Origin of the sequence: Streptomyces sp. NPDC053079 (assembly GCF_044546695.1) — a bacterium.
In the GTDB taxonomy this organism is placed as follows: Bacteria; Actinomycetota; Actinomycetes; order Streptomycetales; family Streptomycetaceae; genus Streptomyces.
On the sequence record NZ_JBITZJ010000002.1, the window covers coordinates 725,348 to 779,658 of the forward strand.

56 protein-coding genes (2 of these 56 running past the window's edge) are annotated in these 54,311 nt (G+C 72.2%); 29 read left to right on the plus strand and 27 right to left on the minus strand.

What is annotated here, in order from left to right:
* On the minus strand, positions 1–108 hold the start of the coding sequence (locus tag ACIGXW_RS10575; protein ID WP_399571932.1) for a hypothetical protein. The gene continues 396 nt to the left of window position 1, outside the view; the window shows 108 of its 504 coding nt (coding positions 1–108); the start codon lies at positions 106–108; its stop codon lies beyond the left edge, outside the window.
* Positions 109–523: 415 nt separating this feature from the next.
* On the opposite strand from ACIGXW_RS10575, the gene ACIGXW_RS10580 reads away from it, so the two are divergent.
* Positions 524–1,207, plus strand: coding sequence for a response regulator transcription factor (locus ACIGXW_RS10580; RefSeq protein WP_399571934.1), 684 nt, complete (start codon positions 524–526; stop codon positions 1,205–1,207).
* Here ACIGXW_RS10580 and ACIGXW_RS10585 read toward each other — a convergent pair.
* Positions 1,185–1,901 (minus strand): response regulator, encoded by a 717-nt coding sequence (locus ACIGXW_RS10585; RefSeq protein ID WP_399572511.1) that lies wholly within the window; start codon positions 1,899–1,901, stop codon positions 1,185–1,187. The two genes, ACIGXW_RS10580 and ACIGXW_RS10585, sit on opposite strands and share 23 nt — an antisense overlap.
* A gap of 24 nt (positions 1,902–1,925) precedes the next feature.
* Positions 1,926–3,143, minus strand: a complete 1,218-nt coding sequence (locus ACIGXW_RS10590) for a sensor histidine kinase (RefSeq protein WP_399571936.1) — start codon at positions 3,141–3,143, stop codon at positions 1,926–1,928.
* 165 nt (positions 3,144–3,308) lie between these two features.
* Between ACIGXW_RS10590 and ACIGXW_RS10595 the strand changes: the two genes are divergently transcribed.
* From ACIGXW_RS10595 to ACIGXW_RS10630, 8 genes are all read left to right on the plus strand, one after another.
* Positions 3,309–4,238 (plus strand): ATP-binding cassette domain-containing protein, encoded by a 930-nt coding sequence (locus ACIGXW_RS10595; RefSeq protein ID WP_071962411.1) that lies wholly within the window; start codon positions 3,309–3,311, stop codon positions 4,236–4,238.
* On the plus strand, positions 4,235–5,008 hold the full coding sequence (locus ACIGXW_RS10600) for an ABC transporter permease (RefSeq protein WP_399571939.1): 774 nt from the start codon (positions 4,235–4,237) through the stop codon (positions 5,006–5,008). The genes ACIGXW_RS10595 and ACIGXW_RS10600 overlap by 4 nt, the downstream gene beginning before the upstream one ends.
* Before the next feature lie 189 nt (positions 5,009–5,197).
* Positions 5,198–5,329: a lasso RiPP family leader peptide-containing protein gene (locus tag ACIGXW_RS10605; protein ID WP_360906830.1), complete on the plus strand. Its 132-nt coding sequence runs from the start codon at positions 5,198–5,200 to the stop codon at positions 5,327–5,329.
* A 256-nt stretch (positions 5,330–5,585) separates the two neighbouring features.
* Entirely contained in the window at positions 5,586–7,268 is a 1,683-nt protein-coding gene (locus ACIGXW_RS10610) for an asparagine synthase-related protein (protein WP_399571941.1), read from the plus strand.
* Complete coding sequence (locus ACIGXW_RS10615; RefSeq protein WP_399571943.1) at positions 7,265–7,525, plus strand: lasso peptide biosynthesis PqqD family chaperone; 261 nt, start codon at positions 7,265–7,267, stop codon at positions 7,523–7,525. The genes ACIGXW_RS10610 and ACIGXW_RS10615 overlap by 4 nt, the downstream gene beginning before the upstream one ends.
* On the plus strand, positions 7,522–7,956 hold the full coding sequence (locus ACIGXW_RS10620) for a lasso peptide biosynthesis B2 protein (RefSeq protein ID WP_399571946.1): 435 nt from the start codon (positions 7,522–7,524) through the stop codon (positions 7,954–7,956). Before ACIGXW_RS10615 ends, ACIGXW_RS10620 begins: the two co-directional genes overlap by 4 nt.
* Positions 7,953–8,936, plus strand: a complete 984-nt coding sequence (locus tag ACIGXW_RS10625; protein ID WP_399571949.1) for an ATP-binding cassette domain-containing protein — start codon at positions 7,953–7,955, stop codon at positions 8,934–8,936. Before ACIGXW_RS10620 ends, ACIGXW_RS10625 begins: the two co-directional genes overlap by 4 nt.
* On the plus strand, positions 8,933–9,814 hold the full coding sequence (locus ACIGXW_RS10630) for an ABC transporter permease (RefSeq protein WP_399571952.1): 882 nt from the start codon (positions 8,933–8,935) through the stop codon (positions 9,812–9,814). The genes ACIGXW_RS10625 and ACIGXW_RS10630 overlap by 4 nt, the downstream gene beginning before the upstream one ends.
* Before the next feature lie 70 nt (positions 9,815–9,884).
* On the opposite strand, the gene ACIGXW_RS10635 is transcribed toward ACIGXW_RS10630, so the two are convergent.
* Positions 9,885–10,652 (minus strand): GntR family transcriptional regulator, encoded by a 768-nt coding sequence (locus ACIGXW_RS10635; protein ID WP_071962404.1) that lies wholly within the window; start codon positions 10,650–10,652, stop codon positions 9,885–9,887.
* Positions 10,653–10,892: 240 nt separating this feature from the next.
* Here ACIGXW_RS10635 and ACIGXW_RS10640 point away from each other — a divergent pair, with 240 nt between their 5' ends.
* The 4 genes from ACIGXW_RS10640 (at position 10,893) to ACIGXW_RS10655 (ending at position 15,596) form a co-directional block, all read left to right on the plus strand.
* Positions 10,893–12,164: an extracellular solute-binding protein gene (locus ACIGXW_RS10640; RefSeq protein WP_399571955.1), complete on the plus strand. Its 1,272-nt coding sequence runs from the start codon at positions 10,893–10,895 to the stop codon at positions 12,162–12,164.
* A 119-nt stretch (positions 12,165–12,283) separates the two neighbouring features.
* Entirely contained in the window at positions 12,284–13,261 is a 978-nt protein-coding gene (locus tag ACIGXW_RS10645; RefSeq protein WP_071962402.1) for a carbohydrate ABC transporter permease, read from the plus strand.
* A complete protein-coding gene (locus ACIGXW_RS10650) occupies positions 13,258–14,088 on the plus strand; it encodes a carbohydrate ABC transporter permease (protein WP_399571958.1) in 831 nt (276 codons plus the stop codon). Before ACIGXW_RS10645 ends, ACIGXW_RS10650 begins: the two co-directional genes overlap by 4 nt.
* A gap of 11 nt (positions 14,089–14,099) precedes the next feature.
* Positions 14,100–15,596 (plus strand): glycoside hydrolase family 3 protein, encoded by a 1,497-nt coding sequence (locus ACIGXW_RS10655; protein ID WP_399571961.1) that lies wholly within the window; start codon positions 14,100–14,102, stop codon positions 15,594–15,596.
* 86 nt (positions 15,597–15,682) lie between these two features.
* Here the strand turns inward: ACIGXW_RS10655 and nagB are convergent, their stop codons facing one another.
* Entirely contained in the window at positions 15,683–16,468 is a 786-nt protein-coding gene (gene nagB, locus ACIGXW_RS10660) for a glucosamine-6-phosphate deaminase (protein ID WP_071962399.1), read from the minus strand.
* Positions 16,469–16,636: 168 nt separating this feature from the next.
* On the opposite strand from nagB, the gene ACIGXW_RS10665 reads away from it, so the two are divergent.
* The 4 genes from ACIGXW_RS10665 to ACIGXW_RS10680 all read left to right on the plus strand — a co-directional run bounded on the left by ACIGXW_RS10665 (position 16,637) and on the right by ACIGXW_RS10680 (position 20,299).
* On the plus strand, positions 16,637–17,686 hold the full coding sequence (locus ACIGXW_RS10665; RefSeq protein ID WP_071962398.1) for an SIS domain-containing protein: 1,050 nt from the start codon (positions 16,637–16,639) through the stop codon (positions 17,684–17,686).
* Between the two features lie 50 nt (positions 17,687–17,736).
* The gene (locus ACIGXW_RS10670) at positions 17,737–18,339 is read left to right on the plus strand and encodes a TetR/AcrR family transcriptional regulator (protein WP_399571964.1); all 603 of its coding nucleotides are present in this window, start codon (positions 17,737–17,739) and stop codon (positions 18,337–18,339) included.
* 239 nt (positions 18,340–18,578) lie between these two features.
* On the plus strand, positions 18,579–19,337 hold the full coding sequence (locus ACIGXW_RS10675) for a LuxR C-terminal-related transcriptional regulator (RefSeq protein ID WP_399571967.1): 759 nt from the start codon (positions 18,579–18,581) through the stop codon (positions 19,335–19,337).
* Positions 19,338–19,366: 29 nt separating this feature from the next.
* Positions 19,367–20,299 (plus strand): LysR family transcriptional regulator, encoded by a 933-nt coding sequence (locus ACIGXW_RS10680; protein ID WP_071962395.1) that lies wholly within the window; start codon positions 19,367–19,369, stop codon positions 20,297–20,299.
* 71 nt (positions 20,300–20,370) lie between these two features.
* On the opposite strand, the gene ACIGXW_RS10685 is transcribed toward ACIGXW_RS10680, so the two are convergent.
* The 3 genes from ACIGXW_RS10685 to ACIGXW_RS10695 all read right to left on the minus strand — a co-directional run bounded on the left by ACIGXW_RS10685 (position 20,371) and on the right by ACIGXW_RS10695 (position 23,478).
* Complete coding sequence (locus ACIGXW_RS10685) at positions 20,371–21,378, minus strand: TauD/TfdA family dioxygenase (RefSeq protein ID WP_399571969.1); 1,008 nt, start codon at positions 21,376–21,378, stop codon at positions 20,371–20,373.
* Between the two features lie 162 nt (positions 21,379–21,540).
* Positions 21,541–21,954 (minus strand): cupin domain-containing protein, encoded by a 414-nt coding sequence (locus ACIGXW_RS10690; protein WP_399571972.1) that lies wholly within the window; start codon positions 21,952–21,954, stop codon positions 21,541–21,543.
* A gap of 57 nt (positions 21,955–22,011) precedes the next feature.
* Complete coding sequence (locus tag ACIGXW_RS10695) at positions 22,012–23,478, minus strand: MFS transporter (RefSeq protein WP_399571974.1); 1,467 nt, start codon at positions 23,476–23,478, stop codon at positions 22,012–22,014.
* Between the two features lie 64 nt (positions 23,479–23,542).
* Between ACIGXW_RS10695 and ACIGXW_RS10700 the strand changes: the two genes are divergently transcribed.
* Positions 23,543–24,346 carry a winged helix-turn-helix domain-containing protein gene (locus tag ACIGXW_RS10700; RefSeq protein ID WP_071962392.1) on the plus strand — a complete coding sequence of 268 codons (804 nt, stop codon included), beginning with the start codon at positions 23,543–23,545 and terminating at the stop codon, positions 24,344–24,346.
* Between the two features lie 57 nt (positions 24,347–24,403).
* Here the strand turns inward: ACIGXW_RS10700 and leuD are convergent, their stop codons facing one another.
* From leuD to ACIGXW_RS10720, 4 genes are read right to left on the minus strand one after another with little or no spacing between them, the layout of a single operon-like run.
* The gene (gene leuD, locus ACIGXW_RS10705; RefSeq protein WP_399571976.1) at positions 24,404–24,991 is read right to left on the minus strand and encodes a 3-isopropylmalate dehydratase small subunit; all 588 of its coding nucleotides are present in this window, start codon (positions 24,989–24,991) and stop codon (positions 24,404–24,406) included.
* 13 nt (positions 24,992–25,004) lie between these two features.
* Complete coding sequence (gene leuC, locus ACIGXW_RS10710; RefSeq protein WP_071962388.1) at positions 25,005–26,405, minus strand: 3-isopropylmalate dehydratase large subunit; 1,401 nt, start codon at positions 26,403–26,405, stop codon at positions 25,005–25,007.
* 53 nt (positions 26,406–26,458) lie between these two features.
* On the minus strand, positions 26,459–27,643 hold the full coding sequence (locus tag ACIGXW_RS10715; RefSeq protein WP_399571978.1) for a pyridoxal phosphate-dependent aminotransferase: 1,185 nt from the start codon (positions 27,641–27,643) through the stop codon (positions 26,459–26,461).
* 41 nt (positions 27,644–27,684) lie between these two features.
* Entirely contained in the window at positions 27,685–28,269 is a 585-nt protein-coding gene (locus ACIGXW_RS10720) for an isochorismatase family cysteine hydrolase (RefSeq protein ID WP_143170188.1), read from the minus strand.
* A gap of 250 nt (positions 28,270–28,519) precedes the next feature.
* On the opposite strand from ACIGXW_RS10720, the gene ACIGXW_RS10725 reads away from it, so the two are divergent.
* From ACIGXW_RS10725 to ACIGXW_RS10740, 4 genes are all read left to right on the plus strand, one after another.
* Complete coding sequence (locus ACIGXW_RS10725; protein ID WP_399571981.1) at positions 28,520–30,457, plus strand: FAD/NAD(P)-binding protein; 1,938 nt, start codon at positions 28,520–28,522, stop codon at positions 30,455–30,457.
* Positions 30,458–30,537: 80 nt separating this feature from the next.
* Entirely contained in the window at positions 30,538–31,722 is a 1,185-nt protein-coding gene (locus ACIGXW_RS10730) for a LeuA family protein (RefSeq protein ID WP_399571984.1), read from the plus strand.
* 20 nt (positions 31,723–31,742) lie between these two features.
* Complete coding sequence (locus ACIGXW_RS10735; RefSeq protein ID WP_399571986.1) at positions 31,743–32,363, plus strand: LuxR C-terminal-related transcriptional regulator; 621 nt, start codon at positions 31,743–31,745, stop codon at positions 32,361–32,363.
* A gap of 206 nt (positions 32,364–32,569) precedes the next feature.
* Complete coding sequence (locus tag ACIGXW_RS10740; protein ID WP_071962424.1) at positions 32,570–34,039, plus strand: PAS domain-containing sensor histidine kinase; 1,470 nt, start codon at positions 32,570–32,572, stop codon at positions 34,037–34,039.
* Between the two features lie 145 nt (positions 34,040–34,184).
* Here ACIGXW_RS10740 and ACIGXW_RS10745 read toward each other — a convergent pair whose 3' ends face one another.
* Both ACIGXW_RS10745 and ACIGXW_RS10750 read right to left on the minus strand, forming a co-directional pair.
* Entirely contained in the window at positions 34,185–34,442 is a 258-nt protein-coding gene (locus ACIGXW_RS10745; RefSeq protein WP_004937597.1) for a WhiB family transcriptional regulator, read from the minus strand.
* Positions 34,443–34,764: 322 nt separating this feature from the next.
* Positions 34,765–35,733, minus strand: coding sequence for a diacylglycerol kinase family protein (locus tag ACIGXW_RS10750; RefSeq protein ID WP_360906878.1), 969 nt, complete (start codon positions 35,731–35,733; stop codon positions 34,765–34,767).
* Positions 35,734–35,847: 114 nt separating this feature from the next.
* Here ACIGXW_RS10750 and ACIGXW_RS10755 point away from each other — a divergent pair, with 114 nt between their 5' ends.
* Positions 35,848–36,336 (plus strand): hypothetical protein, encoded by a 489-nt coding sequence (locus ACIGXW_RS10755; protein ID WP_399571988.1) that lies wholly within the window; start codon positions 35,848–35,850, stop codon positions 36,334–36,336.
* A 12-nt stretch (positions 36,337–36,348) separates the two neighbouring features.
* Here the strand turns inward: ACIGXW_RS10755 and ACIGXW_RS10760 are convergent, their stop codons facing one another.
* The 4 genes from ACIGXW_RS10760 to ACIGXW_RS10775 form a co-directional block, all read right to left on the minus strand.
* Positions 36,349–37,299: an RNA polymerase sigma factor SigF gene (locus ACIGXW_RS10760; protein WP_071962379.1), complete on the minus strand. Its 951-nt coding sequence runs from the start codon at positions 37,297–37,299 to the stop codon at positions 36,349–36,351.
* Between the two features lie 16 nt (positions 37,300–37,315).
* Positions 37,316–37,732: an anti-sigma regulatory factor gene (locus ACIGXW_RS10765; RefSeq protein ID WP_071962378.1), complete on the minus strand. Its 417-nt coding sequence runs from the start codon at positions 37,730–37,732 to the stop codon at positions 37,316–37,318.
* A gap of 197 nt (positions 37,733–37,929) precedes the next feature.
* Positions 37,930–38,475 carry a GNAT family N-acetyltransferase gene (locus ACIGXW_RS10770; RefSeq protein WP_399571991.1) on the minus strand — a complete coding sequence of 182 codons (546 nt, stop codon included), beginning with the start codon at positions 38,473–38,475 and terminating at the stop codon, positions 37,930–37,932.
* Between the two features lie 55 nt (positions 38,476–38,530).
* The gene (locus tag ACIGXW_RS10775) at positions 38,531–38,791 is read right to left on the minus strand and encodes a UBP-type zinc finger domain-containing protein (RefSeq protein ID WP_071962376.1); all 261 of its coding nucleotides are present in this window, start codon (positions 38,789–38,791) and stop codon (positions 38,531–38,533) included.
* Between the two features lie 51 nt (positions 38,792–38,842).
* Between ACIGXW_RS10775 and ACIGXW_RS10780 the strand changes: the two genes are divergently transcribed.
* The gene (locus ACIGXW_RS10780; RefSeq protein WP_399571993.1) at positions 38,843–40,462 is read left to right on the plus strand and encodes a Na+/H+ antiporter; all 1,620 of its coding nucleotides are present in this window, start codon (positions 38,843–38,845) and stop codon (positions 40,460–40,462) included.
* Here the strand turns inward: ACIGXW_RS10780 and ACIGXW_RS10785 are convergent.
* A complete protein-coding gene (locus ACIGXW_RS10785) occupies positions 40,452–41,384 on the minus strand; it encodes a 1-aminocyclopropane-1-carboxylate deaminase/D-cysteine desulfhydrase (RefSeq protein ID WP_399571996.1) in 933 nt (310 codons plus the stop codon). The genes ACIGXW_RS10780 and ACIGXW_RS10785 overlap by 11 nt on opposite strands.
* A gap of 62 nt (positions 41,385–41,446) precedes the next feature.
* Here ACIGXW_RS10785 and ACIGXW_RS10790 point away from each other — a divergent pair, with 62 nt between their 5' ends.
* Positions 41,447–42,358 (plus strand): glutaminase, encoded by a 912-nt coding sequence (locus ACIGXW_RS10790; RefSeq protein ID WP_071962373.1) that lies wholly within the window; start codon positions 41,447–41,449, stop codon positions 42,356–42,358.
* A 21-nt stretch (positions 42,359–42,379) separates the two neighbouring features.
* On the opposite strand, the gene ACIGXW_RS10795 is transcribed toward ACIGXW_RS10790, so the two are convergent.
* The 3 genes from ACIGXW_RS10795 to tatA all read right to left on the minus strand — a co-directional run bounded on the left by ACIGXW_RS10795 (position 42,380) and on the right by tatA (position 45,151).
* Complete coding sequence (locus tag ACIGXW_RS10795) at positions 42,380–43,318, minus strand: beta-ketoacyl-ACP synthase III (RefSeq protein WP_071962372.1); 939 nt, start codon at positions 43,316–43,318, stop codon at positions 42,380–42,382.
* 173 nt (positions 43,319–43,491) lie between these two features.
* Positions 43,492–44,847: an alkaline phosphatase gene (locus ACIGXW_RS10800; protein ID WP_399571999.1), complete on the minus strand. Its 1,356-nt coding sequence runs from the start codon at positions 44,845–44,847 to the stop codon at positions 43,492–43,494.
* 97 nt (positions 44,848–44,944) lie between these two features.
* Complete coding sequence (gene tatA, locus ACIGXW_RS10805) at positions 44,945–45,151, minus strand: Sec-independent protein translocase subunit TatA (RefSeq protein WP_399572002.1); 207 nt, start codon at positions 45,149–45,151, stop codon at positions 44,945–44,947.
* A 158-nt stretch (positions 45,152–45,309) separates the two neighbouring features.
* Here tatA and ACIGXW_RS10810 point away from each other — a divergent pair, with 158 nt between their 5' ends.
* Positions 45,310–46,800 (plus strand): LCP family protein, encoded by a 1,491-nt coding sequence (locus ACIGXW_RS10810; RefSeq protein WP_399572004.1) that lies wholly within the window; start codon positions 45,310–45,312, stop codon positions 46,798–46,800.
* Positions 46,801–46,969: 169 nt separating this feature from the next.
* On the plus strand, positions 46,970–48,367 hold the full coding sequence (locus ACIGXW_RS10815) for a hypothetical protein (RefSeq protein WP_399572007.1): 1,398 nt from the start codon (positions 46,970–46,972) through the stop codon (positions 48,365–48,367).
* 47 nt (positions 48,368–48,414) lie between these two features.
* Here the strand turns inward: ACIGXW_RS10815 and mgtA are convergent, their stop codons facing one another.
* Positions 48,415–50,991, minus strand: a complete 2,577-nt coding sequence (gene mgtA / locus ACIGXW_RS10820) for a magnesium-translocating P-type ATPase (protein ID WP_399572010.1) — start codon at positions 50,989–50,991, stop codon at positions 48,415–48,417.
* Complete coding sequence (locus ACIGXW_RS10825) at positions 50,975–51,379, minus strand: ArsR/SmtB family transcription factor (protein WP_399572013.1); 405 nt, start codon at positions 51,377–51,379, stop codon at positions 50,975–50,977. The genes mgtA and ACIGXW_RS10825 overlap by 17 nt, the downstream gene beginning before the upstream one ends.
* Before the next feature lie 153 nt (positions 51,380–51,532).
* On the opposite strand from ACIGXW_RS10825, the gene ACIGXW_RS10830 reads away from it, so the two are divergent.
* A complete protein-coding gene (locus ACIGXW_RS10830; protein WP_360906902.1) occupies positions 51,533–51,802 on the plus strand; it encodes a GlsB/YeaQ/YmgE family stress response membrane protein in 270 nt (89 codons plus the stop codon).
* 18 nt (positions 51,803–51,820) lie between these two features.
* Here the strand turns inward: ACIGXW_RS10830 and ACIGXW_RS10835 are convergent, their stop codons facing one another.
* The 3 genes from ACIGXW_RS10835 to sodN form a co-directional block, all read right to left on the minus strand.
* Positions 51,821–52,471, minus strand: a complete 651-nt coding sequence (locus ACIGXW_RS10835; protein ID WP_399572016.1) for an HAD family acid phosphatase — start codon at positions 52,469–52,471, stop codon at positions 51,821–51,823.
* Positions 52,472–52,565: 94 nt separating this feature from the next.
* Positions 52,566–53,288, minus strand: a complete 723-nt coding sequence (locus tag ACIGXW_RS10840) for a VC0807 family protein (RefSeq protein WP_399572018.1) — start codon at positions 53,286–53,288, stop codon at positions 52,566–52,568.
* 214 nt (positions 53,289–53,502) lie between these two features.
* Entirely contained in the window at positions 53,503–53,898 is a 396-nt protein-coding gene (gene sodN / locus ACIGXW_RS10845) for a superoxide dismutase, Ni (protein WP_071962366.1), read from the minus strand.
* Between the two features lie 142 nt (positions 53,899–54,040).
* Between sodN and sodX the strand changes: the two genes are divergently transcribed.
* Positions 54,041–54,311, plus strand: partial view of a nickel-type superoxide dismutase maturation protease gene (gene sodX / locus ACIGXW_RS10850; RefSeq protein ID WP_071962422.1) — the 5' portion only. The gene runs 203 nt beyond the window's last position; the window shows 271 of its 474 coding nt (coding positions 1–271); its start codon is at positions 54,041–54,043; its stop codon lies off the right edge, out of view.

Below are 54,311 nucleotides of genomic sequence, written 5' to 3' on the forward strand. Positions count from 1 at the left end.
GCGGGAGAAGAAGTCCCGGCCCAGGGCCAGCTCGTAGTCCGAAGGGGTCCAGGAACGCTCGTTCAGGGCGATCGCGGCTGCATCGACAGCATCGACGGCTTGGCTCATTCCGATACCGTACGCGGTGATCTTCGCCTTGCTCACCCCCGGGTCGCGACGGTTCGCGGGCCGCCGCGGCCGTGCCCGTCCGTCCCGGCCCGCACCGTAAAGATGCGGTCCTGCCGCACGCCGCAGGCGGAACGGCGGCCGCTGAACGGGGGGTGGGTCGACTGCACAGGTGAGGAACGTTATCGGCGGATGAAGAGATGCCGATGCGGATTGCGGACCGGGTGCGGAGGGGCGCAATCCGACAAAAATCAGGGTTCACGCTGCAGAAACAATCCCTTAAGGTGATCCGCGTGTTGGCCGACGGGGGAGCCACGGTGGCACGGAATGGCAGCGGCATTCGGGCCGGGTTGTCGCCGTAGCGCAACGGGGGCCCAGGAGCTCAGTCGTACTGCTCCTGGTCAACAGGGGGTAAGGCGTGACCGTAAAGCTCTTTCTCATCGACGAGGACGCCATGTACCGCATGGGGGTCCGTGCCGCCGCGGAACAGGCCTACGACGTTGCGGTGGTAGGAGAAGGGTCGGATTTCGGGACGGACGTACGGGAGCGGCTCCGCAGTTCCGGGGGCACCGATGTCGTTCTGGTCGGCGCACCGCATTCGGGCACCTGCAGCGATCTGGTCCGGACCATAGCCGGGGGTGCGGCGCCGGGAGGACGGGCACCACGGGTTCTGGTGGTGTCGTCGGGGGCGGAGGAGGAGGCGGCGGTCGTCGCCGCGGTACGTGCGGGGGCGCAGGGATACGTCTCCAGGTGCATCTCGTGCGAGGAGCTCTTCCGGGCCATTCAGGTCGTGGCCGACGGCGGGGCCGTATTCGGTCCGTCCGTCGCCGCGCGGCTGGGGACGTATTTCTCCCCGCCCGACGGTGTGCCGAGCCGGGCGGCCTTTCCCTCGCTCACCGATCGCGAGCTGCAAATCCTCGAGTACATCGCCCGGGGCTGGGACAACAGGCGTATCGCCCGTTCCCTCGTGCTCTCCGAGAAGACGATCAAGAATCACGTCACCCGGCTGTTCCGGAAGCTGGAGGTCAAGGACCGTACGTCGGCGGCGATGCGGGCGCGGGACGCCGAGGCGGGCCTCCTCAGCGGTTGCCCGGCGAAATGATGCCCGTCTCGTAGCCGATGATCACCAGCTGGACGCGGTCCCGGACGCCGAGCTTGTCGAAGAGGTGGCCGATATGGGTCTTCACCGTGGCGGGACTGACGTGCAGCCGCCGGGCGATCTCGCCGTTCGCCAGGCCGCGGGTGACCAGGGTGAGCACCTCGTGCTCGCGGGCCGTCAGCCCGCCCAGTTCGGTGGGGACCCGGGGCGCGGGCTCCGGCCGCCGGCAGAACTCGGCGACCAGGCGCCGCGTCACGCTCGGGGCCAGCAGGCTCTCTCCCGAGGCCACCACGCGGATCGCCTGGAGGAGTTCGACGGGTGAGACGTCCTTGAGGAGGAAGCCGCTCGCCCCGGCGCGCAGGGCGCTGAACACATAGGCGTCGTGATCGAACATGGTGAGGATCAGGACCCGGACGTCGGACGCTTCCGGAGTGTCGCGGATGAGCCGGGTGGCCTCGATGCCGTCCATCTCGGGCATGCGCACGTCCATGAGGACGACGTCCGGCCTGGTGCGCAGGGCCAGTTCCACGGCCGCGGCGCCCGTCCCGGCCTCGCCCACCACGGTGAGGCCGGGCTCGGCCTCCACCAGGACGCGGAAGCTGCCCCGGAGCAGGGCCTGATCGTCGGCGATCAGTACGCGTACGGGTTCCGCCGGCACCCGCTCCCCGACGTGCCCCGCGATCCCGTCCGTTCGCATCGGTTCGCCCACCGCCGCCTCCCCTCAGCCCGCCTGCCGCGTGAAGGGTAGCCGCACGCTCACCGCGAAGCCCCCTTCGGGCCGGGGGCCCGCGCGGAAGTCGCCGCCGTGGAGGGCCACCCGCTCCCGCATGCCCAGCAGGCCGTGGCCGGGCGCGTCGCCCGGGCGGGGGTGCGGCCGCCTGCGGGGGCCGTCGTCGGTCACCCGGATCCGCAAGCCCTGCTCGTCGGTGTCCAGCTCGACCCGGCAGCGGGTGGGCCCCGCGTGCTTCATGACATTGGTCAGGGCCTCCTGAACGATCCGGTACGCCGAGAGGTCCACCGTCCCGGGCAGCCCCCGGAGGTCCCGGGCGCGCACCTCGACCTCCACGCCCGCCGCCGCGGCGTGCTCGACCAGACCGGACAGCTCCGACAGCCCGAGCGAGGGCCGCAGGTCGGCGACCTCCTCGTCCGTCGTGCCGTCGGAGCGCAGGACGCCGAGCATGTGGCGCATCTCGGCGAGCGCGGCGCGGCTCGCCGTCCCGATGACGCCCAGCGCCTCGCCCGCCGCCTCCGGATGCTTGGCCAGGACGTGATGGGCGACCCCAGCCTTCACCGCGATCACCCCGATGTGATGCGCGACGACATCGTGCAGCTCGCGGGCGATCCGTAGCCTCTCCTCCGCGACGGCACGGTCGGCGAGCTGCTGCGCCGACCGCGCGGCGTAGGCCCGCCGTTCCCGGACCGCACGGCCGGTCGCCCACGCCGCTCCGGCCAGGGCCACCCCCACGACCTGCATCGGCAGGGCCCCCGGCTCCCATGTGGACGTGCCCGCCAGCACGACGGCGAGCAGGAAGACGACGCTGACCAGGCCGATGGTCGGGGTGGGCACCCACCGTGCGCGCGGGGCCGTGACCGCCACCCAGTACAGCGCGAGCGCCACCGCGAGGAACGGTTCCGGCACCACGCCGGACAGCGCCGCCACCAGCGAGGCGACGGCGGTCACCGCGCACACGGGCACGGGCCAGAGCCTGCGCACGGCCACCGGCAGGCCCATCAGCGCCGCCAGCGTCACCCGGGCCGCCGGCGGGGCCGCGGAGCCCGTGGCGGACGCGCCCGACATCGCGAGGAACGCCGCCACGAGCACGACCGCGGCCAGGACGTCCAGGGCCAGCAGTTCGCGCGGGCGCAGCCGCCGGACCACGGCCCGGGCGCCCTCGTCGGGCAGGCCGGGACCGGCCCGCCCGCTCCAGTCGTCAACCACCCGGTGACCTTACTGCGCGACCCGCCGCCGTACCTCCGCCCCGGGAATGACCTACCGCAGGGGGAGTTGGCGTGCCCGTGCCGCCCCTCCTCGGCCCCCGGTCGGAGGCGGGCGATCGGTTGGCGGGCCGATGGCAGCGAGCCCCCGGTGCGGGATCGTCGAAGGGTGATCGAAATCCAGGAGCTGACGAAACGATACGGAAGCACGGTCGCCGTCGACGACCTGTCGTTCTCCGTGAAATCCGGCACCGTCACCGGCTTCCTCGGCCCCAACGGCGCCGGCAAGTCGACGACCATGCGGATCACGATGGGCCTCGACCACCCGCTCCGGGGCCGGGTACTGCTCGACGGACGGCACTACGGGCAGTTGCGCGAACCGATCCGGCACGTGGGAGCCCTGCTGGAGGCCAAGGCGGCGCAGCGCAGCCGCACCGCCTACCACCACCTGCTGTGGCTGGCCCAGACCAACCGCATCGGCCGGCGGCGGGTGCGCGAGGTGCTGGAGCTGGTCGGCCTCGAGCCGGCGGCCGCCAGGCGCGCGGGCGGCTTCTCCCTGGGCATGGGCCAACGGCTCGGCCTGGCCGCGGCACTGCTCGGGGACCCGGGGATCCTGATCCTCGACGAGCCCGCCAACGGCCTCGATCCGGAGGGGGTGCGCTGGATCAGGACCCTGCTCAAGAAGCTGGCCGCCGAGGGTCGGACGGTCTTCGTCTCCAGCCACTTGATGAGCGAGATGGCCATCACCGCCGACCATCTGATCGTCATCGGCCGGGGACGCCTGCTCGCCGACACCAGCATGGCCGGCTTCATCGCCGACAACTGCCGCCCCTCCGTGCGCATCCGCACCCCCCAGCCCGGGCTGCTGCGGGCGGCGCTGGAGGAGGCCGGCCTGCACGCGGTCCGCGAAGTGGACGGCACCATGACCGTGGAGGAGGCCGACACCGCCGCCATCGGCCGGATCGCGGCCGACAGGGGCATCACCCTGGACGAGCTGAGCGCCCAGCAGTCCTCATTGGAAGAGGCGTTCCTCCGGCTCACGTCGCACGCGGCGGAGTACCGGGCGGCGGCGACCGTGGCGGGGGAGTGGGCGTCATGACCGGCAACGCGCCCACGGCCGTCGTCAGGGCCGAACTGACCAAGATCCGTACGCTCTGGTCGACGCTCGGCGCGCTGGCGCTGGCGCTCGTCGTGAGCGTGGGCATCGCGCTGATCAACAACATCTCCGTCCGGCATGCCATCGACACCGGAAGCGACATGGTCGTGGACGACTTCGACCCGGTCAACTCCGGTTTCGTCGGCGTGCAGTTCGCCCAGCTCGCCCTGCTCGCGTTCGGTGTGCTGCTGATCAGCGGCGAATACGGAAGCGGCATGATCCGGGTGTCTTTGGCGGCCGTCCCCTCGCGCGGCCTCTTCTACGTCGGGAAGATCGCCTCGGCCGCCGTCGTGGCCTTCCCGCTGTCCCTGGTCATGTCCTTCGCCTGCTTCCTGGCCTCGCAGCAGGCGCTGGGGCCGCACGGCGTCTCGCTCGGTGAGGGAGAGGCCCTGCGCGCCGTGCTCGGCGCCCCGCTCTACCTCACGTTGATGTGCCTGTTCTCCCTGGGAGTCGCCACGATGCTGCGCGGCACGGCACTCTCGCTGTCGCTGCTGTTCTCCGTGGTCTTCGTCTTCTCCCCGGTGGCCAATGCCGTCCCCGGGCTCCGGGAGGTCGCACGCTATCTGCCCGACCGGGCCGGCTCGCAGGTCATGACGGTCGGCGAGCAGGCGGATTCCGTGCTCGGGCCGTGGGCCGGCCTGCTGGTCCTGGTCCTCTGGACGGCCGCGGCCCTCGTCGGCGGGCTCCTCGTGCTCCGCCGCCGCGACGCCTGAGGGCTGTCCGCGGTCCCGCTCCGGTCCCTGGCGCGGGACCACGATCAGGGACCCGCAATAGGGACCCGCGAGGGCCCGGAGTCCCGCTGGTACGGGACCAATTCCACGTTAGATTCCCGGTGTTCGGTCGATAGCGAGTGCGAAACAACTGCTCGCATTCGATTCCTATCCGATTCACCGGAGGACACCATGGAGAACACCGTCTACGAGCCCCCGACCCTCGTCGAGATCGGCGACTTCGAGGAGCTCACCCTCTGCAGCCCGTGGGGCAGCTGCCGTGACTTCGCCGGCTGCGGCCGTGCGTTCATCTGCATCGGCTGACACCTGAGGCCGGAATGACCCGACGGTGGCGGTGAACGGCATCGACCGTCCTTCCGCCACCGTCGATTTCCGTGTGCCCCGCGCACAGCGGCCGGAACAATGGCAGGGGGAAATGGACTTCACCGTCCTTCCGGACCACCCGGAAGCAGAAAACCTCATCACGGGAAATTCCGCGTTCGCCGGGGCCCGTTCGATACCGCATCACTCCGGGCGGCCGTGGCTGGTCGGCCGGTGGGCTGACCGGGACGTCTTACTGGTGACCGAAGGGCCCTACCGGATCGCGGTGTTCGGGCACCTCCCGAAGAACACCCAGGGGCTCGCCCGGGCGCTGGAACGCGCCACCTCCCCGTACGGCCTGGACGCCCTGGCACGGAGCGTGCCCGGCAGCGTCCACCTCGTCGCCAGCCTCGACGGCGACGTACGGGCCCAGGGCTCGCTCTCCACCGCACGCCACATCTTCACCGCCCGTACCCGCGGGGTGAGCGTGGCGGCCAGCAGCCCTGCCCTGCTGGCGGCCCTGACCGGCGCCGGTGCCGACGAGAGCGCGCTCGCCCTCCAGCTCCTCGACCCCCTGCCGCCCTGGCCGCTCACCCAGCGCTCCGTGTGGACCGGGGTGGAGGCCCTGACCCCCGGGCACTGGCTGCACCTGCGCGCCGACGGCAGCGGCCGGCAGATCCGCTGGTGGCACCCGCCGCCGGACGACCTCCCGCTCGCGGACGCCGCGGCCGCCGTACGGGACGCCCTCACCGAGGCCGTGGCCCTGCGGACCGGCCGCCCCGGGAGAGTGAGCGCCGACCTCTCCGGCGGGCTCGACTCCACCTGCCTGTGCTTCATCGCGGAGGCGCGGACGGACGAGCTGTCCACCTACCACGTCGCACCCCTGGACGAGGCCAACGAGGACACCCTCTGGGCCCGCCGCGCCGCCGACCGGCTGCCGCGCGCCCGCCACCACTGGATTCCCAAGTCCCGCGAGGCGAACTGGTTCGACGTCGAGACCGACCCGGGCCGGGCCCTGGACACGGGCGAGGGGCCGGCCCTGTGGTCCTCGGGGGCGGCCCACCTGACGGACCTGTCCCGGGCCGCCGCCGAGGACGGCTCGTCGCTGCACATGATGGGCCTGGGCGGCGACGAACTCTTCGGCTCCACCCCCTCCTACCTGTGGTCCCTCGCCCGTCGGCACCCGCTCCGGTCCCTGCCGGTCATCCAGCGCCACCGGCTGCTCAACCGCTGGCCGCTCGCCGCCACCGTCCGCGCGCTCGCCGACCGCGGCGACTTCCCGCACGCCCTCATGGCGAGCGCACGCCGGCTGACCGCCCCACCGCCGCGGCCGCCCCACCTCGACCTGGGCTGGACGGGCGGTTCCCGCATGCCGCCCTGGGCCACGTCGGCCGCCGTGGCGCTCGTACGCGAGCTGTACCGCGAGGCGGCCGAGGCGGGGACGGCGCCGCTCGATCCCGACCGGCTCCGCCACCAGCTGCTGGAATTCACCGGATACGACGGCAGGCTCATCCGGCAGACCCGGCGCGCCATGGCCGCCTCGGGCGTGGAGTGGGACGCGCCCATGCTCGACGACCGCGTCGTCGAGGCGGCGATGTCGGTGCGGCTGTCCGACCGGATGGTCCGCGGACGGTTCAAGCCCCTGCTGACCGCGGCCATGCGCGGCACCGTGCCCGCCGACATCCTCGACCGCCGCTCCAAGGGCGAGTTCAGCGCCGAACTCCACGAGGGCGTCCGCCGCAACCGGGACCGCTTCCTCGACCTGTGCACCGATCTCCGGCTCGCCGAACGCGGCCTGGTCAACGCCGACGCCCTGCGCACCGCGTTCCTCGCCCCGTCCCCCGAGAGCCATCACCTGTCCCAGTTCGAGAACACGGTGGCGTGCGAGGCCTGGCTGCGCTCGCCCAGCGCCGCCCCGCACCCCGTGGGAGAACCACGATGACCCTCGCACTCGCCCGGACCGTGATCGCCACCGACACCGAGGCGGGCCTGGTGCTGCTGGACGAGCACAGCGGGCGCTACTGGCACCTCAACAGCTCGGGCGCCGTCACGCTGAGACTGCTCCTGGACGGCCGTTCCCCCGAGGAGGCCGCGGCCGAACTGACCCGGAACGCGCCCGACGCCGCCTCCCGGGCCCTCGCCGACGTACGCCGGCTCGTGGCCGCCCTCGGCAAGGCCCACCTGGTGGTGACGGCATGACGATTCCCGTGACCGGAGAACGCCGCGCCGCCGGCCTGTCCTGGCGCGGCCAGGTCGGCGCGCGGCTCGCCACCGGCGTGGCGCTGCTGCTGACCAAAAGGCTCTCGCCGCGCCGGCTGCGCCAAGTGCTGCGCCTGCTCAGCCGCGGCAGCCGCCCGGCCACCCGTGACCAGGCCCTGTACGCCCGGCAGGCGGCGGTGACGGTGAGCACCCGCTGCGCGGGGCTCGGCTGCCTGCAGCGGTCGGTCGCCGCCGCCCTGCTGTGCCGGATGCACGGCCGGTGGCCCGACTGGTGCACCGGCTTCCGCACCGACCCGTTCGGCGCCCACGCCTGGGTCGAGGTGGACGGCGAGCCCGTGGGGGAGCCGGGGGACCTGTCCCGGTTCCGCACCGTGATGGCCGTACGGCTGCGGCAGGAGGAGGCGTCATGAGCGCCCCGGACGCGGACGTCGCGGTCCGCGCCGAGGACCTCGGCAAGGTCTACGGCGACACCGTGGCCGTGGCCGGCCTCGACCTGAGCGTGCCCGCCGGCACCGCCTTCGCGTTCCTCGGCCCCAACGGCGCGGGCAAGACCACCACGATCAGCATGCTGTGCACCCTGCTCGCCCCCACGGCGGGGCGGGCCGAGGTCGCCGGTTTCGACGTGGTCGCACAGCCGGACGAGGTCCGGGACCACATCGGTCTGGTCTTCCAGGAGTCCACCCTCGACCAGGACCTGACGGCCGAGGAGAACCTGCGCTTCTACGCCGAGCTCTTCGGGATCACCCGCCGGCAGGGCGCGGCGGAGGTCGCGGCCGTGCTCGGGCTCGTGGGGCTCACCGACCGCCGCGCCACCCCCGTCCGGGACTTCTCCGGTGGCATGCGCCGCCGTCTGGAGATCGCCCGGGGCCTGCTGAACACCCCGGCGGTGCTGTTCCTGGACGAGCCCACCACCGGCCTGGACCCGCAGACCCGGGTGGCGATCTGGGAGCACCTGCACCGCCTGCGGCGCGAACGCAACGTCACGCTCTTCATGACCACCCATCACCTGGAGGAGGCCGAGAACTGCGACCGGATCGCCATCATGGACGACGGCTTCGTCGTCGCCGAGGGCACCCCGGCCGGGCTCAAGGCCGTCGTCGGAGCCGACCTGGTCGTCCTGCGCACGGACGACGACCAGGAGACCGCGCGGGTGGTGCGCGAGCGGTACGGGGTCGAGGCCGAGGCGGGGCCGGACGGGGTACGGCTGAGGGTGGACGACGGCGCGGCGTTCGTCCCGAAGTTCTGCGGGGACGCCGGGGTGCGGGTGCACTCGGTCAGCGTCACGCCGCCCTCGCTCGACGACGTCTTCCTCCACTACACCGGCCACAGCATCCGCGACGACGAGGCGGGACCCATGACGCTCGAGGACCTCGTCAGGAGGCAGGGGTGAACGGGACCGGCACGGTGCGGGCCCGCGCCCGCCTCACCACGTCCACCCCGGCCCGGCCGTCCCGGACGGGCCCGCGCGGGTCCTCCCGCAGGAATCTGCGGGCCGTCAGGATGCTGTGGCACCGCGAGATGATCCGGCTGAGCCGCAACAAGATCCAGCTGGTCATGGGTCTGGTGACGCCACTGATGTTCCTGCTCGTCCTGGGCACCGGCCTGGACACCTCGGGGGTCGTGGGCGAGGGCTACGACGAGTACCGGAGCTTCCTGTTCCCGGGCATCCTCGTGATGACCACCCAGGCACCGGCGATCTCGGTAGGGGTCTCGGTGGTCTGGGACCGTCAGGTGGGCTTCCTGCGCCAGGCCCTCGTGGCACCGGTCCGGCGCAGCAGCCTGCTGTTCGGCCTGTGCACGGGTGGCGCCACGACAGGGGCCGTCTACGGCCTCATGGTGCTGATCATCGCCCCGCTCGCCGGGGTGCCGTACCACCCGATGCTGCTGGTGGTCCTGGCCGAAGTCTTCGTGGTGGCCCTGGCCTTCACCACGATCGGCATGCTCGCGGCGGTCACGATCAAGAGCATCCAGACGTTCCAGGTCGTGGTCAGCCTGGCGTTGATGCCGCTCATGTTCCTGTCCGGCGCGATGTTCCCGCCCGGGGGGCTGCCCGGCTGGCTGGGCATCGCGGTGGCGCTCAACCCGCTGACGTACGCGATCGACGGCATCCGCCGGACGCTTCCGGGCGATGTGGACCTGGGCGGCTACGCGGAGTCCGTGGAGATCGCGGGCTGGACGCCGCCGGTCGCGCTGGAGATGGGCTTCGTAGCCCTGCTGGCGGCGACGGCACTGACCCTGGCGGCGCGTCGCTTCTCCCGCGCGGCCTGAGCCGGCGCGGCCCTTTGGACCGCACAAGATCGCCGGACGGGCTTTCGAGCCCGTCCGGCGATCTTCGCCGTCACTCCGACGGCCGCCGCAGCCTCGCCACGAACTTGTACCGGTCGCCGCGGTAGACGGATCGGACCCACTCCACCGGCATCCCCTGCGCGTCCACCGAATGCCGCGACAGCATGAGCATCGGCAGGCCCACGTCCGTGCCGAGCAGGCTCGCCTCGCGGGGGGTGGCCAGCGACGTCTCGATGGTCTCCTCCGCCTCCGCGAGGTGGACGTCGTAGACCTCGGCCAGGGCCGTGTAGAGAGAGGTGTACTTCGCCAGGCTGCGGCGCAGCGCCGGGAACCTCTTCGCCGACAGGTGGGTCGTCTCGATGGCCATGGGCTCGCCGCTGGCCAGCCGCAATCGCTCGATGCGCAGGACGCGGCCGCCCGTCGCGATGTCGAGGAGCTGGGCGAGGCGGTCGTCGGCGGTGACGTAGCCGATGTCCAGGAGCTGGGAGGTGGGCTCCAGCCCCTGCGCCCGCATGTCCTCCGTGTAGGAGGTCAGTTGCAGGGCCTGGGAGACTTTGGGCTTCGCGACGAAGGTCCCCTTGCCCTGGATGCGCTCCAGTCGTCCCTCGACGACCAGTTCCTGGAGGGCCTGCCGCACGGTCGTGCGCGAGGTGTCGAACTCCGCGGCGAGGGTGCGCTCCGGCGGGACGGGGGTGCCGGGGGGCATGGTTTCGGTCATTTCCAGCAAGTGCCGTTTGAGCCGGTAATACTTGGGAACGCGCGCGGTCCGCGCGCCGCCCGTGGTGCCGCCGCCCTCCGTCGTGCCGCCCTCGGTCGCCATGTCGCGCCTTCCCGACTCCGTTCCTGCTGCCGTCACCGGCTCCTCCGTCCATCGCGGTCACATGGTGGCACGGGCAGAGCCCGAGGGGGCCGAGAAGCCCAGGTAGACCTCGAGGTGTCGGTCCGGTAACGGAGCCGACAGCGACTCTTATACACCCTTGACACCCCAAAAGGTCTAGGCCAAGCTGCGGGCACTGGTCTAAACCATTAAAGACCACATTCGGTCCTTGAGGAGAGTGCTGTGAAGCGTGGGCTCATAGCGGCGACGGGTGTCGCGGCCATGTTGGTGAGTGTTGCTGCCTGTGGGTCCAGCGACAGTGACAAGGAGACCGGCGCCGACGGTTCCAAGGCGAAGTCCCTGACCGTCTGGTTCATGGATGGCTCGAACCCGCCGGCCTGGACGAAGGCCGTTCAGGCCGAGTTCGAACAGAAGACCGGTGCGAAGCTCGACATCCAGGTCCAGAAGTGGGACGGCATCCAGCAGAAGCTCACCACGGCCCTCTCCGAGTCCAGCCCACCGGACGTCGTCGAGGTCGGCAACACCCAGACCCCCTCCTACGCCCAGACCGGCGGCCTCGCCGAGCTCGAGGACCTGAAGAAGGAGATCGGCGGGGACTGGACCGCCTCCCTCAACAAGCCCTCCGTCTTCGAGGGCAAGCAGTACGCGGCGCCCTGGTACGCCGCCAACCGCGTGGTCATCTACAACAAGAAGATCTGGGCCGACGCGGGCATCAAGGACACCCCGAAGACCCGGGACGAGTTCTTCAAGGACCTCGAGGCCATCCAGAAGAAGGGCGACGCCGAGCCGCTCTACCTGCCCGGCCAGAACTGGTACTTCTTCGACGGCCTGACCATCGGCACCGGCGCGGACCTGGTGAAGAAGGACGGCAAGAAGTACGTCTCCAACCTGGCCGACCCCAAGGTCGCCAAGGCCATGGAGATCTACAAGCAGTACCAGGCGTTCAGCAAGGCGCCCAAGGACAAGGACGAGGCCACCCCGCAGCAGGCCGACGTCTTCGCCAAGGGCAAGACCGGCGCGTTCATCGGCATGGGCTGGGAGGCGCAGACCGCCATCAAGGCGAACCCGGAGATCGAGAAGGAGATCGGCTACTTCACCATCCCCGGTGAGAGCGCCGACAAGCCCGAGGGCGTCTTCCTCGGCGGCTCCAACCTCGCGGTCTCCGAGGGCAGCAAGAAGAAGGAGCTCGCCAAGGAGTTCCTGAAGATCGCGCTGTCCGACAAGAACGAGGCCGCCCTGGCCAAGGAGGTCGGCTCGATCCCCAACAAGGAGTCGCTGCTCACCAGCGTGAAGGGCAACCCGGCCGCCGAGGCCGCCGCCCCCGCCGCCAAGGGCGGCGGCACCACCCCGCTCATCGCCGAGTGGGCCGCCGTGGAGAACGCGCCCAACCCGATCAAGGCCTATATGACGGCCGTCCTGGGCGGCAAGTCGCCCGAGGAGGCCGCCAAGCAGGTCGAGGCCGACATGAACAAGCGCCTCAGCCAGAAGCAGTGACCCCACCGGTCGTGTGTGCGTACGGGCCCACGCCCGTACGCGTAAGCCCGTACGCACACACGACCGTGCGCGGAAGTACCACCGTGAGACACGCTTGACAGGGGAGAAGGCGGACGACGATGTCAGCGCAGATCGAAGAGGCGGCGGTGGACACCGCCCCCCGGACCGGCAAGGGCGGCGGCCCGCCGCCCCGCCCCCGCACGGGCCGGGCCGCGCGGAGCGCCCCGTACCTGCTGATCCTCCCCGCCGTCGCCCTCACCGTGCTGCTGCTCGGCTGGACGATGCTCAAGAACGGCCTGCTGTCGCTGCAGAACCTCAACAAGCGTCAGCTCATCCGGCACGTCACCGAGTGGACCGGCTTCGACAACTACGCCGACACGCTCGGCAGCTCCGAATTCTGGGCCGTCACCGGCCGCTCGGTCGTCTTCACCGCCGCCAACGTCGTCCTGATCATGGCGCTCGGCTGTCTGACCGGGCTGCTGCTCGCACGCCTGGGCACCAAGCTGCGGCTGCTGCTCTCGCTCGGCCTCGTCCTCGCCTGGGCCATGCCCGTCGTCGCCGCGACCACCGTCTTCCAGTGGCTCTTCGACCAGCGCTTCGGCGTCGTCAACCACGTGCTGGACCAGCTCGGCTGGCACGCGATGCACGGCTACAACTGGACCGGCAGTCAGCTGTCCACCTTCTTCGTGATCACCGTGCTGATCGTCTGGCAGTCGGTCCCCTTCGTGGCGATCAACCTCTACGCGGCCACGACCACGATCCCCAAGGAGCTGTACGAGGCGGCCTCCCTGGACGGCGCCGGCAGCCTCAAGCAGTTCACCTCGGTGACCTTCCCCTTCCTCAAGCCGTTCTTCCTCGCCACGACCTTCCTCGAGGTCATCTGGGTCTTCAAGGCCTTCACCCAGGTCTTCGCGATCAACGAGGGCGGCCCCGACCGGCTCACCGAGACCCTGCCCGTCTACGCCTTCCAGGAGGGCATGGGCGGCCAGCACTTCGGGATGGGGGCCGCGATCTCCATCCTCACCATCGTGATCCTGCTGGCCCTGACCGCGTACTACCTGCGCCTGGTTCTCAAGCAAGAGGAGGACGAGCTGTGAGGCGTTCGCTGCTCGGTCGCGTCTGGCCGGGGGCGATGGCGGTCGTCCTCTTCACCGTCTTCGCGTTCCCCGTCTACTGGATGTTCGCCACGGCCTTCAAGGCCAACAAGGACATCGTCAGCGACACCCCCGTCTGGTTCCCCACCAACCCCACCTTCGAGCACTTCACCAAGGCCGTCGACGCGGACGGCTTCTGGACGCTTGTGGGCAACTCCCTCACCGTCACCCTCATAGCGGTCGGGCTGTCGCTGGTCATCGCGCTGCTCGCGTCGTTCGCCGTGGCCCGGATGCGCTTCAAGGGCCGCAAGAGCTTCATCCTCGTCATGATGATGGCCCAGATGGCCCCCTGGGAGGTCATGGTCATCGCGTACTACATGATCGTACGCGACGCGGACATGCTCAACAGCCTGGTGCCGCTCGCCGCCATCTACACCGTCATGGTGCTGCCCTTCACCGTCCTGACGCTGCGCGGCTACGTCGCCGCCGTGCCCAAGGAGCTGGAGGAGTCCGCGATGGTCGACGGGTGCACCCGCACCCAGGCCTTCGTCCGGGTGATCTTCCCGCTGCTCGCCCCCGGCCTGATGGCCACCTCGCTCTTCGGCTTCATCACCGTCTGGAACGAGTTCCCCATGGTGCTGATCCTCAGCAAGGACCCCGCGGCGCAGACCCTCCCGCTGTGGCTCACCGGCTTCCGCACCACCTTCGGCGACGACTGGGGCGCCACCATGGCCGCCTCCTCGCTCTTCGCCGTGCCGATCCTCGTCCTCTTCGTCATCCTCCAGCGCAAGGCGGTCGGCGGTCTCACGTCCGGCGCAGTGAAGGGCTAGTACCCACCCCCATGGACACGCTCACCCGGGACGCCCTCACCGTCCTCCAGCCCGGCTTCACCGGCACCACCGCCCCCGGCTGGCTGCTGCGCCGGCTCGGCGAGGGCCTGCACTCCGTCGGCCTCTTCGGCCGCAACATCGCCTCGCCCGAGCAGCTCGCGGCCCTGACCGCGCAGCTGCGCGCCGAGTGCGAGGACGTGCTGGTCGCCATCGACGAGGAGGGCGGCGACGTCACCCGCCTGGAGGTCCGTACGGGCTCCTCCTTCCCCGGCAACCTCGCCCTCGGCACCGTCGACGACACCGCGCTGACCCGTGCCGTCGCCCGCGAGCTCGGCCGCCGCCTCGCCGCGTGCGGCGTCAACCTCAACTGGGCGCCGTCCGCCGACGTCAACTCCGACCCGGACAACCCGGTCATCGGCGTACGGTCCTTCGGCGCCGACCCGCACCTCGTCGCCCGGCACACCGCCGCCTACGTCGAGGGCCTGCAGGCCGCCGGGGTCGCCGCCTGCACCAAGCACTTCCCCGGCCACGGCGACACATCCGTCGACTCCCACCACGACCTGCCGCGCATCGACGCGGACCTCACCACGCTCTACGCCCGCGAACTCGTGCCCTTCCGGGCGGCCGTGGCCGCCGGCACCAAGGCCGTGATGAGCGCGCACATCCTGCTGCCCGCCCTCGACGCCGCCCTGCCCGCCACCCTCAGCGCGGCGGCCCTGCACGGCCTGCTGCGCGGACCGGTCACCGAGGGCGGCCTCGGCTTCGACGGGCTCATCGTCACCGACGGCATGGAGATGCGGGCCATCGCCGGGACGTACGGCATCGAACGCGGCAGCGTCATGGCCATCGCCGCGGGCGCCGACGCCATCTGCGTCGGCGGCGGCCTGGCCGACGAGGAGACCGTGCTGCGGCTGCGCGACGCGCTGGTCGCGGCCGTGCGCGCCGGGGAGCTGGCGGAGGAACGGCTCGCCGACGCGGCCGCCCGGGTGCGGGCCCTGGCGCGCTGGACCGCGGGCGCGGGTGCGGGTGCGGCACAGGAGGGGACCGCGCCCGCACCCGCACCCGAGGTGGGCCTGACCGCGGCCCGCCGCGCCCTGAGGGTGACCGCCGCCGCGGGGTACGTGCCGGTGGACGGGCCCGTGTACGTGGCCGCGTTCACGCCGCTGGCGAACATCGCGGTGGGGGACGAGACGCCGTGGGGGGTGGGGGCGGAGCTGGCCCGGCTGGTGCCGGGTACGGAGACCGGCACGTACGGCGCCGCTGAGGCCGACGTCGAGCAGGTGCTCCGGGCCGCGGCCGGCCGCCGGATCGTCGCGGTCGTCCGCGACGTGCACCGGCACCCGTGGATGGCCGGGATGCTGGGCACGTTGCTGGCCGCCCGCCCGGAGACCGTTGTGGTCGAGATGGGTCTCAACCAGGCCCCGCCGACGGGGGCGTTGCACATCGCGACGCATGGTGCGGCGCGGGTGTGCGGCTTGGCTGCCGCGGAGGTCATCGCGGGGGCGTAGTCCCGCTGTCCTCAATCGCCGGACGGGCTGAAATCAGCCCCTCCGGCGATTGAGGAGCGGGGTCCGGGGCGGAGCCCCGGAAGTGACTACAGCCCCTGCCAGGCCGGCTTCGCCGCGTACGTGGCGCGGAAGTAGTCCGCCAGCTTCAGCTTCGAGGCCGCGGCCTCGTCGACGACCACCGTCGCGTGCGGATGCAGCTGAAGGGCGGAGGCGGGCACGAACGCCGAGACCGGGCCCTCCACGCTCGCCGCCACCGCCTCGGCCTTGCCCTCGCCCGTGGCCAGCAGCACCAGGTGGCGGGCCTCCAGGATCGTGCCGATGCCCTGCGTGATGACGTGGTGCGGCACCTGGTCGATGTCGCCGTCGAAGAAGCGCGCGTTGTCGACGCGGGTCTGCTTGGTCAGCGTCTTGATGCGGGTGCGCGAGGCGAGCGAGGAGCACGGCTCGTTGAAGCCGATGTGCCCGTCGGTGCCGATGCCCAGCAGCTGGAGGTCCACCCCGCCGGCCGCGGGCAGCGCGCGGTCGTACGCCTCGCAGGCGGCCTGGACGTCCTCGGCGGTGCCGTCGGGGCCCATGAAGGAGGCCTCGGTCAGGCCCAGCGGCTCGACGACCTCGCGCAGCACCACCGAGCGGTAGGACTCGGGGTGGTCGGCGGGCAGACCGACGTACTCGTCGAGCTGGCAGACGCGGGCGCGCGAGGCGTCCACGGCGCCCGCGCGGACCTTGGCCGTCAGCGCCTGGTAGACGGGCAGCGGGGTGGAGCCGGTGGCCACGCCGAGCAGGGCGTCGGGCTTGCGGTTCAGCAGGGCGGCAATGGCGTCCGCAATCAGTTCGCCGCCTGCCTTGGCGTCCGGAACGATGACAATTTCCACGACTGGTCCTGCCGATCTAAAAGACTGAAACTCGGTGGTATAGACCAATCTAGCAGAGCGCCGCCGCCCGCCCGGGCGGGCTTTCCGGCCGGTTCCGGCTGGCGGCCCCGGTGCCCGCCGTGGTCGACTGGCAGTCGGCGGAGCGGGCGTCACCGGGAGGTAGCCAGCATGTCGGGAGAGCGGCCGGGACTGATCATGTCCGGCGAGATGTCCGAGCAGCCCGTCGTGCTCCGCCGCATCCTCGACGAAGGGGCGCCCCGCATCCGCGAGACCGCCCGGCGGATCGCCGCCCGGGCGCCGCGCTTCGTGCTGCTCACCGCGCGCGGCACCTCCGACAACGCGGCCCTGTACGCCAAGTACCTCCTCGAGGTGCGGCTGGGGATGCCCTGCGGGCTGACCTCCATGTCGACGACGACGGCGTACGACGCCCGGCCCGACCTGACCGACGTCCTGGTGGTCACCGTCAGCCAGTCCGGCGGCTCCCCGGACCTGGTGGCCTCCACGCGGGCCGCCCGCGAGGCCGGCGCGGTCACCCTGGCGGTCACCAACAACCCCGACTCCCCGCTGGCCGCCGTCTCGGAGTACCACCTCGACATCCTGGCGGGCCCGGAGAGGGCGCTGCCGGCGACCAAGACGTACACCGCCTCGCTCCTGACCCTCTACCTCTTCGTCGAGGGGCTGCGGGGCGGCGACGGCTCGGCCGCCCGGGACCTGCCGGAGCTGGCCGGGCGGGTGCTGGCCCGCGGCGAGGAGGTCAGACAGCTCGCGAGCCGCTACCGCTTCGCCGAGCGCATGGTCCTCACCTCGCGCGGCTACGGCTATCCGACGGCCAAGGAGGCGGCGCTGAAGCTGATGGAGACGAGCTACATCCCCGCTCTCTCCTACTCCGGCGCCGACCTGCTGCACGGGCCGCTGGCCATGGTCGACAACATCTCGCCCGTCATCGCCATCGTCACCGAGGGCAGGGGCGGCGAGGCCCTCCAGCCGGTGCTGGAGCGGCTGCGCGGCCGGGGCGCCGACCTCTTCGTCGTCGGCAGCGAGGCCGAGGTGGCGAAGGCGTCCGCGGGATTCGCCCTGCCGACCGCCGGGGTGGCCGAGGAGCTGCAGCCGGTGCTGGAGATCCTGCCGCTGCAGATGCTGGCCTACGAGATCACCATCGCGCGGGGGCAGGACCCGGACGCGCCGAGGGCGCTCGCCAAGGTCACGGAGACGCGGTAGCGCCCGGAAATCCCTGGCGCTTTTTCTAGTGATCGCTATAAAATTCGGGCATGGCGACCAAGCAGCGCGGGCGGCCGCGCTCCTTCGACCGGGAGTCGGCGCTCGAACAGGCCCTGCTGGCCTTCTGGGCCCATGGCTACGAATCCACGTCCATCGCCGACCTCACCCGGGTCATGGGAATCGGCGCGCCCAGCCTCTACGCCGCCTTCGGCGACAAGGCGGCGCTCTTCCACGAGGCCCTCGCCCTCTACCGCCACCGCTACGGCGCCTGGGCGGAGCGCGCCGTCGGCGAGGAGCCGACCGCGCGCGCGGCCATGGAGCGGCTGCTGCGCGAGGCGGCGGCCGAGCTGACGACGGAGGGCCGGCCGCGCGGCTGTCTGGTCATCTCCGCGGGGGACCACGGCACCACCGCCTCCGCCGAGGCGGAGCGGGCGCTGTGCGAGCGGCGGCGCGAGGTCACCGAGGGCCTGGAGGCGAGAATCCGCCAGGGCGAGGAGGCCGGCGAGCTGCCCGCCGGTCAGGCGCCGACGCTGGCCCGCTTCGTCCAGGCCGTCTTCCAGGGCATGTCCCAGCAGGCGCGCGACGGGGCGAGCCGCACGGAGCTGGAGGCGGTGGCCGCGGCGGCGATGCGGTCCTGGCCCGGTCGGCCCTAGCCGGCGCCCGCCGCGCCGGGGTAACGCGCATTACTACGGCGGTGTGACCAAGCGGATTGAATACTTCGGGTAAAGGCGTCGGCAGTTCTTCCCACCTTGCTGACGAGAGATGTCTGAATGTAAGTTACGCATCAGCTTCTGCGCCAAGTCGACACAGGGGGTTGTCCGACCGCAGCGCGCGCTGCCCATCTGCCTTTTCTTTCCCCCTCCCTGAGCGAGAGTCGCAGGAGAAAGGCGTCATGGAAGCTTTACGCGGGAATCCCGTACGCGCCGGAAAAAGCAGAGCCGCCGACGCCGCCCACGCGGACACCGTCGTTTTGCTCGCCGCTCACGACCCGGACTCCCAGAGTTTCCTCGGCAGTGCTTTGCGCGAGGGGAACCGGCTGTCCGCCGTCCGCACGGTGGACAGCCGGCTGCCGCTGTCGCAATGGCCGTTGGACCGGGTGGACGTGGTCGTCCTCGCCCTCGAGGCGGGGCGGGTTCCCGCCGACGCCGTACGGACCCTGGCCGCCGCCGGCATCCCCGCCCTGCTGGTGGGGACGGGCTGGACCCGGCGCCCCCTGGAGGCCGCCTTCGCCGCGGGCGCCGCCGGCTGCCTCGTCAGAGCCGAGGCGGCCGGCGGCCTGGCGGCGGCCGCCCTCGCGGTGGCCTCCGGGCACCGGCTGCTCTCCCCCCAGCTGCTGGACCGCGGGCTGCCCGGGCTCCCCGCGGCCGAGGCGCCCGCCATCCCCGCCCCCCGGGCCGGACCGCGCCCCGCGCACCGCCCGCGGGACCTTCCCCCCACCCTCACCGCCCGGGAGCACGAGGTCTTCGCCCTGCTGGCCGCAGGACTCTCCACCGCCGAGGCCGCGTCCTCCCTCAACGTGTCCCCCAGCACGGTCAAGAGTCATATCTCGCACGTGCTCACCAAGCTCGGCGCACGCAGCCGGCTCGAGGCCGTGCTGTTGATGCAGCAGATGTCGGCGCCCGGTCGGGGCCGTCAATCACTGACCGGCTGAGGCGTGCCGGTCGATGGAACGGAAAATCAATGAAGCTTTCACAGTTGGCAGCGTTCGTGGCCATCGCTGACACCGGAAGTTTTACGAAGGCGGCGGAAAAGCTGGGGGTGACCCAATCCGCGGTCAGTCATGCCATGGCGAGCCTCGAAGCAGAACTCCGGGTGGGAATCATGACGCGTGATCGCGGGGGAGTGGACCTCACCCGGGCCGGGCAGCGCATCATCGACCATGCGCGGTCCGCACTGCGCAATGTGGAACAGATACGCCTGGACGCACAGTCCACGCCCAGGGTGACCGATCACAGGATCGTCATCGGCACGAGCCAGAGCTTTTCCCTCCAACTCTTACCCCGACTCATCTCGGAATTCCGCTCGCGTTTCCAGAATTTGGAGATCGTATTGCGGGAGGGGAACGACACCAGCATCGCGGATATGGTGCAGGAGCGGATGGTGGACGTCGGGATCGTGACGCTGCCCAAAACCCATCTCAGGACGTATCCGCTGTTGCAGGACGAAATGCGGGTGGTCCTGCCCGAGCGGCACCGCTGGGCCCCGTCCTCGAGCCTGACCGTCCGCCGGCTCGCCGAGGAGGAGATCCTGCTGCCCGCGGACGGCGTGGAGCCCACGCTCCGGGAGCTGTTCCAGGCGGCCGGCAGCCGGCTCAGGGTCACCCACCGCATCCAGGACCTGCAGGTGCTTCTGAGCATGGTCGCCGCGGGCATCGGCGTCACCGTGCTGCCGTCGCTGGCCCTGCCCGCCGTCCTGCCGGACCTGCGGACCGTTCCCTTCGAGCCCGCCGTCAGGCGGCAGCTCGGCATAGCGGTGCGGGGGACGCCCGAGCAGTCCTCGGCCGTCATGGCCTTCGTCACGACCGCCCAGGCCCTCGCGCGCGGCAGCGACTGGTGCGCCCGGACCGCCGGCGGCGCCGTGCTCCCTGAGGGCGACGGCGCCGCCGCCCGGTGAACGACCGCGGTCCGTACGCCCCGTGGAGTCGGGGCGTACGGACCGCGGTGTCACCGGTGGGAGGGGTGGAATCAGTCGCCGACCCGGCCCCGGACGCCGTCGATCCAGCGGTCGGCGTGCCGGTCCGCGGCCGCCTGGTCGCGGAAGGCGTAGGTCTTCAGCAGCCAGCGCTGGCGGGCCCGCTCGGGGTCGTTGATCTCCATCTTGTCCCGGCTGTGCAGGCCGTCCTGGTTGGCGAAGGTGAACAGGTCGCCCTGCAGCACGCGGTGCCGCTTCTTCTCGGCCTTGACCAGCGCGTTCTTCAGTGCCAGCAGCGCGTCCTTCGCCTTCTCCGGACCGCCGGGCACCACCGTGGTGCTGGTGTCGAGGTAGCGGAAGCTGTGGTGGTTCTCCAGGATGGCGTGCTCCCCGGAGTCCGTCAGGTCCCCGTTGTTGTCGCGGGAGAGGACGTCGAAGGGCGTGATGAAGTACGGCTGCCGCAGGATCTCCTGCTCCTCCTCGGTGAGGTGGGCGAGCATGCTGCGGCCGTCGACGAAGCCCGTGTAGATGTAGTCGCCCTCCGGGCAGCGCATGCCGAGCAGCGAGATGAAGTCGGCGCGCACCGGGTGGGCGGTGCGGTCGTTGTGGAAGACCAGCTCGCTGTCGCTGAATCCCGTCTGCATTCCGCTGTAACGGTTGATCGCGATGACGTCGGTGAAGAAGTCGCCGTTGAACCGGGTGGCGTAGGAGAGCAGCGGGGTGCCCACGAGCTGTCCGAACAGCTCCAGGAAGACCTCGCCGGTGAAGGTCTTCTTCTTGCGGTGCTTGTCGGCGATCGGGTCGTCCAGGTCGAGGACCGGAATCTCGGTGTCGAGGGGGCAGTTGCGCAGCACATGGGCGTCGGACACCCCGGATTCACGCTCCGCGCGAATGCGCGCGCACACCTCGCGGAAGAAGACCGGGACCTCGCCCCGGTCCACGACGTCCGCCACGGTGCGGGAGAAGGCCGGATAGTCCTCGTACGGGTTCTTTCCGACAGTTTCCAGGACCGCACGAAGCTCGTCGCGCTCTGCGTCTGTCAGTGCGTAAAAGGGTTCCATTGTTCGCTTTCCCCAGAACAGTTCGACTTGTGGTCGCGATCAGTTTCGGCCGGTCCGTGGGGGCTCGGCATCGTCCGATGGAGGAAAGACGGAGGAAAGACGGGGAAAAAGGGCGGGACACGTGGGTCGGGGGTGTTGCCTGCACGTGCCCCGCCCGGTCTCTCAGCGCAGCGGAGCGGTCGGCGCGTCGCGGAAGCCGAGGACGACGCACCCGGTCTCCGTGCTGACCTGGTGGACGCTGCCGGGCTCCACGACGACGAGGTCACCGGCGGTGTACCGGGCGCCGCTGTCGTCGAGCAGCTCTCCCTGGAGGACGAACATCGCCTCGTAGCCGAGGTGTTCGTGGAGGTCGCCGTGGGCCCCCGGGCTCATCCGGGAGAGGAGGCCGGTCGAGGGCCGGGGGCCCTCGGTGGTGTAGAGCGGCACGAACTCGACGCCGGCCCGGCCGGCCTCGACCCAGGACGACCACTTGAGGGCGTCGAGGCCGGCGGGGCTCAGCAGGTCGCGCAGCACGGTGGCCGGCCGGGACTGCCGGGGGGCGTCGTCGTGCGCGGCAGCGGGAGCAGGGGCGGTCATGGCGGTTCTTCTCCTGGTGGGTGGGTGCGGGGAGCGGACGACGGGGACGGGCGTCCGCTAGGCGGCGGCGGTCGCGGCGGCAGCGGCGGTCTTGCGCCGGGCGCCGATGGCGAGCACGCCACCGGTCAGGAAGGACGCCGCGGCGAGCGCCGCGGAGAGGTGGAGTCCGTCGGTGAGGTGGTCGGAGGTGGCGACGAGGGTGCCGAACAGGGCGACGCCGACGGCGCTGCCCACCTGGCGGGAGACGTTGAAGACCGCCGAGGCCACGCCCGCCCCGTCCGCCGGGGCCGACTCGATGATGGCGGCCATGGAGGCCAGGGCCGTCATGGTCTGGCCCAGACCGGTGGCGATCAGGGCGAACAGCAGGACCGGGTACGCGGTGTCGGATCCGGCCAGCAGCCAGCCGAGGAACCCGGCGGCGCCCAGGAAGAGCCCGGCCGTCATCGGGACGTACGGGCCGGTGCGGGCGGCGACCCGGCTGAAGACGGGGGCCGCGATCAGGCCCATGCAGACCGAGGGCAGCAGCGCCAGCCCCGTGGTCAGCGCGTCGTACCCGCGCTCCTGCTGGAAGTAGAGGGTCGACAGGAACAGCATGCCGTAGTAGCCCAGGCTGATCAGCAGGCCGATCAGGGCGGTGGCCGAGAAGGCGCCGGTACGGAAGAGGGAGAGCCGCAGCAGCGGTGCCCGGCCCTCCGGCCGGACCTTCACCGAGGCCTCCAGGCGGCGTTCGACCACGACGAACAGACCCAGCGCCACCACGCCCACGGCGAAGAAGCCCAGGACGAGGGGGGAGCCCCAGCCCGCCGTGCCGGCCTCGTTGATGCCGCCCGCCAGGGCGACCAGACCCACCACGCCGAGCACCTGGCCCGCGGGGTCCATGCGGTGGGCCGGGGGCTTGCGGGTCGCCGCCGGGAGGTGACGCATCGTCAACACCATGGCGAGCGCGCCCACCGGCAGGTTGAGCCAGAAGACGGCCCGCCAGTCCAGGCCCGCGATCAGCAGGCCGCCCACCACGGGACCGGCGCCGAACGCGATGGAGGCGACGGCACCCCAGATGGCGATCGCCCGGGCGCGCACCGCCCGGTCGGGGTAGGTGGCCTGCAGCAGCGCCAGCGACGCCGGCACGAGGAACGCGGCTCCGGCGCCCTGCGCCAGCCGGCCCGCCACCAGCACGGCCGTCGTGCCCGCGAGCCCGCAGCCGATGGAGGCGAGGGTGAAGACGGCCAGCCCGGCGAGGAACATCCGGCGGTGGCCGAACCGGTCGCCCAGGCCGCCGCCGAGCAGCAGCAGGCCGGCGAAGAGGGTGCTGTAGCCGTCGACGATCCACTGCAGCGCGGACGCTCCGGCGCCCAGCGAGGAACGGATGTCGGGCACCGCCACGGTGACGACCGTGACGTCCAGCATCACCAGGAAGTAGCCGAGGCTCAGCGCGATCAGAGGGGTGAGGGCGAGGGGCGGACGAGCGGGCGCCGGGTCGGGCTCGGCGACGGGCCGCCGGTCGGCCGTGGGGTCGGTGACGGTCATGAACACAGTCTCGGCTCCGGATACTTCGTTCCCCGGCGAAGTGTTGTCGGCGTACGGTGAGGGCATGAGCGCCGAGACCACCCCGCAGGGCCCGCGGCACGAGGGACGGGCCGCCGGCCGGCTGAACCGCCAGACCGACATCGCCCGTGCCGCCGCCCTGATCGCCGACCCCTCCCGCGCGCGGATCCTCAAGGCCCTGTGCGACGGCCGGGCCCTGCCCGCCGCCGCGCTGGCCACCGAGGCGGGCGTCAGCGCCCCGACGGGCAGCGCCCATCTGGCCAAGCTCGTGGAGGGCGGCCTGATCACCGCGGTCCGCGAAGGCCGGCACCGCTACTACCGGCTGGCCGGCCCGGACATCAGCTCCGCGCTGGAGGCGCTCGCCCTCATCGCCCCGCCGCTGCCGGTGACCTCGCTGCGCGAGAGCAGCGTCGCCAACGCCCTGCACCGCTCCCGCACCTGCTACGACCACCTCGCCGGGCAGCTCGGCGTGGCCCTGATGCGCGCCCTGCTCGAGCGCGACGTGCTCACCGGGCACGACGGCGTCCACCGCGCCGAGCGGGCCGTACGGGACCGGCCCTCCGCCTACGGGCACGACAGCGCCTACCGGCTCACCGACGGCGGCCGCGGCCACCTGGCGGCCTTCGGCGTCGAGGTGGACCGCCTGCCCAAGCGGCGCCCGGCCATCCGCTACTGCGTCGACTGGAGCGAGCACCAGCACCACCTCGCGGGCGCCCTGGGCGCGGCGATCACCGCCAGGCTCTTCGACCTCGGCTGGCTGCGCTACGGCGCGAGCCCGCGCGTGGTGCACCTGACCGCGTCCGGCGCCGAGGGGCTGCGGGAGACCTTCGGGCTGGCCGTGGACGCGTGAACGGCGCGGGGCCCGGACACCGTGACGTGTCCGGGCCCCGCGCCGTGTCCCGTGCGCTCAGCGGGTGGTGGGCAGCGCGGGGCGGCGCCCGCGCTCGTAGGCCGCGATCTCGTCCTCGTACTGCAGGGTGGCGGCGATCAGGTCGTGCCCGGCCAGCAGCCGGGCCCGGACGTCCTCGTCCAGGGAGAACGGCTGCACCACGCCGGCGCAGCGCACCTCGAGCCGCTCGAGGTCCACGACCACGGGAACGGCCGGGTCGGCCTCGATCTCCTGCCACAGCCGCTCGACGACGTCGGCGGGCACGACGATCGTCAGCAGGCCGTTGAGCAGCGAGTTGCCCCGGAAGATGTCGCCGTAGCGCGGGGCGATCACGGCCCGGAAGCCGTAGTCCTGCAGCGCCCAGACCGCGTACTCGCGCGAGGACCCGGTGCCGAAGTCGTTCCCGGCGACCAGCACGGTCGCGCCGCGGTGCTCGGGCCGGTTGAGGACGAACGAGGGGTCGTCGCGCCAGTCGGCGAACAGGGAGTCGGCGTGCCCGGTCCGGCTCGAACTGACGCAGAAGCGGGCCGGGATGATCTGGTCGGTGTCGACGTCGCTGCGGCGCAGCGGCACGGCCGTGCCGGTGTGGACGGTGAACTTCTCCATGGCTTCTACGACCTCACAGATCGGCGGGGGCGGCGAGCCGGCCGGCCACGGCCGTGGCGGCGGCGACGGGCGGCGACACGATGTGGGTGCGCGACCCCTTGCCCTGCCGGCCCTCGAAATTGCGGTTGTTGGTGGAGGCCGCCCGCTGCCCGGGAAGCAGCCGGTCCTCGTTGAGCGCGGCGCACATCGAACAGCCCGCGCCCGCCCGGAAGTCGGCGCCGGCTTCCGCGAAGATCCGGTCCAGGCCCTCCTCGACGGCCTGCCGGCGCACCTGCGCCGAGCCGGGCACGATCATCATGTGGAGGCCGTCGGCGACCCGCCGGCCCCGCAGCACGCCCGCGGCGGCGCGCAGGTCCTCGATCCGGCCGTTGGTGCACGAGCCGAGGAAGACGGTGTCGACGCCCACGTCCTTCATCGGGGTGCCCGGGCGCAGGTCCATATAGGCCAGGGCGCGCTCGGCCGCGGCCCGCTCGGCCTCGTCGGCGAAGTCGCCGGGGGCCGGCACCCGGCCGTCCAGCGGTACGGCCTGGGCGGGGTTGGTGCCCCAGGAGACGTACGGGCTCAGGGTGCTCGCGTCCAGGGTCACCGTGGTGTCGAAGACCGCGTCCTCGTCGCTGCGCAGGGTCCGCCAGTACGCCACCTCGGCGTCCCACGCCTCGCCCTGCGGCATCCCGGGCCGCTGCGCGAGGTAGGCGAAGGTCGTCTCGTCGGGCGCGATCATGCCGGCCCGCGAGCCCGCCTCGACCGACATGTTGCACAGGGTCATCCGGGCCTCCATCGACAGGGCGTCGATGGCCTCGCCCCGGTACTCGATGATGTGCCCCTGGCCGCCCGCGGTGCCGATCCGCGCGATCAGGGCGAGGATGAGGTCCTTGGCGGTGACGCCTTCCGGGAGGCGGCCGGGGATCTCGACGAGCATGCTCTTCATCCGCCGCATGCGCAGCGTCTGGGTGGCGAGCACGTGCTCCACCTGGCTGGCGCCGATGCCGAAGGCCAGCGCGCCGAACGCGCCCAGCGTCGTGGTGTGCGAGTCGCAGCACACGATCGTCATGCCGGGCCGGGTCAGGCCGAGCTCGGGGCCGATGACGTGCACGATGCCCTGGCCGGGGTCGCCCAGGCGGTGCAGCGGGATGGAGAACTGCGCGCAGTTCTCCCGCATCAGCTGGGCCTGCCGGCGGCCCGAGGGGTCGGCGATGATCCGGTCGAGGGCGAGTGTGGGGGTGTTGTGGTCCTCGGTGCCCATGGTGAGGTCGGGCCTGCGCACGGTGCGTCCCGCCGCGCGCAGGGCGTCGAACGCCTGGGGGGTGTTCACCTCGTGCAGCAGTTGCAGATCGACGTAGAGCAGGTCCTCCCCACTCCCGCCGTGCCGTACGACATGCGCGTCCCACACCTTCTGCGCCAGTGTCGAACCCATGTGAAGTGCCGCTCCTCGTCTCGGTGGTGCTTGCCGGTGGTGGTGCGCGGGGCTCAGCCGCGCCGGGCCAGGGCGGTGGCCGTACGCTCCAGGGCCTCCTCGATGACCGCCCGGGAGGTGGCGAAGGAGAGCCGGACGTGCCCCTCGCCGCCGGGCCCGAAGGCGGTGCCGGGGGTCACCGCGACGCCCGCTTCCCGCAGCAGCCATTCGGTGAACGCGGCGGAGTCGGAGAACCCCGTGCCGCGGATGTCGGCGAACGCGTAGAACGCGCCGTCCGGCGCGGTGCAGCGGATGCCCGGCAGGGCGTTGAGCCCGTCGGTGATCAGCGCCCTGCGCTCGGCGTACTCGGCCGCCATCTCCCGCACGGCGTCCTGCGGCCCGGTGAGGGCGGCCAGGCCTCCGCGCTGGACGAAGGAGCCGGCGCAACCGACCGTGTGCTGCTGGGCCTTGAGGACGTGGGCGATGACGTCGGAGGGGCCGCTGACCCAGCCGAGCCGCCAGCCGGTCATGGCGTAGCCCTTGGAGAAGCCGTTGACGGTCAGCGTGCGGCCGGCGCAGCCGGGCAGGCTCGCGAGGCTGATGTGGGGCGTGCCGTCGTAGCGGATCTGCTCGTAGATCTCGTCGGCGACGACGAACAGGTCATGCGCGGCCGCGAACGCCGCGACGTCCGCCGCCTCCCGCTCGGACAGCGCCCGCCCCGTCGGGTTGTTCGGCGTGTTGATCAGGAGGACCTTCGTCCGCGGCGTCACATGCGCCTCGAGGACCTCCCGGGTGATCTCGAAGCCGTCCGTCGCGCTCAGCTCGGCCAGGACCGGGACCGCGCCCACGAGGCGGGCCATCGAGGCGTAGCTGACCCAGCTGGGCGTGGGGATGATGATTTCGTCGCCCGGGTCGAGGAGCGACATCAGGGAAATGAACAGCGCATGTTTCGCGGAGGGCGTGACAATGATGTCGCCGGCCGGGTCGGCGGTGATTCCATTGTCCTTTCCGAGCTTTTCCGCGATGGCCGTCAGAAGCTCGGGTATGCCACGGCTGGGCGTGTAGTGCGTATCGCCGTCCGCCAATGCCGCGGCGGCCTCCCCGACAATGTGCGGATCGGTGTCGAAGTCGGGTTCGCCACCGCCGAGGTCGAGGACCTGCACCCCGCGTGCCCGCAGGTCCCGCACCGCCTCGAAGACGGCGAATGTTGCTGAATTCTGAATTCCGGATACCCGGGTCGCCACGCGGCGGTTCTGCACGGTGCTGCCTTCCTGTGCGTGCTCGGGGGAGTGGGCCCGTCTCAGCCGGCCAGGGCCTGCCGGACGGTGGTGATCTCGGCCGTGCGGGCGAGGACCTTCAGGGCCGCCGCGTGCAGCTCGTCGTCCGCGGTGGCGGTGGCGTCCTCCAGGACCTCGACGTAGTAGTCGCGGTCGTGCCCGTCGCGGGCGGTCGAGAGCACCACCAGATCGGTGGTGACGCCGGTGAGCAGCAGGGTGTTGACGTCGCGCTCCAGCAGCAGCCGGTCCAGCTCGGTGCCGTGGAACGGGCTGAGCCGGTGCTTGGCCACCACGGGCTCGCCGTCCGCCGGCGCCAGCGAGTCGTGCACCTGCGTGGCCCACGTGCCCAGCACGATCCGGCGCTCCTCGCGGGCCTCGCGGAAGACGGGCGACTCCTCGGGCCACTCCGCGAAGTCGGGGGAGAAGCCGACCACGACGTAGATCACCGGGATGTCCTTCGCCCGGGCCAGGGAGATGGCCTCCGCCGCCCGCTCGAGGACCCCGCGCCGTGTCACCTGCTCCAGGTAGCCGTCCTGTGCGTACTTTCCGTCGGGGTGCACGATCTCGTTGATGAGATCCATCACCAGCAGCGCCGGACGTCGTTCCACTCTTTTCTCCAATTACCGGTGGAGGGGCTCGGGATGGGCCACACAGTACCACCGGAATTCCCCCGGAAAACCCTGCCGACTTTTCATGAGCGGGATTCATGGCAAGCATGAACAACGAGGTGTTGAACGGGCTTTGGGGCCGTTCTAGTGTCGGAGACGCAATCGCTTGGGCCAGTCCGTCCTGACTACCTCCACCGCCCCGCCGTGCGAGCACGGATCCCGGGGCCGCGGTGAGAATTCCGAGAGAGATATGGCTTTGACGCACCCTGCCGATGACCGCTTTACCGGAGATTTCTCCGTCCCCGGTGACCCGGGGAGATCCGGCGCGGCCCCGTACCGGATCGCCGTCGTCGGCAGCGGACCGCGCGGCCTGTCCGTGCTCGAACGGCTCGCCGCCCGGCTGTCCGGTGAACACCCCGAACGGCCCGTGGACATCCACCTGATCGACGACGTCCAGGTGGGCTGCGGCCGGGTGTGGCGCTCGGACCAGCCCGCGCACTTCCTCATGAACACCGTGGCGGGCGAGGTCTCCTCGTTCTCCGGCCCGCCGGACGAGGGCCCCGCCCGCCCCGGCGCCGGCCCCTCGCTCGCCCAGTGGTGGAGCACGGTCGACCCCGACTGCCCCGGCGACAACGGCTACGCGCCGCGCGCCCTGCACGGCCGCTACATGCTCTTCGTCCTGGACGCCGTCAAGGCCGCGCTGCCCGCCCACGTCCGGCTGCACGAGGTCCACGGCACCGTCGAGGACGTCGAACCGGCCGACGGCGGCTACCGCCTCGCCCTCGCCGACGGCTCCAGCCTCCTCGCCGACCGCGTCGTCCTCGTCACCGGCCACGCCCGCCCCGAACTGAGCGGCCGCCAGAAGGAACTCGCCGACTTCGCGGCGACCCGGCCCGGCCTGCGCTACATCCGCGGGGACTCCGCGGCCGACATGGCGCTGGAGCAGATCCCGGCAGGCTCGTCCGTGGGCGTGCTCGGCCTCGGCCTGTCCTTCTACGACGTGATGGCCGCCCTCACCGTCGGCCGGGGCGGCACCTTCGCGGAGGACGGCGCGGGCGCTCTCGTCTACACCCCCAGCGGACGCGAGCCGTTCCTGGTGGCCGGCTCCCGCAGCGGAATGCCGCTCCCCGCCCGCGGCCGCAACCAGAAGCACGCCAACTTCACCTACACCACCCAGCTCATCACCGCCGAGCGGGTACGCCGCGAACGCCCCCACGGCACCCTCGACTTCAAGGCCGACATCCTGCCCTGGCTGCTGGCCGAGGCCCGCCTCGTCTACTACGCCACGGCCCTGCGCCGGCAGCACGGCGCCGCCGCGGCCCGGGCGTTCACCGCCGAGACCGTACGGGCCGCCGAGAGCGCCCTGCCGCCGGTGGCCGAGATCGCCGCCCGCCACGGCGCCGGCGACCTGCCGCCCCTGGACCTCGACGCCCTCGCCCGGCCCTTCGAGGGACGCTCCTACGCCCACCCCCAGGCGTTCGAGAAGGAACTCCTCCAGGCCATCGACGAGGACCTCGCCCACGCCGAGCAGGGCAACTCCGACTCCCCGCTGAAGGCGGCCCTGGACGTCCTGCGCGACACCCGCGCCCTCATCCGCTCCTTCGTGGACTTCGCGGGCCTGCACCCGGCCTCGCACCGCGACGACTTCATCGGCTGGTACGCGGCCCGCAGCTCGTTCCTGGCGGCCGGACCGCCCCGCGTCCGACTGCGCCAGGTCGCCGCCCTGATCGAATGCGGACTGCTGCGCATCGCCGGGCCGCACACCCAGTTCACCCACGACGGGGACGGCTTCGTCGTCTCCTCCCCGTACGTGGCCGGATCCGAGGTCGGCGTCAGCACCGTCATCGACGCCCGGATCCCCTCCCCCGACCTGCGACGGGACCCGGCACCCCTGACCCGCCGGCTCGTCGAACGGGGCCTGTGGACCGACTACGTCAACGGCGAGGGCCCCGGAGCCTTCCGCACCGGCGGCGTCGCGGTCACCGGCACCCCCTACCACCCGGTGGGCCCCGACGGACAACCCGACACCGGGCTGTACGTCCTGGGGATCCCCACCGAGCACACCCGCTGGTTCATGCAGGGCGGCAGCAGCCGGCCGGGCTTCTGGACCGACTTCGTCCGCGACGCCGACGCCATCGCGGGCCACGCCCTCACCGGGATCGCGGCGCTGCAGCCCTCGCTCGGCTAGCAGCACACGCACCACGAGCAGTTCACGCACCGGACCGTCACCATGCGCCGCATGGTTCGAGGCTAGGAAGTGCAGGAAGAATGCAGAACACAGCTGAGGCCCGCCGGATTTCCGTGTTCGACACGACGCTTCGCGACGGCGAGCAGGCACCCGGCAACGCGATGACCCCCCAGCAGAAGCTGGACATCGCTCTGCGCATAGAAGCCCTCGGTGTCGACTACATCGAGGCCGGCTTCCCGGCCTCCTCGCCCAGCGAGTTCAGGGCCGCTCGGCTCATCTCCAAGAACCTGACGAAGGCCCGCTTCACCACCTTCGCCCGCGCCGTCCGCCAGGACGTCGCCACCGCGGTGGAGGCCGGCGGCACGGCCAACCACCAGGTGCAGGTCGCGGCGACCGGCAGCGACATGCACCTGAAGTACAAGCGCGGCATCTCCCGCGCCGAGGGCGTCGCCGAGGTCGTCGACGCCGTCTCCTACGCCCGCTCCCTGGGCGTGGCGGAGGTCTCCGTCGGGATCGAGGACGCCAGCCGCGGCGAGCACGAGCTGCTGCGGGCCCTCACCGAGGAGTCCATCGAGGCCGGCGCCACCTGCTTCGTCGTCGCCGACACCTCCGGCGCCCTCACCCCCGAGGAGTACGCCGATCTCATCCGCACCTTCCGCGAGTGGGCCCCCGCCCCCATCCGCATCGCCACCCACTGCCACCAGGACTTCGGCCTGTCCCTGGCCAACGCCGTGGCCGGCCTGCAGGCCGGCGCCGACGAGGTGCAGGCCACCCTGGGCGGCATCGGCGAGCGCGCGGGCAACACGCCCCTGGAGGAGGTGGCCGCCCTCCTCGCCTACAAGCGCGACAAGCTCGGCATCTACACCGACATCGACCTCGCCGCCATGTACGAGGCCTACACCCACCTCCGCAAGGTGATCCACCTCGAGGAGCCCCGCAACAAGGCGATCTTCGGCACCTACGCCTTCGGCACGGCGGCCGGCATCCACCAGCAGGGCCTGCTGCGCAACCCCGCCACGTACGAGTACGTCGAGCCCGCCCGGTTCGGCCGTGAGCGCTCCATCCTCGTCGGCCGCCACTCCGGCCGCGCGGTGCTGCGCCACCTTCTGGACCAGATCGGCGTCACCGTCGAGGACGCGCAGCTGCACGAGCTGTACCGCGTGCACATCGCCGAGCGCGTGGGCGGCGACTGCGAGGACCTCGAGGTGCTCAAGCAGCGCCTGATCAAGATGTTCCAGGGCGCGGACCAGCTGGTCGGCGCCTGAGCGGCGACAGACGGAGGAACGTGGTGACGAGCCCGGGCACCCCGGCCGCCGCCAGGGACGTGGCGGTGGTGGCGGTCGGTCGGCACGAGGACTTCACCGGCGCGGTCGCGGCCCTGACCGACCGGGGCGTGCGGGTCCTCCTCATCGGCTCCGGCTGGACCCGCGGCAGGCTGGAGACGGCCCTGGCCTGCGGGGTGCGCGGCTGCCTGGTGGAGGAGACCGAGGGGGAGCGGCTGTCCGCCGCGGTCCAGGCGGTCGCCGCCGGAAACGTGGTGATCTCGCCGGAGCTGTTCGCCCTGCGGGCCGCTCCGGCCTCCCGGCCGGCCTCCGCCGTGGGCGGCCGGCGCCGGGCGGAGCTGCTGGGCACCCTCTCGGGCCGGGAGCGCACCGTCCTGACGCTGCTGGGGCAGGGGCTCTCCAGCGCCGAGGTGGCCGCCCGGCTGAGCATCACCCCGGGGACGGTCAAGAGCCATGTCTCGCACACCCTGGCCAAGCTCGGGGTGCGCACCCGCATCGAGGCGGTGCTGCTGCTGCGGGACCCGCGGGCCGCGGCGCCGGGACAGGACCCTCAACCTGTCCGGCACCGCAGCCCGGAGCTGCCATCGGCCGGCCCGCGCCAGGGAGTGTGCGGTTCTCCGTGACGGTTCCGGCCGATCCCGAGGGCCGCGCCGCCGCTGGGGCGTCGCGGTCCTCGCTCCGCTCTCCTGTGCGGGGAGAGCGGACGTCTGGGTGGGTGGCCCTGTCAGCATTGTGGACTAGACCATTCGCGGCTGTCCATGCCCCGGCACCGGGCGGCGGAAAATCCCCAGGAGCCGCCGCCGCGGGTAGGCTCACAGCCGTGCCCTCCATGAACGACCTCGTACGCCAGCACACCGCACTCGACGACTCCGATCTGGAGTGGCTGCATCTGCTGGTCTCGGAGTGGCAGCTGCTCTCCGACCTCTCCTTCGCCGACCTGGTCCTGTGGGTGCCCACGCTCGACGGCACCCGCTATGTGTCGGTCGCCCAGATGCGGCCCAACACCGGCCCCACCTCCTACCAGGACGACATGGTCGGCCACCTCGTGCCGCGCGGCCGGCGCCCCATGCTCGACGCCGCCCTCGACGAGGGCCGGATCGTGCGCGAGGGCGACCCGGAGTGGCGCGAGGAGGTGCCCGTCCGGGTGGAGTCCATCCCGGTGCGCCGGGAAGGACGGGTTCTGGGAGTCATCGCGCGGAATACGAACCTGCTGACGGTCCGCACGCCCAGCCGGCTGGAGCTCACCTATCTGCAGAGCGCCTCCGACCTCGCGCAGATGATCGCCGTCGGCGCCTTCCCCTTCCCCGGTCAACAAGTCGACATGGACGCCTCGCCGCGCGCCGGCGACGGCCTGATCAGGCTCGACGCCGACGGCGTCGTCCAGTACGCCAGCCCCAACGCGCTCTCCGCCTATCACCGGCTCGGCCTGGCCGCCGACCTTGTGGGGCATCATCTGGGCGAGACCACCGCTCAGTTGGCGCCCTCGCGCACCCCGGTCGACGAGGGGCTGGCCAAGCTCGCGAGCGGCTGGGCGCCGCGCGAGTTCGAGGTCGAGGCGAACGACGGGGTCATTCATCTGAGGGCGATCCCGCTCAAACCCAAGGGCAGCCATATCGGTTCGCTCGTACTCCTGCGCGATGTAACCGAACTGAGACGTCGCGAGCGCGAGTTGATCACCAAGGACGCGACCATCCGGGAGATCCACCACCGGGTGAAGAACAATCTCCAGACCGTCGCCGCCCTGCTGCGGCTCCAGGCCCGCCGCATCGGCTCGCCCGAGGGCCGCGAGGCGCTGGAGGAGGCGGTCCGCCGGGTCGGGTCCATTGCGATCGTCCACGAGACGCTGTCGCAGAACCTCGACGAACGGGTGGAATTCGACGAGATCGCCGACCGGGTGCTCGCCATGGTCGCCGAGATCTCCCCGGGCCGGGTCGCCGCCCGGCGCACGGGACGCTTCGGAATACTCGACGCCGAGGTCGCAACCCCCTTGTCGATGGTGCTGACCGAGCTGCTGCAGAACGCCCTCGAGCACGGCTTCGGGCCGGGGGAGCAGGGCACGGTCGAGGTCACCGCGGTGCGCGGCGGCACCCGCAAGGACGCCCGGCTGCTGATCTCCGTGCAGGACGACGGCCGTGGACTGCCCGAGGGCTTCGACCCGCATCGCGCGGGCAACCTCGGGCTGCAGATCGTACGGACCCTGGTCGAGGGGGAGTTGGGCGGAAAGTTCGACATGGTGCCCGCTTCCGGGCAGGGAACGCGTGTGGTGCTCGACATTCCCGTACGGGCGGAGAAGCCGTAACGCCGGCTTCCGCCCCCCGCACAGCACTGAGCCCCGGACCTCATCGAGGAGGTCCGGGGCTCAAAGCTTCACGGCGCGATGCTCAGCGCATCGCTTGCGCATCGGGGGGTACTGCGCGCTGCGGCTCGGGGGCCGAGGGGCGTCGTCAGGCGGTCGCGTTGCGCGCCCGGTTACGGGCGGCGCGACGCTTCATCGCGCGGCGCTCGTCCTCGCTGAGGCCACCCCAGACGCCGGAGTCCTGGCCGGACTCGAGCGCCCACTGCAGGCACTGCTCCATGACGGGGCAGCGGCGGCAGACGGCCTTGGCTTCCTCGATCTGCAGCAGCGCAGGACCGGTGTTGCCGATGGGGAAGAAGAGCTCGGGGTCTTCCTCGCGGCAAACGGCGTTGTGACGCCAGTCCATGGCTGCTCCATCTCCTCGTGTGACGGCTACGTGGCTTGTGAATGTGAACGCTTTCACGAATCCCCCCGCAAGGGAAGGGCCGACGCCCAGGCAGGGCTGGATGTGGTCCAGAGAGTGAAGGAGGGGGTTCGTGGGCTATCCGGGAAGCCTTGATGCCGGGCTGTCCCGATCGCCATGAAGAGACTCGCAAACCTCGGCGACGGATACAACCCCTTCCGGAAAGTTTTTTTTGATTCCTCGGTGTCGACTAGGTCACAGCCGTCATTCCAGGGGGTGGAATCCAGTCTAAACGTTCGAGTGGAAGGACTTTAGGCCCTAGCACTCACACAATCACACGCAGTGCACGGCGTACGCCTGTGAACGTCACGCTCGTCCGCAGTCCGAGGTGGTCACCGTCCATCTGGAACGGCAGGGGAGCCTGCGAATGCAAGGTGAAGGAGGTCTGGTCATGCAGTGACACAGCGTGTTTGCCCTGCGGACCCCGCTCCGGGGTCGACCTCAGCAGCTGGGTGGCGTAGCGGGTCGCCGTCAGCGTCGACAGCTTGGTGAATCCCAGCACGTCAAGGGCGGTGTCGAAGGACGCCTCGGGCGCCGCGTAGACGGGCCGGTTGCCCAGATAGGTCCACGGCGCGGTGTTGCAGATTATCGACATGACGAGATTGTCGAGTGGCTCCTCGCCCGGCCGTTCGAGGGTGATCGAGCCGTTCCGGCGGTTCGTTTCTCCGAAGAACTGGCGCATCGCCTGTCGCACATACAGGGAGTGCGTCGAACGCTTGCCGCTCTCCCGCTGCTGCTCCACCCGGCCGACGACCCCCGCGTCGAAGCCGAATCCCGCGCAGAAGGTGAACCAGCGCTCCGGCACGCCCTCGTCCTCCGTGCCCGGGGTGCCGGCCGCCAGGCCCAGGCCGACCGTGCGCTCGGAGCCGTCCCGCACGGCGTCCAGCAGCGCGCCGGTGGCCTCCACGACGTCGTTGGGCAGGCCCAGGGCGCGGGCGAAGACATTGGTGGAGCCACCGGGCACCACGGCCAGGCGCGGCAGGCCCTCGGGGTCGGGGCCGGCGTGCAGCAGGCCGTTGACCACCTCGTTGACCGTGCCGTCGCCGCCGAGGGCGACCACGAGCTCGATGTTCCCGCTCTCGGCGGCCCGCCGCGCGAGGTCCCGCGCGTGGCCGCGGTACTCCGTCGTGGCGACGTCCAGCTTGAGGTCGCTGGCCAGCGCGTGCGCCAGGACATCGCGAGTACGGGCACTGGTGGTGGTGGCCGAAGGATTGACCACGAGAAGCGCACGCATGCGCGCCAGCCTACCTACCTGTCGGTACACGACCCATCCCAGGCCCGGCCCCCACGGCCCGAACGGCACGGGAGGTACCCCCACCCGACGTTTTCGTACCGATACCCTGCAGGAGTGAGCAGCAAGCAGTTCGCGTCGAACACCGCCCGGAAGGGTGCCCGGCAGGGCGCCCCGAAGCGCGCCGCCTCCGAGCCCGCCCCGGAGCCCGCCGGCCCCCGGCCGGCCCGGCTGACGGCCGCCGCCGCGCTCACCGCCCTGGAGGGGCTGGCGCTGGCGGCCTCGGGCGTCTATCTCCTGATCATGGGCCTGCTGGGCCGGCCCGACAGCCCGCAGCAGGCGGAGATGGGCGGGCTGACGGTGCTCGCGCTGGCCGCGCTGCCGCTGATCGCGGCGCGCGGGCTGTGGCTGCGCCGCCGCTGGAGCCGCGGCCCCGCCATGATCACGCAGATCATGGCGCTGCCGGTGGCCTGGACGCTCTTCAACGGCGGCGGTGCGCTCGTCGCGGCGGCCGTGGCGATCGCGCTGGTCGCCGTGGCCACCCTCGTACTGCTGGTGAACCCCACGGCGACCGAGGCGCTCGGCATCGGACCGCGCGAGAGCTGACGGGCGGCCCGGCTACTCCTCGATGAGCAGCCGGTCCCGCAGCTGGGCGAGCGTACGGGCCAGCAGCCGGGAGACGTGCATCTGGGAGATGCCCACCTCCTGGGCGATCTGCGACTGGGTCATGTTGCCGAAGAAGCGCAGCAGCAGGATCTTCTTCTCGCGCGGCGGCAGGTCCTCCAGCAGCGGCTTGAGGGACTCGCGGTACTCCACGCCCTCCAGCGCCTCGTCCTCGGCGCCCAGGGTGTCCGCGACCGCCGGGGACTCGTCGTCGGTGTCCGGCACGTCCAGCGAGAGCGTGCTGTACGCGTTGGCCGACTCCAGCCCCTCCAGCACCTCCTCCTCGGAGATGCCCAGGTGCTCGGCGAGCTCGTGCACCGTGGGGGCGCGGCCGTGCCGCTGCGACAGCTCGGCCGTGGCGGTCGTCAGGGCCAGCCGCAGCTCCTGCAGCCGGCGCGGCACCCGCACCGCCCAGCCCTTGTCGCGGAAGTGCCGCTTGATCTCGCCGACGACCGTGGGCGTCGCGTACGTGGAGAACTCCACCCCGCGGTCCGGGTCGAAGCGGTCCACGGACTTGATCAGACCGATGGTGGCGACCTGGGTCAGGTCGTCCAGCGGCTCACCGCGGTTGCGGAACCGCCGCGCCAGGTGCTCCACCAGCGGCAGGTGCATCCGCACCAGGTGATTGCGCAGCTCGGCGCGTTCCGGTGAACCGTCCGGCAGCTCCCGCAGCTCGATGAACAGGGCCCGGGCGCCGCTGCGGTCGTGCGGATCGGCGTGCTGGTGCCGCCGCTGGTGCCGGTGCTGATCCATGTGGTCCGCCCGCTCTGATGGGTCGCTCGCCTGGTCCGGCTCCGGACCGGACGGGTCCGGAGCCTGGTCCGGATCGAGGTCCTCCGGATGCGGCCGGGCAGGCTGCTGCGGGATGGCCGGGGTGCGCACTCCCCGCGATGACGCAGTACTCACGGAGCCCCCTCTTCCGTCACGGCTGCCCGGGGCCGGCGCCGCGCTTCTTGTGCAGGCTGATGCTGACCGTACGGTCGTCCGCGACGGTGGAGTCGACCTCACCTGCCAGGGCGGAGAGCACCGTCCAGGCGAAGGTGTCGCGCTCGGGGGCGCGGCCGTCCGTGGTGGGTGCCGAGACCGTCACCCGCAGCGCGTCGCCCACGAGGCGGAAGACGCAGCTGAGCACGGAGCCGGGAACGGCCTGTTGCAGCAGGATCGCGCACGCCTCGTCGACGGCGATGCGCAAGTCCTCGATCTCGTCGAGGGTGAAGTCCAAGCGGGCCGCGAGGCCGGCAGTCGCCGTCCGCAGCACCGACAGGTAGGCACCCGCAGCGGGCAGCCGGACTTCCACGAAGTCCTGGGTCGTCCCAGGCTCGCCTGCGATTGGGGACACCCTCACCTCCAAGGTGGCACAAGCTCATTGAGCTGTCGGGAGCGCCGGTCCCGCGGCCTTCGGCTGAAGGTGAGCGGGCCGGTGCGGCACATGGTCCGGCTGAGACGCTATCGCGATCTGCGGTTCCGCGCCGCAGGCCCACGACTGTCACTCATGGTAAGCACATGAGTACGGACAGTGGCTAGGGTCTTGCGGTCTCAAATCGAAAGAGAAGTCGGCCTGTTGGGATTTTCGTCACTCTGCGCGAGCGCCGCAAGGGCCCGGAGCGGTTCTCCCGACAACCGTCGCACGGTCCACTCGTCCATCGACTCGGCGCCCAGCGCCTTGTAGAACGCGATCGAGGGTGCGTTCCAGTCCAGCACTGACCATTCGAAACGCTCGTAGCCCCGCTCCACGCAGATCCGGGCGAGCTCCGCCAGGAGCGCCTTGCCGTGGCCGCCGCCGCGCGACTGCGGCCGGACGTAGAGGTCTTCGAGGTAGACACCGTGCGTGCCCGTCCACGTCGAGAAGTTGCGGAACCACAGCGCGAAGCCGACGACCTCGGGGCCCGCGACGGCCCCGCCGTCCGCGGCGTCGTCACTCTCCGCTATCAGCGCGAAGACCGCGGGGTGCGGCCCGAACAGCGCGTCGCGCAGCTGTTCCTCACTCGCCCTGGCCTCCTCCAGCGCCCGTTCGTATTCCGCCAGTTCGCGGATCATCGCGTGGAGGACGGGGACATCGGCGGGCGTCGCGGCTCGGATCATGCGTGCATGCTAGCGGGCGCCTGTGACAGCGCCCGGGCTCCGCGACGGGCCGCGCTCAGACGATGTGCTTGTCCACGTAGCACCAGCGCCAGGTCTGCCCCGGCTCGAAGCTGCGCATCACCGCGTGGCCCGTCTCCTCGAAGTGCCCCGTCGCATGGCGGTACGGCGAGGAGTCGCAGCAGCCCACGTGCCCGCACTCCAGGCACATCCGCAGCTGCACCGGGTGGCTGCCCGCCGCCTCGCACTCGGGACACGTGGCGGCCGACGGCCGCGGTTCGGGGCGCGGCAGCAGCGGAAGATGAGAACACTCGATCATGATTGCCAGGTTAGAGCGCATGCCTGAGGACGGGAGAGAAGGCGGGGACCCATGGACGTCATGCCACTGCTGATCCTGGTCGCGGGCGGCGCGGCCATCGCCGGCGCCGCCCGCCGCACGCCCGTGCCGGCGCCGCTGCTGCTGGTGGCCGCCGGGCTGCTCGCCGCGTACGTGCCGGGCGTGCCGGACTACGCCCTCGACCCGGACGTCGTCCTGCCGCTGCTGCTGCCGCCCCTGCTGCACACCGCCGCGCTCGACAGCTCCTACCTCGACCTCCGCGCCAACGTGCGGCCGGTGGCGCTGCTCTCCGTCGGCTACGTCCTCTTCGCGACCCTCGCCGTCGGATACGTCGCCTCCCGCCTGGTGCCCGGGCTTCCGCCCGCCGCGGCCCTGGTGCTCGGGGCGGTCGTCGCACCGCCCGACGCCGTGGCCGCCACCGCCATCGCCCGCCGCCTCGGGCTGCCCTCGCGGATCACCACCATCCTCCAGGGCGAGTCCCTGGTGAACGACGCGACCGCCATCACCGCCTACCGGGTCGCCCTCGCCGCGGCCGTCGGCGCGGGCGCGACCTGGGCGGAGGGCATCGCCGCGTTCGCCGTCGCGGCGCTCGGCGGCATCGGCGTCGGCCTGGTCCTCATGGTGCCGATCCACTGGCTGCGCAAGCACCTGCGGGAGCCGCTGCTGCAGAACACCCTCTCCCTCCTCATCCCCTTCGTCGCCTACGCCGCCGCCGAACAGGTCCACGCCTCCGGGGTGCTCGCCGTCGTGGTCGTCGCCCTCTACCTGGGCCACCGCGCCTGGCAGGTCGACTTCGCCACCCGCCTGCAGGAGGCGGCCGTGTGGAGGATGGTCGCCTTCATCCTGGAATCCGCGGTCTTCGCCCTGATCGGCCTTCAGCTGCCCGTGGTGCTGCGCGACCTCGGGGACTACGGGCTCGGCGAGGCCCTGTGGTACGCCGTCGTCCTCTTCGTCGCGGTCGTCGCCGCCCGCTACCTGTGGGTCTTCCCCGCCACGTTCCTGCCGCGCGCCCTGTCCGCCCGCATCCGCGAGCGCGAGCCGGACACCACGTGGAAGGCGCCCGTCATCGTCGGCTGGGCCGGCATGCGGGGCGTCGTCTCCCTCGCCATCGCCTTCTCCATCCCCGTCACCACGGACGACGGCTCCCCCTTCCCCGCCCGCAACCTGATCCTCTTCCTCACCTTCAGTTCCGTCATCGGCACCCTCGTCGTCCAGGGCCTCACCCTGCCCCCGCTCATCCGCCGGCTCCGGCTGCCCGACCGCGACCCCGGCGCGATCACCCTCGCCGAGGCCCAGGCCCAGAGCGAGGCCTCCGAGGCCGCCGAGGCCCGCCTCGAAGAACTGCTGGCGGACGAGCGCAACGCCCTGCCCCCACCGCTCGCCGACCGCCTGCGCGCCGTGCTCGAACGGCGCCGCAACGCGGTGTGGGAACGGCTGGGCGCGGTCGACGCAAGGACGGGCGAATCGGTGGACGACACCTACCGCCGCCTGGCCCGGGAGGTGATCGGCGCCGAGCGCGAGGTCTTCGTGGCGCTGCGGGACGCCCGCCGCATCGACGACGAACTGCTGCGCACGCTGCTGCGCCGGCTGGACCTGGAGGAGGCCGCGGCGTACCGGGAGGGGGAGGCGGGCCGGCCGGGAGCTAGTGGGTGAGGGGGTCGGCCGCGCCCGTGATCACGGCCGCCACCGTCGTGCCCGGCGCGAACGCCCCCTCCCGCGCCAGCGTCGTCAGGCCGTACAGCATCTTCGCCACGTACAGCCGCTCCAGCCGCGGCCCGTGCCGGGTCTCGAAGTCCGCCGCGAACTCCTCCAGCTCCTGGGAGCTCCTGGCGTAGCCGCCGCAGTGGAAGCGCTCGTCCAGCGACCAGTCGCCGCGCCGGCCGCCGAACGCCTCGTGCTGCAGCCGCTCGATCTCACCGCCAAGGAAGCCGCCCTTGAGCACGGGGAAGCCGATCGCCCGCTGCCCCGCGGCCAGCCCCGCCGCCAGCCCGGCCAGCGTGCCGCCCGTACCGCAGGCCACGCCGACCACGTCCGCCACGCCGCGCAGCTCCTGCCCCAGCGTGGCGCAGCCGCGTGCCGCGGCCGCGTTGCTGCCGCCCTCGGGGATGACGAAGCAGTCCTCCTCCACGAGCGAGGCCAGCACCTCCGGCTCCGCCTTGCGGCGGTAGGTGGCCCGGTCGACGAAGCGCAGCCGCATGCCGTCCGCCGCGCACTGCCGCAGTGAGGGGTTGAGCGGTCGGTCGGCCAGCTCGTCGCCGCGCACGACGCCCACGGTGGCGAAGCCCAGCAGCCGGCCGGCCGCCGCCGTGGCCCGCAGGTGGTTGGAGTACGCGCCGCCGAACGTGAGCAGCGTGCGCCGGCCGGACGCGGCGGCCTCGTCGAGGTTCAGCGCCAGCTTGCGCCACTTGTTGCCCGGCAGATCCGGATGTATCAGATCGTCCCGCTTGAGCAGCAGGCGCAGGCCGCGCCGCGCGAACCGCTCGTCCCGCAGCTCCTCCAGCGGGGAGGGCAGCCGGGGCCGCAGAGCGTCGAGGCCGGCCGCACCGGGGGGATTGTCGCTGGTCACACGGTCCATTTTGTACTCTTGCCCGGCCGGCAACGAAGCCGGCGACGAAGCGAGGAAAGCGCAGAGCAGCAGTGGACTACCAGGCCGTACTCGAAGAGGTCGCCGCCTTCGCCCGTCCGCTGATCGGCCGCGGCCAGGTGGCCGACTACATCCCGGCCCTGGCCGAGGTGGACACCACCCGCTTCGGGATGGCCGTCGCCGACATCGACGGCGGCGTGTACGGCGTGGGGGACTGGGAGCAGCCGTTCTCGGTGCAGTCCATCTCCAAGGCGTTCAGCCTCGCGCTCGTCCTGGCCGAGGGCGGCGACCGCATCTGGGACCGGGTGGGGACCGAGCCGTCCGGCAACCCCTTCAACTCGCTCGTCCAGCTGGAGTACGAGCACGGCATTCCGCGCAATCCGTTCATCAACGCGGGCGCGCTGGTGGTGACCGACCGGCTGCAGACGCTGACCGGCGACGCCAGCACCACGATGCTGGAGTTCCTGCGGGCCGAGAGCGGCAACCCGGAGGTCTCCTTCGACGCGTCCGTCGCCAAGTCCGAGTCCGAGCACGGCGACCGCAACGCCGCGCTCGCCCACTTCATGGCCAGCTACGGCAACCTCGACAACCCCGTGCCGACCGTGCTCGAGCACTACTTCTGGCAGTGCTCGATCGAGATGAGCTGCCGCGACCTCGCCCTGGCGAGCGGCTTCCTGGCCCGCCACGGCCTGCGCACCGACGGCACGCGGCTGCTGCCGCGCCGCGAGGCCAAGCAGATCAACGCGGTCATGCTGACGTGCGGTACGTACGACGCGGCCGGGGACTTCGCCTACCGGGTGGGGCTGCCGGGCAAGAGCGGCGTGGGCGGCGGCATCGTCGCGGTGATACCGGGACGATGCACGCTGTGCGTATGGAGCCCGGGCCTGGACTCGCGCGGCAACTCCGTGGCGGGCGTGGCGGCGCTGGACCACTTCACGACGCTGACGGGGTGGTCGGTCTTCTGAGCGGTGCCCGCCGCCCGTCCGCTACGGGCAGCGGATGACCTGGCCCGCGTACGACAGGTTGCCGCCGAAGCCGAAGAGCAGGATCGGCGCGCCCGGCTCGACCTTGCCGGAGGCGACCAGCTTCGACAGGGCGAGCGGGATGCTGGCGGCCGAGGTGTTGCCCGACTCCGTCACGTCACTGGCGACGATCGCGTTCGTCGCCCCCAGCTTCCGCGCCACCGGCTCGATGATGCGGAGGTTCGCCTGGTGCAGGACGACCGCCGCCAGGTCCTCCGGCCGCACCCCGGCGCGCTCGCAGACGGTGCGGGCGATCGGCGGCAGCTGGGTCGTGGCCCAGCGGTAGACGGACTGGCCCTCCTGGGCGAAGCGCGAGGGGGTGCCCTCGATCCGCACGGCGTGTCCCATCCCGGGCACCGAGCCCCAGACGACCGGGCCGATCTCCGGCTCCGCCGACGCCGTGATCACCGCCGCGCCCGCGCCGTCGCCGACCAGGACACAGGTGGTGCGGTCGGTCCAGTCGGCGACGTCGGTGAACTTCTCCACGCCGACGACCAGGGCGTTCCTGGCCGACCCGGCGCGGATGGCGTGGTCGGCGGAGGCGAGGGCGTGGGTGAAGCCGGCGCAGACGACGTTGACGTCCATGACGGCCGGGGACGGCAGGCCCAGCGCGGCGGCGACGCGCGCGGCCGTGTTGGGGCTGCGGTCGACGGCCGTGCAGGTGGCCACGAGGACGAGGTCGATGTCGGCGGGGGCGAGCCCGCTGTTCGCCAGGGCCTTGGCGGCGGCCTCGGTGGCCATGGAGGCGACGGTCTCGTCGGGCTCGGCGATCCGGCGGGTGCGGATGCCCACGCGGGAGCGGATCCACTCGTCGCTGGTGTCGACCATGGTGGCGAGCTCGTCGTTGGTGAGCACCCTGGCGGGCTGGTAGTGGCCGAGGGCCAGAACGCGAGACCCGGACATCGGCGGTCCTCCTGCGGGCGAGTGACGGGGACCTCTCAGTCTTGACGCTGCGCGCCCGTGAGCCGGGTGTGTGATCCACCAATGTTCCGGCGGGATAACTGGCGCAATCGGCAGGGGCCCGGCCGCCGCAAGCGACCGGGCCCCTGCTCGTGGGGTGTCCGCGGACCCGTGGATCAGCGCAGCGACAGCGCCGTGCGCAGGGTGGTGAAGAGCTCGGTCTGGTCGGTGACGCCGAGGACGCGGTGGGCCTGCGGGCCCTGGGCGGCGATGCGGACCTGGGTGCCGGTGTGCTCCTGGGCCTTGCCCGGGGTGTTGGAGGAGTAGTTGACCTTCAGCGGCCGGCCCTCGTCGGTGACCAGCGTGGCGGACAGGCCGGGCGGGTTGGCCTCCAGCGGCACGATCTGGCTGGTGTGGCCGTGGTCGGCGGTGGTGACGACCAGGGTGTCGGGGTGCTTGGCGGCGTAGTCCCGGGCGACCTTCACGGCGCGGTCGAACGCGGCGGTCTCGCCGATCTGGCCGCACGGGTCGGCGGCGTGGTCGCGCTTGTCGATCGAGGCCCCCTCCACCTGCAGGAAGAAACCATTCTTCTTGGCCTTGGGGGTGTCCAGGAGCGCCAGCGCCTTGCGGGTCTGCTCCTCCAGGGCGGGGGTGCCGGCCTTGCGCTCGGGGTTGCTCGTCACACAGCGCTGGGCGGCGGTGCCGCCGACGGCCGCGGCCTTGCCGGTCCACTCGACGGGCACGTTGCCGGGGGCGAAGAGGCCGAGCACGGGCTTGCCGGGCTTGGCGGCCCCCAGGCCCTTGGCGTCGGTCACGACCGCGTAGCCCAGCTTCTCGGCCTGCTGGGTGACGGTCAGCCCCCGGTAGGGGCCCTCGGTGATCTTCTGGTCGAAGCGGTCCTTGCCGCCGCCCAGCAACACGTCCACCTTGTGGTTCACGCTCTGCTCGGCGATCGAGCCCGGGCCGCCCTTGGCGACGGTGTCGTTCGGGCAGGCCTTCATGTCGGCCGGGCCCTGGCAGCTGCGGTCGGTGGCGTGCGAGGCGAGGGCGGCCGGCGTGGCGTCGGTGAGCTCGGCGGTGGTGACGCTGCCCGTGGCCAGGCCCTTCTTCTGGGCGAGCTCCAGGATCGTGGTCACCGCCTTGTCGGTGCCGGGGGTCTTGGAGAGCCGGCCGTTGACGGTCTTGTGCCCGGTCGCCCAGCCGGTGGCGCTGGCGGCGGAGTCGGTGACGTAGTCCGGCTTGCCGTCCTTGTCGACGGCGTACGTGGTGTACGAGCCCGTCATCGGGAACTTGTCCATGTTGAGCCGGCCGGCCGCGCCCACGGTGTAGTCGCGGGCCAGGGTTATCTCCGAGTCGCCCATGCCGTCGCCGATGAGCAGGATGACGTTCTTGGCCTTCTTGGGGCCGTGGCCCGCGACGTCCGGCCGGCCGCCGTCCTCGGACGCGGCGGCCGCCGCGGGCACTGCGACGCCGGCGGCGAGCAGCGCGGCCGCGCCCCAGGCGAGACGGCGGCGGTACGGACGAGAAGCCATGGTCGATTCCTCCTAGCTGGACCGGGGCGGAGTGCCCGGCCGGAGGAAGCTCACCAGGGGTGGGTGTACCGCAGGGGACGTCCAGGTGACGTGGAGGTCACCGGCCGCTGTCGACGGGGCTGTTGGGCGCCGGCGCCGGTGCCCCCGGGTCGTCGTCCTTCATGGCCCTCGCCTCGCTCCTGAGGATGCGCATCGACTTGCCCAGGGCGCGGGCGGTGTCGGGCAGTTTCCTCGACCCGAACAGGACGACCACGACGAGGACGACCACGAGGATGTGCCAGGGTTCCAGGGCATTGCGCAGCACGGCCGCCCCACCACCTCTCATCTGACGCGTGAACTTGATGCCGTAACGACTGCCCTCACCATACTTGCTAGATTGCGCAACTGGACAACCAAAGTGCGTGGCAGCCCGTCTAACCCGGCGACACGGCACGGACCGGGGGAGCGGATGAGGGCGCGGATATGACAGGCAGGCGAGGCAAGCCCGGCACGTTCACGCGGCGCCGGATACGGATCGCCGGCGTCGTGGCGGTGTCGTTCCTGGTGCTGCTGGCCGCCGGCGCGGGGTGGCTGTACCTGAAGCTCAACGGCAACATCGACACCTTCGACGCCGGCGGCCTGTCCAAGAACCGCCCCGGCGCGAGCGCCGCCGGGCAGAACGTCCTGGTCATCGGCTCCGATTCACGCGCCGGCGAGAACAGCGGCCTCGGCGGCGGGGACGGCGACGTCGGCCGCTCGGACACCGCCTTCCTGCTGCACGTCTACGGCGACCGCGAGCACGCCGTCGCCGTGTCGATCCCCAGGGACACGCTGGTGGACATCCCGCCGTGCAGGCTGCCCGACGGCAGTTGGACCGCCGAGCGGCAGCACGTGATGTTCAACTCGGCCTTCTCGGTGGGCGAATCGCCCAAGGGGAACCCGGCCTGCACGCAGAACACCGTCGAGAGACTCACCGGTCTGCGCGTGGACCACACGGTCGTCGTGGACTTCGCGGGCTTCTCCGCGATGACCTCCGCCGTCGGCGGCGTCGACGTGTGCGTACCGAAGGACGTCTACCGGGGCGACCTCAACCCCAACCTGGGCACGCGCGGTGAACTCCTCTTCCCCAAGGGGCGGCAGAGCATCTCGGGCCAGAAGGCGCTGGACTACGTCCGCGTGCGGCACGGGATCGGCGACGGCTCGGACATCGGGCGCATCCAGCGGCAGCAGGCGTTCCTCTCCGCCATGATCAAGAAGGTGCGGTCGCAGGGCTTCGACCCCACCACGCTGCTGCCGCTCGCGGACGCGGCCACGAAGTCGATGACGGTGGACCCCGGGCTCGGGTCGGCGGGCAAGATGCTCTCGTTCGCGATGTCGCTCAAGGACATCGACCTGCACGACATGAAGTTCGTGACCCTGCCCTGGCGTTACGACGGCAACCGCGTCGCGATCGTCCAGCCCGACGCCGACGCGCTGTGGGCCTCGCTCAGGGCCGACCGCACCGTCGACGGCAAGGACGCGGGCAAGGGCGGCACCGGCGGCCGGCCGGCCGCGCCCTCCCCCTCCCCGGAGCCCGTCTCCGGTGATGGGGTGAAGGTCTCCGTCCGCAACGGCACCGACGTCACCGGGCTCGCCGCCCGGGCCGCCGCCTCGCTCGAGGAGCGCGGTTACGAGGTCACCGGCACCACGACGGCCCGTACGGGCGGCACGGCGAGCACCGTGATCGAGTTCGGCCCGGGCGAGGCGGGGCACGCGCGGACGCTGGCCCGCCTCTTCCCCGGCGCGTACGTACGGGGCGCCGCCGCCGACGGGATCTCCGTCACCCTCGGCCGTGACTACGCCGCGGCGCCCCCGGCCCCGCCCTCGCCCGCGCCGTCCGCGTCGGCGCAACCGCCCGGAACGCTGTCCTCGGACGTGGTGAGGGGCGCCCGGTCGGCGGACGACGACCCCTGCGCCAACCTCTCGTACGGCTGAGGCGTGACAGCAGCTGATTTGCCGGTCGACCGGCAAGGAAAGGGGGCGAGTCGGGGGAGGGAACCCATATGCCTGTTTGGTCCGTTTCCGTGGTAGGTGCACAGTGAACAGTGAGTGCGCAGTGAGAGCAATGAGCAGGCCCTTCCCCAGGAGCCCAAGGAGCGACACCATGTCCGCCATCGCCGTTCGCCGGGGGCTGCCCCGGCCCGTGCCGGCCCTGATCCTCGCGCTCCTGGCCTGGTCGGGCGCGGTGTTCCTCGCCCCCACCGCCGCACACGCCGACACCGACGCGCGCGCGGACGCCGGCGTCCGCGCCGTCGCCGGACTCGACGCCGCGGCCGAGGCCCTGCGCAAGGGCCCCGTCTACGTCGACCCCGCCGTCTCCGCGCAGCTCCCCGCGGCCGACGCCGAGGCCCTGTCGAGGAAGATCAAGGACGCGGACAAGCCGGTCTTCGTGGCCGTGCTCCCCAACTCGCCCGACTTCCCCAAGGCCACGGTCCTGCGGGACCTGCGCACCAAGGTCGGCATCGCCGGCGTCTACGCCGTCCACCTCGGCGACGCCTTCAACGCGGCCGCCGACCGCTCGGTGATGTCCCGCAACGCCGTCAGCAACCTCACCGGCTCCGTCCAGCGCTCCGGCGGCGACGCGAAGACCCAGCTCAACAGCTTCGTCGAGCAGGCCGACCAGGTGGCCAAGGGCCATGCGCCCGGCTCCTGGGGCGGCGTGGAGCCGGAGGGCATCGGGGCCGCCGGGCTGATCACCGGCGGTGCGGTCGTCGTGGCGGGCGGCGCCGGCGCGTACGCCCTGTACCGGCGGAACAAGCGCCGCCGCGAGGAGCGCGAGCGCGCCGAGCTGGACACGCTGCGCGTGGTCGTGGACGAGGACATCACCGCCTTCGGCGAGGAGCTGGACCGGCTGGACTTCTCCCCGTCCGAGGCCGGCGCCACCGACGAGATGCGCCAGGACTACGAGCGCGCCCTGGACGCCTATGAGGAGGCCAAGGCCAAGATGGCCGCGGCCGCCAGGCCGCAGGAGGTCACGGGCGTCACCGCGGCGCTGGACGAGGGCCGGTTCGCCCTCGCCACCCTCGCGGCGCGCCGCTCCGGCGCCCCGCTGCCCGAGCGGCGGCCGGCCTGCTTCTTCGACCCGCGCCACGGGCCCTCGGTCCAGGACGTGGAGTGGGCCCCGCCCGGCGGCACGGTCCGCACCGTGCCCGCCTGCGCGGCGGACGCCGCACGCCTGGCGGAGGGCCAGGAGCCGCTCTCCCGCCAGGTCCCGACCGCCCAGGGCCCCCAGCCGTACTGGAACGCCGGCCCCGCCTACGGGCCGTGGGCCGGCGGCTACTTCGGCGGCGGCCTGCTGCCGGGGTTGCTCGTCGGCACGATGCTGGGCGGCATGCTCAGTGGGCCGGCGTACGCGGCGACGCCGGAGGGCGGTGGCCCGGACGGGGGTGACTACACCGGTGCCGACTACAACTCCGACGACTTCGGGGGCGGGGGATGGGGGGACGGTGGGGGTGGCGGCGACTTCGGTGGCGGCGGGGACTTCGGGGGTGGCGGTTGGTGAGCCGGGGGGATTGAGCCCCTGCCCCGCCCTTTCACCGGTTCTTGTCCTCAATCGCCGGACGGGCTCACATTGAGCCCCCGGTTACGGCGCCGCGCCACCGCCAGAGCCGCGCCGTACAGGCCCAGCACCACACCCAGCAGCCCGTAATACGCCGGCGGCAGAGGCGACATCGACAGCGCCGCCCCCAGCGGGGACAGCGGCAGCAGCAGGCCCGCCACCGCCAGGCCCCCCACCGCCACGCCCACCGGCCCCGGCACCCGCCCCGACCTCAGCAGCAGCATCACCATCGCCTGCGTCAGCAGATTCTCCGTGAACCACCCGGCGGAGAACGCCGCCTCCCCGGCCGCCCCCAGCAGCACCGCGAACGTCGCGAGGTCGGCCGCGGCGTTCAGCAGCCCGAACCCCGTCACGAAGCGGAGCAGGGCGCGCGGGCGCAGCACCGCCGGGCGGGAACCGGCGCCGGGGCCGGGCCGGTCGAAGGCCAGGGCCAGCTGGGCGGCGTCGAAGAAGAGGTTCTGCACCAGCACCTGCGCCGGGAACATCGGCAGGAACGGCAGCATCAGCCCGGCCACCAGCATGGCGACGACGTTGCCGAAGTTCGACGACAGCGTGATCCGCAGGTACGTGGTGATGTTGGCGGTGGCCCGCCGGCCCGTGACGATCGCCCGGTCCAGGGCGGTGAGGTCCTTCGAGGCCAGCACCACGTCCGCCGCCTCGCGCGCCACGTCCACCCCGTCGCGGGGGCAGACGCCGACGTCGGCGGCGTGCAGGGCGGCCAGGTCGTTGACGCCGTCGCCCAGGAAGCCCGTGGTGTGCCCGCCGGCGCGCAGCGCCCGCACGATGCGGGCCTTGTGGGCCGGGGTGCAGCGGGCGAAGACGGTGGTGCCGGCGGCCAGGCGGGTCAGGGCGGCGTCGTCCAGCGCGTCGACGCGGTCGGCGGTGACCGGCGTGCCGGGCGCCAGGCCGAGCTCGCGGCAGACCCGGGCGGCCGTGCCGGGGTGGTCGCCGGTGAGGACCTTGACTGTCACCCCGCGCCGGGCGAGGGCGGTCAGGGCCCGGGCGGCGGTGGGCGCGGGCGCGTCGCTCAGGCCGACGAAGCCGGTGAAGGTCAGATCGTGCTCGTCGGCGTCGGTGTACGGGCGCTCCCGCGCGGGCCGTTCGGCGCGGGCGACGGCCAGCACGCGCAGCCCGTCGCCGGCCAGCGCGGCGGCGCGCCGGGCGAGGCGCTCGCGCCCGGCCGGGTCCAGGGCGCAGCGCTCGAGCACGTCCTCGGGGGCGCCCTTGACCACGAGGGTGTGGGTCCGCGCGAGGGCGAACCGGGCGTCCCCCGGGCGCCGTACGACGGCGGTGGACAGGCGGCGGCCAGGCCCGCAGGGGAGGGCGTCGACTCCTTCGTACTCCTCGCCCGCCGTCGCGTCCGCGTCCAGGAGCGCGTCGTCGAGGGCGTCCGGTACGGGCAGTTCCGCGAGGTGCAGCGTCCACAGGGCGTTGACGGCGGCCCAGTGCAGCACGGCGGGGTCCTCGTGGCCGTCGCCGTCGACGGCACGGGCGAGGACCGGCCGGTCCTCGGTGAGCGTGCCCGTCTTGTCCACGCACAGCACGTCCGCCGCGCCGAGGTCGTGCAGGGCGGGCAGCCGTCTGACGATCACCTCGCCGTCGCGGGCGAGCAGCGCGGCGCCGCGCGCGAGCGCGGTCGTCACGATCACCGGCAGCATCTCGGGCGTCAGCCCGACGGCCACCGCCACCGCGAACGGCAGCGTCTGCAGCCCGCGCCCGCGCAGGAGCGCGTCGGCGACCAGCACGACGGGCGCGATGAGCAGCATGAACCGGATGAGCATCCAGGCGATGCCGTTGACGGAACGTTCGAAGGGGCCGGTGCTCCGCCCGCGCCGCCCGTTCCCGGGTGGCGCCCCGGGGAGGGCGCCGGAGAGCACCGTGCGGCGTCCGGTGGCGACGACCACCGCGCTCGCGGTGCCGGAGGCGACGCTGCTGCCCTGGAAGCACAGGTGGCGCCGGTCGCCGCCGGGACCGTCGCCGGACGCCCGGTCGGGTGCCGACTTGGCGACCGGCGCCGACTCGCCCGTCAGCGCGGACTCGTGCACCGTCAGCCCCGTCGTGCGCAGCAGCCGCAGGTCCGCCGGGACCAGGTCGCCGGGGGCCAGCAGGACGACGTCACCCGGTACGAGCTCGGCGACCGGTAGTTCACGGGTGGCCGGTGGCGCGTCCTCGCTCGCGCGGCGGCGCACGGTGGCCGTCGCGGCGACCAGGTCGCGCAGCGTCGCGGCCGAGCGGTCGGCGCGGTGCTCGCCCGTGGCCCGCAGCGCGCAGCTGACCGCGACCAGGACGGCGATCACACAGGTCGTACCCCAGGCGGCCGTCCCCGCGGAGACGACGCCGAGGCCGAGCAGGACGGCGGTGAAGGGGTCGCGCAGGCCGCGGGCGAGGCGGCGCGGCCAGGAGACCGGCCGGTGCCCGGGGAAGACGTTCCCGCCATGACGCAGGAGGCGGGCCTCCGCTTCCGCTTCGACGAGCCCGCGGGGTCCGCTCGCCAGGGCGCGCAGCACCTCCAGCGTGGTGCCGCCGCCCTCGCCGGGGGCCGTACGGGCCTCAGGCGCCCAGGCCACGGAGGCGTCCGGCGCCCGCGCCGGCGTTGACGCCCGCCCCCGACCTGCGGTCGGCGAGCTGGCCGACCATGAGCCGGACGATCGTCACCACGTCGGGGTCGTCCACCAGATACACCACCCGGCGCCCCTCGCGCCGGGAGCGCACCAGCCCCGCGAGCTTCAGCTTCGCCAGGTGCTGGCTGATCGCGGGCAGCGCTCCGCCGACCCGCTCGGCCAGCCCGCTCACATCGCTCTCGCCCTGGGCCAGCGCCCAGACCAGGTGCAGCCGGGCGGAGGAGGCGAGCAGGCCGAAGGCGGCGGCCGCCTCGGCCAGTACCTCGGCCGACGGGTCGCTCGGGTCGTCGAAGGACCCTTCGAAACTTCCGAAGCTCCCGACGCCTGCCGTCACTGTCGCTCTCCCGTCCCCGTCGGGCGCCCCTGCGCCCGGGAAGGCCCCAGTCTAGGCACCGCCGGCCGGCCCGGCCGTGTGACATGCACCCACCGTGCGCTGGGCAGCTCTATCGACAGGAATCGGTCACAAAGGGATCACAAGGGGGAGTGAATGGAAATCTCAGGAGTTATCAGTGCGATCGTGATCGGAGCGATCATCGGTCTCCTGGGCCGGCTGGTCGTTCCGGGGCGCCAGAACATCGGGGTGCTGGCGACGGTCCTGGTCGGTCTCCTGGCGGCGTTCGTGGGCGCGTGGCTCGCCCATCCGCTGGGCCTGTACGACCGCAAGGGCCTGTTCTGGGTGGTGTGGATCATCCAGATCGGGCTGGCGGCCCTGGGCATCGTCGCGCTCGAGCGCTTCCGGTCACGACGACAGAACTGAGAGGAGCCACCGCCGCGGTCAGGACAGCTTGCCGTCGTAGTCCGGCAGCTTGAAGGTCCTCTCCGCGTGCCCGCCGGTCAGGTCCGTGGTGTTGTTCCCGATGTTGGCGATGATCGTGTAGCCCTGTGCCTCGATCTCCGCCCGCTTGGCGGTCTTGTACGTGCCCACGTCCTGGAAGAGGTCGGGGAGGTGGCGTACGTACAGGCCGCTGACGGGGTAGCCGACCCGGCGCAGGTTCCACTGGGTGACCGGGTCGAGGATTCCGGGGCGGGCGGTGACGAAGAAGACCGCCGCGCCGCGCGCGTGGGCGTACCGGGTCAGGTCGAGGACCGGCTTGATCGCGGGGGTGGGTATCGACGCCCAGTGGAAGTCCGTCTCCAGCGAGCTGTTGTCGATGTCGAGGACGATGGCCTGTTTGCGGCCCCGCGCGGTGGCGGTGCGCTCGGTGACATAGGGCGTGGCCTCGTCGATGACCGCCTTCACGTCCCGCTGCCAGGTGGCGTAGTCGACGCCCTTGAGACCGGCCGGGCCGCCGGCCGCGGCGGCCGTGGCGGGCGCGCCCGGCTCGTGGGGGACGGCCGCCCCGGCGGAGACGGTGGTCGCGCAGACGGTGGCGAGTGCGGCGACGGCCACGCCGGCCGCGCGGCGCGCAGTGATCGTTTCGGTCATGCATGGCATGCTCACGACCGGCGGTGGCCGGACGGGAAAGCGCTGCTTACGGGCGGGTGACCGGCCGTGAACCTTTCCCGTCGTGCGGCGGGCCTCAGCCCTTGTGGCCCCCGGTCTCCGCCGCGACCATCTTCTCCATCGGGTCGACGGCCGTGGCGCCCGCGACGAAGACGGCCAGCAGCACGGCGACGCCCAGGATCACATTGCCCAGCCACACCATCGTGTCCACGGGCAGGGTGTAGACGCCCACGACCCGGGCGACCGCCTCGCCCAGCAGGGCGGCACCCCACACGAGCGAGAACGTCCGCTCGCCACGGCGGAAGCGGCCGGACGCGAGCGAGAGCCGGTCCCAGGCGGCGTGCTTGGCGGGCTCCCCCTTGGTGACCCAGGGCCGCAGAGCGGCCGTCATCAGGGGACGGCCGACGGCGACGGAGACCAGCACGACCAGGCCGACCACACCACTGCCGACACTCTCCTTGGCGAGCATCAGCCGCACGTCGCCGGTGACCGTGGTCAGCAGGAGCCCCACGGCGTTGACGACGAGGATGAGCGCCGCCAGACCATTGAGCCGCCGGTTCCTGACGAGCCCCCAGAGGGTGCGCGCGGCGGGCAGCGCACTGCTCCAGGCCAGCGCGGCCAGCGTGCTCATGCCGAAGCCGTCGCTGAGCACGTAGTACGCGGCCATCGGAATGAGGGCGTCCACGACCAGCGGCGCCAGGCTCTCCGCCAGCGCCCGGCTCCGCGTGGTGCCGGCACCGGCGCCGGGCGCCGCGGGGGCCGTGGTGGTGGGAGCCTCGGTGGCTGTGGCCGTCTGCATGGTCGGGTCCTCCGTCTTCGCGGTCCGGGCGCCGTACCCGGACCCCTACAGACTCGCCCGCCGCCCCCATGGCGCGGCAGAGCGGACCGTCAGCAGCTCGGCATGACTTTTGTCAGGAAGCGGGACATCAACCCCGCCTGAGGCCCCGACACGCGCGAGGGCGCCCACCGAACAGGTCGGTGGGCGCCCTCGGCAAGAGCCGGACGAAGGCCGGTCAGGCCTTCTTCGTCTCCCAGAAGATGCGGTCGATCTCGGCGATGAGCTCCAGCGCCTTCTCGCCCGTCTTCGGGTCCGTCGAGGCCTTCGCGGTGCTCAGGGCCTTGAGGGTGTCGTTGACCAGCTGGTGCAGCTGGGGGTACTTCTCGAAGTGCGGAGGCTTGAAGTAGTCGCTCCACAGCACCGAGACGTGGTGCTTGGCCAGCTCCGCGCGCTGCTCCTTGATGACAGTGGCGCGGGCGCGGAAGTGGGGGTCCTCGTTTGCCAGGTACTTCTCCTGGACGGCCTTGACCGACTCGGCTTCGATGCGGGCCTGGGCCGGGTCGTACACACCGCAGGGCAGGTCGCAGTGGGCGCTGACCTTCACCTTGGGGGCGAACAGGCGGGAAAGCATGAGCTGTCCTTCCTCGTGATCGTCTTCTCAGGTGCGAGATTACTCGGTGCGGGAAGGCTTTTCTCGAGTGCCCCGGGGGGCCCAGGGCAAAAGTCCAGTGTCAGTCTGGGACTGATGGAGGAACGGACGCGGAGGTGCCGTGGTGCAGGAGCAAGTGGACGAACGCGGGCAAGAGGTGGACCGCGAGCGCCGCGGACTGCTGCGGATCGGGCTGGCCGAGGTCTACAACCCCTCGATGGTCCCGACGCTGAACCCCGGGGACCAGCTCGTCGTGCGGTACGGGGCGGTGGTGCGCCCCGGTGACGTGGTGGTCCTGCGGCACCCCTTCCGCCAGGACCTGCTGATCGTCAAGCGCGCGGTCGAGCGGCGCGACGGCGGCTGGTGGGTGACGGGCGACAATCCACTCGTGGAGA

Bases quoted from the DNA above. Each gene is read 5' to 3' on its own strand.
- ACIGXW_RS10615 (WP_399571943.1), top strand. From the start codon at position 7,265: ATGACCCTCGCACTCGCCCGGACCGTGATCGCCACCGACACCGAGGCG.
- ACIGXW_RS10750 (WP_360906878.1), bottom strand. From the start codon at position 35,733: ATGCGTGCGCTTCTCGTGGTCAATCCTTCGGCCACCACCACCAGTGCC.
- ACIGXW_RS10785 (WP_399571996.1), bottom strand. From the start codon at position 41,384: ATGGACCGTGTGACCAGCGACAATCCCCCCGGTGCGGCCGGCCTCGAC.
- leuC (WP_071962388.1), bottom strand. From the start codon at position 26,405: ATGGGTTCGACACTGGCGCAGAAGGTGTGGGACGCGCATGTCGTACGG.
- ACIGXW_RS10700 (WP_071962392.1), top strand. From the start codon at position 23,543: ATGAGCGCCGAGACCACCCCGCAGGGCCCGCGGCACGAGGGACGGGCC.
- ACIGXW_RS10800 (WP_399571999.1), bottom strand. From the start codon at position 44,847: ATGGCTTCTCGTCCGTACCGCCGCCGTCTCGCCTGGGGCGCGGCCGCG.
- ACIGXW_RS10795 (WP_071962372.1), bottom strand. From the start codon at position 43,318: ATGTCCGGGTCTCGCGTTCTGGCCCTCGGCCACTACCAGCCCGCCAGG.
- ACIGXW_RS10665 (WP_071962398.1), top strand. From the start codon at position 16,637: ATGTCGGGAGAGCGGCCGGGACTGATCATGTCCGGCGAGATGTCCGAG.
- sodN (WP_071962366.1), bottom strand. From the start codon at position 53,898: ATGCTTTCCCGCCTGTTCGCCCCCAAGGTGAAGGTCAGCGCCCACTGC.
- ACIGXW_RS10835 (WP_399572016.1), bottom strand. From the start codon at position 52,471: ATGACCGAAACGATCACTGCGCGCCGCGCGGCCGGCGTGGCCGTCGCC.
- ACIGXW_RS10810 (WP_399572004.1), top strand. From the start codon at position 45,310: ATGACAGGCAGGCGAGGCAAGCCCGGCACGTTCACGCGGCGCCGGATA.
- ACIGXW_RS10625 (WP_399571949.1), top strand. From the start codon at position 7,953: ATGAGCGCCCCGGACGCGGACGTCGCGGTCCGCGCCGAGGACCTCGGC.
- ACIGXW_RS10670 (WP_399571964.1), top strand. From the start codon at position 17,737: ATGGCGACCAAGCAGCGCGGGCGGCCGCGCTCCTTCGACCGGGAGTCG.
- ACIGXW_RS10740 (WP_071962424.1), top strand. From the start codon at position 32,570: ATGAACGACCTCGTACGCCAGCACACCGCACTCGACGACTCCGATCTG.
- ACIGXW_RS10645 (WP_071962402.1), top strand. From the start codon at position 12,284: ATGTCAGCGCAGATCGAAGAGGCGGCGGTGGACACCGCCCCCCGGACC.
- leuD (WP_399571976.1), bottom strand. From the start codon at position 24,991: ATGGAGAAGTTCACCGTCCACACCGGCACGGCCGTGCCGCTGCGCCGC.
- ACIGXW_RS10585 (WP_399572511.1), bottom strand. From the start codon at position 1,901: ATGCGAACGGACGGGATCGCGGGGCACGTCGGGGAGCGGGTGCCGGCG.
- ACIGXW_RS10730 (WP_399571984.1), top strand. From the start codon at position 30,538: ATGCAGAACACAGCTGAGGCCCGCCGGATTTCCGTGTTCGACACGACG.
- ACIGXW_RS10605 (WP_360906830.1), top strand. From the start codon at position 5,198: ATGGAGAACACCGTCTACGAGCCCCCGACCCTCGTCGAGATCGGCGAC.
- ACIGXW_RS10600 (WP_399571939.1), top strand. From the start codon at position 4,235: ATGACCGGCAACGCGCCCACGGCCGTCGTCAGGGCCGAACTGACCAAG.
- ACIGXW_RS10695 (WP_399571974.1), bottom strand. From the start codon at position 23,478: ATGACCGTCACCGACCCCACGGCCGACCGGCGGCCCGTCGCCGAGCCC.
- ACIGXW_RS10745 (WP_004937597.1), bottom strand. From the start codon at position 34,442: ATGGACTGGCGTCACAACGCCGTTTGCCGCGAGGAAGACCCCGAGCTC.
- ACIGXW_RS10685 (WP_399571969.1), bottom strand. From the start codon at position 21,378: ATGGAACCCTTTTACGCACTGACAGACGCAGAGCGCGACGAGCTTCGT.
- ACIGXW_RS10815 (WP_399572007.1), top strand. From the start codon at position 46,970: ATGTCCGCCATCGCCGTTCGCCGGGGGCTGCCCCGGCCCGTGCCGGCC.
- ACIGXW_RS10775 (WP_071962376.1), bottom strand. From the start codon at position 38,791: ATGATCGAGTGTTCTCATCTTCCGCTGCTGCCGCGCCCCGAACCGCGG.
- ACIGXW_RS10840 (WP_399572018.1), bottom strand. From the start codon at position 53,288: ATGCAGACGGCCACAGCCACCGAGGCTCCCACCACCACGGCCCCCGCG.
- ACIGXW_RS10620 (WP_399571946.1), top strand. From the start codon at position 7,522: ATGACGATTCCCGTGACCGGAGAACGCCGCGCCGCCGGCCTGTCCTGG.
- ACIGXW_RS10770 (WP_399571991.1), bottom strand. From the start codon at position 38,475: ATGATCCGAGCCGCGACGCCCGCCGATGTCCCCGTCCTCCACGCGATG.
- ACIGXW_RS10830 (WP_360906902.1), top strand. From the start codon at position 51,533: ATGGAAATCTCAGGAGTTATCAGTGCGATCGTGATCGGAGCGATCATC.
- ACIGXW_RS10725 (WP_399571981.1), top strand. From the start codon at position 28,520: ATGGCTTTGACGCACCCTGCCGATGACCGCTTTACCGGAGATTTCTCC.
- ACIGXW_RS10780 (WP_399571993.1), top strand. From the start codon at position 38,843: ATGGACGTCATGCCACTGCTGATCCTGGTCGCGGGCGGCGCGGCCATC.
- ACIGXW_RS10690 (WP_399571972.1), bottom strand. From the start codon at position 21,954: ATGACCGCCCCTGCTCCCGCTGCCGCGCACGACGACGCCCCCCGGCAG.
- ACIGXW_RS10635 (WP_071962404.1), bottom strand. From the start codon at position 10,652: ATGGCGACCGAGGGCGGCACGACGGAGGGCGGCGGCACCACGGGCGGC.
- ACIGXW_RS10675 (WP_399571967.1), top strand. From the start codon at position 18,579: ATGGAAGCTTTACGCGGGAATCCCGTACGCGCCGGAAAAAGCAGAGCC.
- ACIGXW_RS10655 (WP_399571961.1), top strand. From the start codon at position 14,100: ATGGACACGCTCACCCGGGACGCCCTCACCGTCCTCCAGCCCGGCTTC.
- ACIGXW_RS10680 (WP_071962395.1), top strand. From the start codon at position 19,367: ATGAAGCTTTCACAGTTGGCAGCGTTCGTGGCCATCGCTGACACCGGA.